This is a genomic window from Cohaesibacter gelatinilyticus, from assembly GCF_900215605.1.
In the GTDB taxonomy this organism is placed as follows: Bacteria; Pseudomonadota; Alphaproteobacteria; order Rhizobiales; family Cohaesibacteraceae; genus Cohaesibacter; species Cohaesibacter gelatinilyticus.
Window position 1 is genome coordinate 1 of record NZ_OBEL01000010.1, and the last position, 56754, is coordinate 56754.

Below are 56754 nucleotides of genomic sequence, written 5' to 3' on the forward strand. Positions count from 1 at the left end.
GGAAATCAAAAGAGCCTCGTGGGACTGATAAGTTTGTCTGGCCTCGCGCTATCGCTTGCAACGCAAGACGGGGCAGAGCTTCAGCCACGATCCCATCCAAAACTCCGCCAACAAGAGAGAGCAAAACTAGGGAAATAATGAGATGGTTTAGGCTTTTTTCTTCCCCATGCGACCGAAGTTGAAGAAAAAATCCTTGGCTATCTGGCGCTGGGCCTGATAGACCCGGCACGGAGGATTGTCACAAGGATTGGTCTGCCTTAATTTGCATGCGCATAAGGGCGAAAAGACACCTTGAGACCCGGATTTTAGGGATTGCTGAAAGGTAAGGAAATGTCCGAAAGCTCGACACCAGATATCATTTATACCATCGTGGATGAAGCACCAGAATTGGCTAGCGCCTCTTTCTTGCCGATCATCCGTTCGTTCGCATCTGCTGCTGATATCAAGGTTGGCACCAAGGATATTTCCCTTGCTGGCCGCATCCTGTCTGCGGTCCCGCAGTATCTGAAGGAAGAGCAGCGCATCCCGAACGATTTGGCCGAGCTGGGCGAGCTGGTAAAGACACCAGATGCCAATGTGATCAAGCTACCGAACATTTCTGCGTCCGTACCTCAGCTCGCCGCTGCGATTGCTGAATTGCAGTCTCAGGGTTTTGCTGTTCCGAACTATCCGGAAAATCCACAGAGTGATGAAGAGAAGGCAATCAAGGCAGCCTATGATGCGATCAAGGGGTCTGCCGTGAACCCGGTACTACGCGAAGGTAACTCCGACCGTCGTGCTGCACGTGCTGTCAAGAATTATGCTCAGAACAACCCGCACTCCATGGGCGCTTGGGCGGCTGATAGCAAGACCAAAGTGTCCTCCATGCCAGGCAATGATTTCTACGCCAATGAGAAATCAGCCACTATTTCTGCTGCTCAGGCAGGCGATGCAAAAATCGAATTTGTTGCCAAAGACGGCTCTGTAACAGCCCTGAAAGACGCTTGGCCGTTGACCGAAGGAACAGTGGCAGACGCGACTTTCATGTCTGCGAAAGCTCTGTCTTCCTTCCTCGCTGATGTGATTGAAGATACCAAAGCTGACGGCACCATGTTCTCGCTGCACATGAAAGCAACCATGATGAAGGTTTCCGACCCGATCATCTTTGGTCATGCAGTGAAAGCCTGGTTGGCACCGGTATTTGAGAAATTCGGCGCTGAGATGGATGCTCTGGGTGTGAACCCGAATTCCGGTATGGGTGATTTGCTGGATCGCGTCAAAGACAATGCCGACATCATGGCGGCAATTGCAGAAGTGAATGCAACTCGCCCTGCCATGTATATGGTGGATAGCGACAAAGGCATCACCAACTTGCATGTGCCATCTGACGTCATCATCGATGCGTCCATGCCTGCGGTTATCCGCGCTGGTGGTAAAGGCTGGGATGGCGAAGGCAAGAAGGGCGACACCAATTGTGTGATCCCAGATAATTGTTACGCGCCTGTCTATGATGAGAGCATCAATTTCTTCAAGGAAAATGGCGCTCTGAACCCTGCTACCGCCGGTGCGGTTGCCAATGTTGGCTTGATGGCTCAGAAGGCTGAGGAATATGGCTCCCATCCGACCACGTTTGAAGCGCCAGCTGATGGCACCATCCGCGTGGTTCTGGCCAATGGTGAGACACTCCACAGCCACGATGTAGAAGTTGGTGACATCTGGCGTTCATGCACCGTGAAGAAAGCACCGATCGAGAACTGGATCCAGCTGGCAATGGATCGCCAGCGTCTAACCGGTTCTGAAGCCATCTTCTGGTTGGATGAGAACCGTGCTCATGACGCCGAGCTGATCAAATATGTGAAACCTGCGCTGGATGCTGCTGGCGTTGCTGATAACTTCCAGATCATGGCACCACGTAAAGCCACTCGTCAGTCGTTGATCACCATTACCGCTGGTAATGATAGCATTGCTATCACTGGTAACGTTCTACGCGACTATCTGACTGATCTGTTCCCAATTCTGGAACTTGGTACTTCAGCCAAGATGCTGTCCATCGTGAAGCTGATGAATGGCGGTGGTCTGTTCGAGACCGGTGCTGGTGGGTCTGCTCCAAAGCATGTTCAGCAGTTGGTTGGTGAAAACCACCTGCGGTGGGATTCCATGGGTGAATTCTGCGCATTGGGTGAAAGCCTGAACTTCCTTGCAGACAGCAAAGGCAATGCCAAAGCTGGCGTGCTTGGTGCTGCTGCTGAAGTTGCGACCCAAGGCATCTTGGATAACAACAAGTCTCCATCCCGGAAAGTGGGAGAACCAGACAACCGTGACAGTCATTATTGGTTTGCTCGCTACTGGGCTGAAGCGCTGGCCGCTCAGTCCGATGATGCGGATCTGGCAGCCCATTTTGCTCCAATCGCCAAGGCATTGGTCGAGGGTGAGGATAAGATTGTGGCCGAACTGGCAGCTGCACAAGGGCCAGAGGCTGATCTGGGGGGCTACTATCACACCGATCCAGCCAAGACTGCTAAAGTCATGCGTCCTAGTACAACCTTGAATGCCATCTTTGGCTAAGCTGCCCTAGGATTAAGCGAATAGAATGAAAAGGCGCCTGATTTGTTCGGGTGCCTTTTTCTATGTCTGGATTAGGTCACTGCTTCTGGTGAATGTTTATGGCTCGCGAAAATCAGCGTGATATTAGTTATTTTTCACGCGCATCCGTGATCCTCTCCGGAGCATCTTCTTCCAGATAGCGCGGGCCCGGACCGTTCTGGGCAATTTGATCGTCCGGATTGATCAACTGGCAGGTATCCAGTGACAGGCAACCACAGCCAATACATGTTCCCATATTGCTACGAAGTCGTTGCAGGCGGGCAATGCGATCATCCAGTTCTGCGGCCCAATGACTGGAGAGCTTCTCCCAGTCTTTCCGTGTAACCTTGCTGTCGTCTGGCAAGGTCGCCAGAGCATTGGCGATATCTCTTAGTGGCACGCCCGCTCGCTGAGCAACCTGAATTACGGCGAGACGTCGCAGAACTGCTGCGCTATAGCGACGATGATTGGCACTGGTGCGCCAGGAATGAACAAGTCCTTTATTCTCATAAAAATGAATGGCAGAGACAGCTAGTCCACTGCGCTCGGCCACCTGCCCGACACTGAGTCCTTTAGGAAAACGCACCATATAATCAATCCTTGGCCTTTGACCTCAATTATACTTGAGGAAGTATCAAACTAGCAGAACCATGTTGAATTGTCTTGCAGCGATAGAAGGCGTTTTTGCATGAGCTTTATCCTGATCTTCTGATGTTCCTTTGCCGCTATTCATTCAAGATGCTCTAACAGCGGTGAGAATAAGTGAAGACCAGTTGGTCGGTGACATAGCGTCCGGTAGGGCGGCAATGTTTGAAGACTTGTCTTGTTCCACTCATGGTAACCTTGGTTTGGCTCCGCGCAACTGGGCCGGAAACATTATAGAGATTGGGCGCGTCCGGGCAGTGACGCGAAAATGTGCGTGCCGTCCCTGTATAGTAATTGCCTCGCTTCTCGCCGTTGAATAGCAATGTGCCTGGGCTAACTGAAAGGCCAGCACGGGGGCGCTCATAAGAAAACCAGCGCTGACTTCCACGCGCTTGCAAACGCATCAAGGACCCATTGTGCCACCAGCAGCTATCGGCTGAGGCTTCAGTAGCCGTACCAAAACTCATCCCGATAAAGGTGAGAGTGCCAAGGAGCAAGGTGAGGGAAAGGGTGGAAGAAACAAGTTTGAACATAGCGGGCCTCGAAATCAGATAGAGATATAACCTAGATTGTGCGTTCAAAGATTATGACGTCGCGGATGTCTGACAGGTTCAAATGAAAAACCCCCGCCATTGGAAATGACGGGGGTATAGGTTTTGGCTCTATTTTCTTATTAGTGCGGCAACATCATTCCGCGAATGGCGAAATAAAAGAGTGCTGCCAGCATACCGGAAACAGGAACTGTGATGATCCAGGCGGATGCGATCTTCAAAAGAGAAGAACGCTTGACCAACTGACGCTTCAGGGCTTTGCGCAACTGCTTGCGCTGAGCAGCGGTGATAACAGCTTCAGGGCCCATTTCGCGCAAAGCATCCAGCATGCGAGATTTGTCTTCTGGTGGAGCATTCTGGAAGTCACGCAGCACGATTTCAACTTGATCAAAATCGGCTGCACCTTCGTGCTTGGCCAAGACATTTTCCACGACAATGCTCATGCGCTGTTCCAGAAATTCACGTAAGAAGCCAACACCGAAAACTGCTCCAAGAGCAACGTGAGTAGAGCTGATAGGCAGACCGAGTTGGCTGGCAATGATCACTGTAATTGCAGCAGCCAAGGCAATGCAGAAGGCACGAGAGCGATCCAGTTCCGTGATTTCCGATCCTACGGTACGGATCAGTTTGGGACCAAATAGTGCAAGGCCAAAGGAAATGCCGATAGCACCAATCATCATGACCCAAAGAGGAATGGAAACTTTGGAACCACCATCACCTTGCGTCAGCACATCGACGATACCAGCCAATGGGCCAACAGCATTGGCAACATCATTGGCACCATGAGCAAAGGACAGAAGCGCTGCTGCGAAAATCAGTGGAATTGTGAAAAGGTCGTTCACGCTGCCACGATCCTGCTTCAGACGAGGGATCGCCTTGGCGATGATCGGCCGGACAAGTAGGTAGCAGAGGACTGCGGCAACAAAACCAGCTCCGAGTGCGGTCAGGAAGTCGATCTTGATGAGCTTCTTGATACCCTTCAACGCCAGATAGGTGGTGAAGGCCCAAGCCATGAGAGAAATCATGACCGGAACAACCTTTTGCGCTTCCTGCAATGAGTCTTTCTTGAAGAAGACCAGCTTTTTCAAGGTAAAAAGCGCAAGGGCCGCGATGATACCGCCTGTGACCGGGGAAATGACCCAGGAAGCGGCGATCTTGGACATGGAGCCCCAATTGACAATATCCCAACCTGCAGCGGCAATACCGGCCCCCATCACACCACCAACAATGGAATGAGTGGTGGATACCGGTGCGCCGAGCCACGTAGCAGCATTCAGCCAGATTGCAGCGCCGAGCAAAGCTCCCATCATCACCCAAACGAAAGTATCCGTATCGGACAATGTGGCAGGATCAATGATGCCTTTTTTGACAGTTTTGACGACATCACCACCAGCAATAATTGCACCACCTGCCTCAAATATGGCGGCAATGAAGATCGCCAGCGTTAGCGACATGGCAAAGGAACCAACGGCAGGCCCCACGTTATTGGCGACATCGTTGGCACCAATATTCAGAGCCATATAGGCACCGATTACGGCAGCGGCAATCAGCAGGAAGCTCTGCTCGACATGGGCAAATTGTGTGCCGGTATATACCATCACTGCAACGATGAACAAAATTGCGGTGCCCAAACGTCCTACTTCGGAACGACTGAGATCGGTTGCACTTTCGATTTTCAGGTAGTCTCTGACCTTCATAATCCCCCCTCACACCTCGCTATGGGTGCAAGCCTCATCCTTCCGGCGTCAAGTGGCCGAATTTCAGCGAAACGGCAGGTGAATCCTGCTCGGTTGGATCTAGTCAGTGTTTCATTTGAAAGTCATGAGCAAGATCAAATGAGCGTAAATGGTAGAAAAAATTGCAAAATTAGTTTCGTTTGGTCAATTTCGGAAAGTAATCGCCCATGAAAAGACGTACTCAGTGCTTTTTGCTGGGGATAGGGGGGAAAGTGTAAAAAAATACTGGACAGCACTGAGTGCGCAAAGCGCATAAACCAGCCGTTCAAAGGTGAATTTCCCTTCGAAAAGTGATTCTGTTTTGCTTTGTTGAGGCTTGTGAATTGACCGGGCAAAAGCAGGGGATAGTCCCCTGCTGATGAGTGCATTTAGCCCATTAATTGATAGCTGGCTGGCACATAGCGAAAACCTTGATCCCGCGTCTCCACATATCCGACTGCCGGGAAGGGCATATGATAGCCAAGGATCGGAATGCGATCAGTTGCCACCATACCAAGCACCTTGCGACGACTTTGTGCTGCCGCTGTCTTGTCCATATCAAATTTGACCTCCCAATCAGGATAGGCCAGTGACCAGACATAATGATTGGCAAGATCTGCCATCAACAAAAGGCGCTGCCCTTCGCTTTCTATATGATAGGTCATATGTCCTGGAGTATGGCCGAATGCCGCCATGGCTGTAATGCCAGAAACGATGTCCGAGCCGTCTTTCACAAAACTTGTTTTCTCAGCCAATGGCCGCATATTCGAGTCGAACCTTTTGCTGGAACCTTTCGCCCAATGATCGAACTCCACCTGACCTGTCAAATAGGCTACATTGCTGAAAGTGGGCGCGCCTTCATTCATCAGCCCCCCGATATGATCGCCATGCATATGTGTAATGACCACATGGGTGATGTCCGTTGGCGCATAACCAGCCTCAGACAGTGCTGCCGTGATACCGGCTGCATTCAGGCCGGTATCAAAGAGGATGATCGCCTCTCCGGTATCGACGACAGTTGGTGTGAAAAAGAATTGCGCGCTATTCGACGGTATGAAATTGGCGTCGCTGGCTGCTTTGAAATCTTCCGCTGATACATTCAGGCCGAATATTTTGTGCGGTTCAGGGCGAGGAATCGACCCGGCCAAAAGAGCTGTGACCTGAAATTTGCCAATCTTGAAGCCTCGTGCCTTCGCCATATGCAACATCGGGCGTTCCATCTTTCTCATGGATTTGTCCTGAGCCAATGCGGCTTTGCCAAATGCCAATGATGTAGAGGCAAGAGCGCCGCCGATCAGAGCAGTGCGACGTGAGATGCTGTAGGTCATGATCCTTCTCCTCCCAAAGAAGATATGTGTCACAGTCAATCTTGGGCGTCAGACTATCGACTGGATTGGCGAGAGGCAAAACAACAGCTTGTGATCGGTGTCATGGAGAAGAGAACGGGGACTAAAGCGAACGCATCATCAGGATATCATCAACAGAGCGGCCATCGGACTCAATGACGCCATTGGAGAGGCGACCATAAATGGTAAATCCCTCGCGTTCATAAAACCGAATACCTGCTGGATTCTCGGCACTCACGGATAATTCCAACTGAGTAAGGCCGAGACCTCGTGCTTTTGCAATGATTGTGTTCAGCAAAGTGCGAGCAAGGCCGGTCCCGCGTTGATCTGCTCGTAAATAGACCATCACAATGGAGCCACGGTGGCGCATCTTTTGGGGTTGCGCAGGTAATAGCCCAATCAGGCCAACAATTTCATCGTCAACAAAAGCCCCGTGAGCATGGCCATCAGTTAGCCTTTCAAGCCACGCATCGTCGTCTAAAGCGATCCAATCATCATAATGGCTGGCAAAGGCTTCAGGCTCCCTTTGAAGGGATTCCAGCCTTATGCATTTGAACGTTGCGAGGTCAGTCTTTATCAGCGCACGAACTTTGCCATTATTTGCCATCGACCCATCCCTGAATCAGCCAAGATGCGATGGAAAAGCCGTGTGGGACATGTGGTAGCTCACTGTCCATATCACGAGTAAGCATTTCGCGAACCTCTTCACGGGTAAACCAGCAAGCATCGGTCAGTTCGGTCTCGTCCAAGAAGATCTCGCTGCTCGTTGCCTCGGCATAGCAACCAAGCATCAATGAGGCCGGGAATGGCCAAGGTTGACTACCTGCATAGCGAACGGCCTTGATCTCGATACCAGCTTCCTCGAAAATCTCACGCCTGACAGCTGCTTCAATGGTTTCCCCTTGCTCCATGAAACCTGCGAGGGTTGAATACATAGGCGCTTCAAAACGGGTGTGATGACCAAGCAAACAACGCTCGATGCCATTTTCATCTTTGTGAATGGCGAGCATGATCACCACTGGGTCCGTACGAGGGAAATGCATGGCCTCGCAGGAAGGGCAATCCCTGCGGGCACCGGCCAAACGGATCTCGGTCTTTTGGCCACATTTGGCACAGAATTGGTGATTTTCATGCCAATGCAGCAAGCTGCGCGCCTGAGCCAGAGCCCCTACCTGATCGGGCGGCAATACACCTTTGATGCCAACTGCGCGCAAGGACCAGAGCTCATACTCATCTCCTGCTTCCAGCTCGGCGGCAGCCTCATCGCTCAAGGGAAGAGCAAGGCGTGGAGCGTTTCGTTCGCCCGGATCGGTGCCAAGCAGGATGATCTTATCCATCTCGCCGCCCAATTCCTTGGCGCGCCGCTCGCATACCAATGCGTTCCAGCGCTCACCACGTTGGCTAAGTAAAACATTGTCGCCATGCATCAGGAAAAAACGGGACCCGGTTTGCACCATCATATCAGACAGGCTGTCTTCGGTGCGATGCTCGGTATCGCGATCCAGACGATTATGGACATAGCCGACATGATCCATGGGCATCATGGCATGTTGAACTGCGAAAAAATCAGACATACAGGTCGTCCTTAAAACTGATGATGGTTGCAAACCCGCAAACCTCAAACGCAAAATCGATACAAAGGTCTAACCAAGAGCGTTCTTGATTTTCTCAATCAACTCATCGGCTTTGTCAGTTTCATAGTCTGCGGCAGGGTTCACTCCCCAGATCGGCCCAGGCCAGGCAGCGTCTGTCTCATATCGAGCGATGACATGAATATGAAGCTGACGCACCATATTGCCAAGAGCAGCAACATTTAGCTTGTCACACTGTGTGACCGATTGTAACGCTGTGGAAATGCGCGCAATTTCGTCGGTCAGGCGGTGCTGATCCTGTCCGCAAAGGTCAATCAGTTCCGCTATTCCTGCGACTTTCGGGATCATGATCAACCAAGGATAATTGGCGTCCTTCGCCAGACGGACGGTGCAAAGCTCCAACTCGCAGAGTGGGAAGGTATCGGCTTCAAGGCGGGTATCGAGTACAAAGTCGGACATATTTTCGCAATCCTTGATATCAATGAGCATAATTATGACGAAAAAGCACACAAGTGAATCACTTCTCCTCTTGCTTTAGCATCGACAAGATGACATATGGAAGGCGGAAGGTTGGCAATGGACGTTCCCCTCGCCAACCGGGTCAGGTCCGGAAGGAAGCAGCCCTAACGAGTTAAAGAGCGGGTCATCTGTTCAGCCTTCCACTTATCTCCTCTTACAATTTGGTAATCTTTACAAGCCCCAGGCACATTGTCTTTGCATGGGTGTACTTGGCCCCTTGTTTGTGCCCGTGATAAAGTTGTACATCTTCTTGGTGGGAAAACTTTCCTGAGAGATTGGTAGAAGGCAAAGGGCGCAGCGAATGGACGATACCAAGGCTGGCATGGAACAGAGCGAAGCTGGCGAAGCTCTCAAGCAGGGCTATCGTGTTCTGGCGCGTAAATATCGTCCGCAAAGCTTTGAAGACATGGTGGGGCAGGACCCACTTGTGCGCACTCTTACCAATGCTTTCGCCACAGGTCGTATTGCCCAAGCCTATATGATGACCGGTGTGCGTGGAGTAGGTAAAACCACCACAGCCCGTATCCTTGCTCGAGCCCTCAATTATGAGATTGAAGGCAAGATCGATACCCCGACGATCGAGATGAAAGAATTGGGCATTCATTGCCAGGCCATTATGGAAGGCCGCCATGTCGATATCATGGAAATGGATGCTGCCTCTCATACTTCGATCAATGATATTCGTGAAATTATCGAAGCTGCACGCTATAAACCGGTTAGCGCCCGTTACAAAGTCTATATCATCGATGAGGTGCATATGCTCTCCACAGCAGCCTTTAACGGCCTGCTGAAAACGCTGGAAGAGCCACCCGAGCACGTGAAATTCATCTTCGCGACCACCGAGATCCGCAAAGTTCCCGTTACCGTCCTGTCCCGCTGCCAACGCTTTGATCTGCGTCGTATTGATGCCCGTGTCATGGCTGATTATATGGGTAAGATCTGCGAAAAAGAGCAGGTCGATATCGAGGAAGATGCCTTGCAGATGATTGCAAGGGCAGGCGAAGGTTCAGCTCGTGACTCACTCTCGTTATTGGATCAGGCCATCGCGCATGGCGCAGGCAAGATTACAGCGGAAACGACACGTCAGATGCTTGGACTGGCAGACAGAGCTCGCATAATCGATCTATTTGAGGCACTGATGAAGGGGGATATTGCTGCTGCCCTGCAAGAGCTCAAGGAGCAATATGATATTGGCGCGGAACCTTCAATCGTTCTGTCCGATCTGGCTGATTTTGTTCATCTGGTCACTCGTTTGAAGTTGACACCAGATGCTCATTCGGATGCGGCGGCAACGGAAAGCGAAAAGACCCGTGGGCGCGAATATGCGCAGAGTTTGTCGGTGCGCGTTCTATCCCGGGCGTGGCAAATGTTGCTTAAAGGTCTGTCCGAGGTACAATCCTCGCCTCGACCTCTGGCATCGGCTGAGATGGTATTGGTGCGTATGGCTTACGTTGCTGATCTGCCAACCCCTGATGAAGCCTTGAAGATGCTGACCAACAAGGATTTCCGCCCTCCGATGCCATCTGGTGCCGGCTCTGGGCCTTCCACACCGCCGGATGCCACAGTTCCAGCAAGCTCAAATGGCCAGCCAACAGAGGCACCGCCAATTGGACGGCCATCCGGTCCAACAGCTATGGCGCGTCACGGCAATTTGGCAGCAGTGTCCGGAAGTCCGCAGCAAAGCGTTGGTACTATCGAGCAAGCTCCTGTAAAGCCTGCGAATTTGCGACTTGTCGCCAGCCAAAGCGATGATGCCTTGGCCGACAAGCAAAAGGATGCCAGTCAGCAACAGACAAGCAAGCCCAAAACGGGCAACATGCAGATCACGCGTTTTGAGCAGATTGTCGGTCTTGCAGGCAAGAACCGTGATATTGCTCTCAAAATTGCGCTGGAACAGAATGTTCGCCCCGTATCCGTGCGTCAGGGCTTCTTGGAAATTGCCTTTCAGGATCGTCCTGATCAGGCATTGATTGCCAAATTGAACCGTCGTTTGCAGGACTGGACTGGTCAACGCTGGTCGATTGAAGTGTCACGCGAGCATGGACAGGATACGCTGTCGCAACGCAAAGAGCAGGCAGTCCAGAAAGCGCGCGATGATGCAGACGCTCATCCTACTGTTGAAGCTGTTCGAAAACATTTCCCGGGCGTAAAGATCGTTGATGTACGCATCAATCGGGATTTCGAAGAGGACTATCTGGCACCGGTTGTCGAAGATGCAGCAGAATTGACAGATCAGAATTTGCTGGAAATGAGTTTGCGTGACGATGACAGTTTTGGACTGGATGATGATCTCTAATCTTGTTTTCCTCAGCTCTTGAATTTGCCCCCTTGTAGCGGCATATAGATTTCAAACTCACCTGACGGGCCAAATTGGACTGGCCAATAGCTGCTTCGTGAAGCGTTGAGAAAAGAAGGATTTGCATCATGGATATGATGAAGATGATGAAGAAGGCCAAGGAAATGCAGGCCAAGATGGCTCAGATGCAGGAAGAAGTGGCCGAAATGGAAGCTGAAGGTACAGCAGGTGCCGGCCTTGTCAAAGTGGTTCTCTCCGGTAAGGGTGAGATGAAGGGAATGTCCGTAGATCCATCTCTCATCAATGCGGAGGAAGCTGAAATCCTGGAAGACCTGATCATGGCTGCGCACAACGATGCGAAGACAAAGGTAGAAGCAGCGATGCAGGAAAAAGTCCAGCAGATGAGCGGTGATCTGGGCCTCCCGGCGGGCATGAAAATGCCATTCTAGTGCCTGCCTCGCTGGTTTGCTTTCACAAGCCAAGGCAAAAGATTAGCGCCAGCAAGGAGTTAGACCATTCAAAGTGAGGTCAACTCATCGCGACATGGTCTAAAACTGGATCACGATTTGAAGAAAAAGACACAGGCAAGCCCATGGCAAACAGAGTAGCAGGACCGGAAATCGAAAAGCTGATCCAGCTTCTGGCCAAATTGCCCGGGCTTGGCCCGCGTTCTGCCCGACGAGTGGCGTTGCATCTGATCAAGAAGAAAGACCAATTGCTGGTGCCGCTGGCGGACGCCATCAATCAGGCCGTCACCAAGGTTCAGATTTGCGAGACCTGCGGAAATATCGACAGTGCCAGCCCCTGCACAATCTGTACCGATCGGCGGCGCGATCCTGCGCTTTTGGTTGTGGTTGAAGATGTCTCCGACCTCTGGGCGCTGGAGAGAGCAGGTGTTGTCAATGCTGCCTATCATGTTTTGGGCGGCACATTATCACCGCTCGATGGTATTGGACCGGACGATCTGAATATTCCCGGACTTCTGGTACGTACGGCCAAGGGTGACATTAGAGAGATCATTCTGGCAGTCAATGCCACCGTAGAGGGTCAGACAACAGCCCACTACATCACTGATCAACTGCAAAATCAGGCTAAGGATTTACAAGCTGATAATCCAACCTTTGAGAGAATCCGCATCTCGCAATTGGCACACGGAGTGCCAATCGGTGGCGAACTGGATTATCTGGATGAAGGCACACTCCTGCAGGCCATTCGATCAAGGACATCCTTTGAGTAGAACCTAACGGTTGGATACTGACCGATTCTTCATGCTTGCGCGCTTTAGCCATTGTCGGATCAAGAGCAACATCTGCAAGCTGGCAGCACAGCCAAACCAGCCATAGGCCCATGCAGCGCCTTCCGCACCTTGAACAGGCACCAAAATCATGGATGCGCCAAACGATGCGATCAGTGAGAAAAGGGCTGCATAGAGGCAGAGCTGGTAAGACCCGGCTGACGGCAGACAGAAGCCAAGAAATGTGCCCAGGAACACAGGCATGGAGATAAGGCCGATCGTGCAAAAAAGTGTGGAATGGACAGCAAATTCTGATCCGTAAACCACTCTCAATACCCATTCTCCAATTATCAGGGTGCCTAACCAGAAGATGATGCCCATTCCGATTGCAATGCAGGAACCAGTGCCGATAATTGCCCAAAACCGTTTGCCATTGGCTTGCTCATAGGCCGTGGCCAGAGGTGAGCGAACCGCTTGCCCCAGAACATTCACCACCATGCTGCCAAGCAAGATGAAATAGGTAAGAGCTGCAAAAATACCGAGTTCAGCCGTGCCAGCACTTTGTTCCAGCATCAACCGAGGTATATTGATGGCGATGGCTGTAGCGAAACTGGCCAACCCAATCGGCATCGCATGTTTGGCAAGAGAGAAGAGCGCAGATCCGCTTAGTCCGTGCCGCTCGGCATTCTTGTCGCGATAGGGTGCGGCCATGACAAGACGATCGAAAAAGAGTAGAACCCCAACCCAACCAGCTGCATAACAGGCGAGAGACAGAACAATGTCCTGACTGGTCCAATAAAGAAGAGCGAACAGGGCAGTGCTTATAATCGCACGCACCATCATGCTCTTGCCGACCTTGTCCATCTGGTTCACCCGTTGCGGCAGGGCATACAGCATGTCAGAGGAGGCTTCTGCCATTTTTGCAATGGCGACCAGCAAGATTACCAATCGCACTTGCGGGCCATCTCCAAAGATGAATGCGAGGGCAATGATAAGAAAGGTTGCCGGGATCAGACTCAGGAGCCGAAGGCGCCAAAATGTTCCAAAAGAATGGTCCTCACCACGATAGGTGACATAGACAGTGCGCAATGAAAGATTGAAGAAGATCTGAACTGGAGTGGTCAATGCCAATGCCAATCCATATTGGCCCACATGTTCGGCACCACCACCACGAGCGAGCAAAATAACCAGAAGCCATTGTAGCCCGGAAAACACACCCTGGCTTAAGAGCATCCAGATGAAATTCTTCTTCAGGGTCATGATCTGGCCTGATTGGCTTGAGGTTCAAGAAGTTCAGATGAACTGAGCTTGAGCGGTCAATTGATATTTCAAGGCACGATAACAGGCATCTCGACGTTTCTGAACAATCGGCTGCATATAGCGACGAGCATGCTGCAGATTGCGTTTGGATTGTTCTTCAAGCAGAGCGGGATCGTTCAGATTGTCGTCTACACGTTTTGTGAAAGTATCAATGCTCAATTCATTGACCATTTGCATGTCATCCAACAACTCGGGAGCGCCTCCAACCCGATTGGAGACAACGGGCAGAGCGCGGGCCATGGCTTCGATGACCACCCGCGGCAAACCTTCCTGTCGAGAAGGTAGAATAAGCATATCAGCACGATCCATCGCGTCCCATACAGCCTCGCCTGCCTTGAGTTGACCTACAAAGGTGATGTGATCATCAATGCCAAGCTCAACGGCTTTTGCTTCAAAATCGGTGCGCATGGGACCATCACCAATCAGGTGAAGATGAATATCGCGATTCTGCCTTTTGAATTCTGCCATCATGCCAAGAGAAATATCGTGTCCCTTGTACCAATTTTGCATCATCGCAACCTGCACCAGATGCAATGTTGGTTTGGCAAAACTATCTGCCGTGCGATGGTGTTCACTAAGCCCTTCGATCGGCAGATCGAGAGATGTATAATGAAAGGCACGTGTCTTGGGCCCGGGTGCATAATCTCTCTGTAGGGTATCACGTGTTACATAGGATGCAGTCTCAGCTCGACGGCACAGGAACTTGCAGCTATTGGTGAACATCCACTGAAAAACGGAAGCGAGCGGATGTTGCAAACTCTCCTTGGAATAGGCATGCGCAGGATCTCCAACCAGTTCAATGCCATAAGGGCGACCAACAGCCATCATCACATGTCCCATCAGATTCCCTGCCGTACTGGGAGAACGCACAAGCACGGTGCCGCTCTTGTCCCTTGCTATACGGATCATCTGGGCGATCACCTTGGGCAGAGCTTTCAAAAAGCGTTTGGGACCTTGATAGGAGGGAAGAGGCTCAAACCGTACTTTGGGTCCTTCGACTGGACGAGCGGCTTCATCTTCCTTTTCAAATAGCCGGGCCACCACGACAACCTCGTCGAACGCATCGCAATAGCGTTTGAAGAAATCGTAATCCATATTATAGGAAGCAGGTTTTCCATCATGAAGGGTGAATGTGCCATCTAGCACGACATAAAGACGACGGAAACTGTCTGGATGGTCAACACTATCGCTGACTTGATCCAGGGACAAAGATCCCTCACGCGTGCTTGGCTTAAACATTGGATACCCCAGTTACACAATACAAAATCGGAGTTTGTTAAGTTCAGTTATAACCACAAGACTCCTAACAACCATCTAATTGGAGGAAAATTTGTCGCAGTTTATTGGAGAGTAGCGAGAAGATTTATGCTGCGTTGCAAAATAAGTGAGTATTTACGGAAAAAGCACTCGAACCAAGTAGATTTTACAATGCTTCTAGTCTAGAACTCACGCGATTGGTTCTAAGCCAATTTACAACCGTTATGTGTGGGGACCATGACATCGTGAAAAGCGGCTTCTATCTTTCGTTCTTGTTTGGAATGGCGTCTTGCCTTGTCCCTGTTGCTTCTTCCCATGCGCACGAACATGGAACAGCAGCGGATTTTCAGGCAACTTCTGCAATTCCCAAGCTTGATAGACGTGTGTTTTCACCCAGTCCGGGCGAGCTGAATGCAATTGGCATAATAGCTTCCATTCCAGATCCTGCATTGATTGAAAATGGTCAAAGCGGTTTGACCATAACACCCATCACCATGGTTGGCCGATGGACGATTAAAAGTGTTAGAACGCAAGACAACAATCTACGCAAGGTTCAAAAAATATTGCTCAATCCAGCGGTACTGACATTGCGGAAAAATGGTCAATTCACCATGACGACAGGGTGCGCGCACAACACGGGAACCATTCTTTGGAATGAAGAGCAGTTTTCTCTCGGAATGGTGTTGAGCAACGAAACCAAATGTAACAAGGCGCAAAGACAAGTCGAGCAAAGAATCTTGCAGATCCTCCATCAGGTCAGCCAGCTGGAGCGTAAGGATGCAGATCAGGTATCATTCCAGGATGAAAGTGGTCAGGATCTGATTACGCTCTCACGTGCAGAATAGGTACCCTTTTATTTAGCGCACATATTCATCGCCCGGCATCAGAGGCAAATGCGATTGTGTGGATCCCGCAGCAACTTTTCTGCCCTCGGCATTTTGGATCCCATCAGTAGCAAGGTTGAGCTCACTTTCCTGTACATCCACGTCCTCAATTTTGCGACCTCGCTTGACGATCTTGGATGTTGAGGTCTGTATTTGCTCGATATCCCTGACCGCGTGCTGAAAATGGCTCTGTAATTTTTGTACTCGATCATCAAGGCGGTAGATATCTTCCATCAACAGCGCCACTTCTCGTTGAATGATATGAGCCTGCTCACGCATTTGGGCATCTTTCAAAATCGACTGAACCACCTGGATGGACAGCATCAGAAGAGACGGCGAAACAATTACGATCCTGACGCGATGCGCCAGTTGGATTATGTCCTCGAACTGTTCATGTAGATCAGCAAATAGGCTTTCAGACGGTACAAACATGAAAGCAGTTTCTTGTGTCTCTCCGACGATAAAATAGCGATCAGCAATATTCTTGATATGCTTTTTCATATCCTGACGGAAGCTGGCCCGTGCTGCCTTGTCTTCTTCCGCATTCTGGGCGTCATCAATCAAGGCCCATCCTTCCATCGGGAATTTGGCGTCCACGATCAATACGGCACCGTCATCGGGTAGATGGATGACGCAATCAGGTCGTTTGCCATTGGAAAGCGTATATTGAAAATCGTAGGCATTGGATGGCAAACCATCGGCGATGATTGCTTCCATGCGCCCCTGACCAAAAGCGCCTCGCGTCTGCTTGTTCGCCAAAATATGCTGAAGTTCCACCACCCGACCTGACAGGTCGGTAATATTGGTTTGTGCCTTGTCGATGACCGCCAGACGTTCATGCAAGGCACGCAAATTATCATGAGTTGCCTTTTGTTGTTCTCCCAGGCTTTTGTTCAATGATTGCCCCAGTCGGTGGCCCATACCATCCATGCGGGTGGTCAAAGCCTGTGCCAGTTCGCTTTGGCGGGTGGAAAAAATCTCCGCCATGCTTTGCATGCGGCCAGTCATTTCAACTTGCAAACGTTGCATCTCGTCGACCTGAGCTTGCCGGGCACGGTTTTGACTCTGGTTCATGGATAGCTCCAACGCCCGCTGACGATTGGTGCGTGCCAGGGTCCATAACAGCCAAATCAACAAAAAGGTCAGAAAAGCAACGCCGCAAAACAATAATTGAAATCCGGTCAAATGTTGCTGGCCTATGCTCAAAACAGTCTCATTCATGATGCGAGTATAGATCGATTCGGATTAAGGAAAAACAAAAAGAGAACATATCGAATTCCGGAGCAATGCCGAATGCCGTTCAAAGCTGCGTAAATCGCCGCTTTTGCCTGACTTGATCATTGACCGGGAAGCGGATTCGGCCTATCTCACCTCCATGGCACTTATGGATATCGTTACATTGCCGGACCCGATCCTGCGAGAGCAGTCAGCGCCGGTAGAGCGCGTGGATGATGATCTGCGCCGCCTTGTCGAGAATATGTTTGAAACCATGTATCACGCTCCGGGTATTGGTCTGGCTGGTGTACAGGTGGGCGTGGCACGGCAGATCTTCACCGTTGATTGTGCGAAGGAAGGGGAAGAAAAAGCCCCGATATGCATGATCAACCCAAAAATCATCTGGCAATCAGATGAGCTGTCCGTCTATGACGAAGGCTGCCTATCGATTCCTGATTTCTACGCGGAAGTTGAACGCCCGGCCGAAATCAAGATTCAATATCTGGATCAGTTTGGTAAAGATCAGGAGCTACAGTGTGATGGTCTTCTGGCCACCTGCGTTCAGCATGAGTTTGATCATCTCAATGGCGCGTTGTTCATCGACTACCTGTCCAAGTTGCGTCGCGACCGGGTGATCAAGAAATTCACCAAGCTTGCTCGCCAAAAAGAAAAACACGCCATTCTCTGATTTTATTACCCCCACCTGCAATAACGGGGGCAAATGCCAAGGACCCTTGCCATGCTGCGCGTCGTGTTTATGGGAACGCCTGATTTCGCCGTTCCAACCCTGATGGAAATTGTAGGCCAGGGCCATGAGGTCGTGGCAGTGTATAGCCAGCCACCTCGTCCCGCTGGACGTGGTATGGAAGAACGCAAGAGCCCGGTGCATGAAAAGGCAGAGCTGCTTGGGCTTCCAGTCTTCACGCCAACTTCTCTGCGTTCCGAAGAAGAGCAGGCAAAGTTCGCGGCATTGCAAGCTGATGTCGCTGTGGTTGTGGCATATGGATTGCTGCTGCCGAAAGAAATCCTGGAAGCGCCCGAAAATGGCTGCCTCAATCTGCATGGCTCACTCTTGCCGCGTTGGCGAGGTGCAGCGCCAATCCAGCGGGCAATCATGGAAGGCGATGCTGAGACCGGTGTGGAAGTCATGCGTATGGGTGAAGGACTGGATACCGGTCCGGTTTGCATGATCGAGCGCATTACGATCTCTGAGAATATGACTGCTGGTGATCTGCATGACCGAATGATGGTGCTGGGAGCTGATCTGATGGTGCGCTCGTTGGCAGCACTGTCTCGCGGAGCGCTCGCTGAGCAAGAGCAAGATGAAGAAGGCGTACTCTATGCCAAGAAGGTCGAGAAAGCAGAGAGCCGTATCGATTTTTCCAAGCCTGCTCAGGATGTTCACAACCATATTCGTGGGCTGTCACCCTTCCCCGGTGCCTGGTGCGAGATGGAAATCAAAGGCAAGAAACAGCGCGTGAAGATCATCCGCTCTGAATTGGCTGATGGTTCAGGTGAGCCAGGCTCTGTTTTGGATGAGGACATGACCATCGCCTGTGGTGAGGGAGCTGTCCGCCTGATCGAGCTGCAGCGCTCCGGCAAGGGTGCGATGAATGCAGAAGACTTCCAGCGCGGTGCAGCTCTCAAGATTGGAGAGACGATCGCCTGATGCCTCGCTACAAGCTTTTGATCGAATATGATGGGCGCCCTTTTTCCGGTTGGCAGCGCCAGGACAATGCGCCGAGTGTGATGGGTCTGATTGAAGATTGCATTTTCAAGTTTGCAAGGGAACGTGCCGCTGTTTTCGGAGCTGGCCGAACAGATTCCGGGGTGCATGCCACGGGGCAGGTCGCACATTTGGATCTGGAGCGCGATTGGCACTCCCAAAAGCTTGTTGAAGCACTCAATCACTTTTTGAAAGAGACTGGTGTTGCCATTCTTGGTGCATGGAAAATCACCGATGAGTTCGATAGTCGTTTCACTGCTATTCGTCGCTATTATCGCTATCGTATCTGCAATCGCCGAGCACCGCTGACCTTCGAGCGTGGTCGAGCATGGCAATATAGCTATCCCATCGATATCGATCTGATGCAGCAAGGTTGTGAGCTGTTAATCGGGCACCATGACTTTACGACCTTCAGGGCAACAGCTTGTCAGGCAAAGAACCCGTGGCGCACCATGCAATATCTCAAGGTTATCCGTGAAGGAGAATGGGTCTATCTGGATGCAATGTCCCGATCCTTCCTCCATAACCAGATTCGTTCTTTTGTTGGGTCACTTGTCGAAGTTGGGTCTGCCCGCAAGCCGGTGGAATGGATCACGGAAATTCTCGAAGCAAGAGATCGTCGTGCCTGCGGTCCCGTTGCTCCGCCTGATGGGCTCTATCTGACACAGGTGGACTATCCAGAGGATCTGGATTACATCATTCCAGAAGAGCCCTGGGTTGGGTACCAAAAAAAATAGCCAAACCGGCTCGAAGATTTTAAGTTACGGGTCTTGCGTCAGCCCCTTCGCTTATCAGGGGAAGGCTTTGCGCGATCTCGCTCAAGATAGCGGCACTGGTAATGCCCAAAATCATGGTCAGTACGGTCAAGCCCAGCGCAATGCTCATTCCTTGATCGAGAATGAAGTCCAGCAGACGATAAGTCAGCCATAGGGCCGTGCCATAAACGCCTACCATTACGATCAGCACCATCTCGCCAGCAACAACACCGCCGGTAACCATGGCACTTGGCAACAGGATCAGCATCAGAACAATGACACTCATCCAGTTATAGCTGACAATGAGGGGGATCAGACGATCTCGAAATCCCATGGGGCCGGACAGAATGAAGAAAGCCAAAGGCACGGTACCCCAATCCAGAAAGAGCTGCAGAGGCAGATAAAAGAGCCCGCCTTCTCGCATGAGCAAGCTATTCTCGATGGTGCCAAAACCGATGGCATAGAGAAGGCTGATTGTCTCCACAATCACCATGGCTATGAAGGAGCGCACCAATCCAGTTGATGTGGCATCGACTTTATAAAGGGCTTCACGATCACCGCGCACAAATGCCCATACGACTTCCAGATGAAAGAAAATATATCCGATCAAGACAGCGATGCTCCGCTCTGCAAATAACTCCAGCTTAGGACCAGCACCTTATAGCGGATGATGAGGTCAAGACAGGTAAAAAGCGAAACTGTCAAAAGAGAAATGCGAAAGGGAAGATCGCAGTCACACCATAGATAAAAACAAGATGAGGAACATTCGGGAAAACTGTTTCGCCTTATAGCAAGTTGTTAGCAATCATCACAAAATTGCCAGACAAAGTGCCCCTGCTGCAAACAGATAGGAATAGCTTTTGGTGACGAACAATTCACGGCCAACCAATCCTGCGGTGAGCCAAAGGCAAAAGACAGAATAGATTGCCCCCAAGCCACCCCAAATCAGAAATGGAAGACTGGGCAAAAGATCAAACATCCAACCGATCACCAGAAAAAATACAGGAAGAACAAGCTTGAATCGCAGGTGATTGAATGAAATGGCAATTGGGAACATAGCGTCAGGCATCCCTTTTCCATAGGCCACAAGCATCAAAAAAAGTGGTCCAATGGAAAGAGGGATGAGCGACAAAAATGTCAGAAGGACTGCACCAAAGATCGGCATCTCATCGCTGATAAGATGCAGAACACCAAGGCCAATGCCCACCATTGCCATCAACGGCAAGAGTGAGAGGATGAAATCCCCAAATCCGATGGGCTGATCCTTGGCCATGGCCAAATCCTTGTGTGGTATTATTTGTTTGGTGGGAAATAACTCAGCAGGAACTGATAGTAGATTTCTGCCAGTTTCTCCAAATCCTCCACGGCAATTCGTTCATCAATCTGATGCATGGTCTGTCCGACCAAACCAAATTCGATGACTGGACAATAATCTTTGATGAAACGAGCATCAGACGTCCCGCCACCGGTGGAGAGCTCTGGCTGCTTGCCGGTTACCTTGGTCACCGCAGCCGAGAAGGAAGAGATCAGATTTTCAGCTTTGGTCAAAAAGACCTGGCTGACATCCCGTTCCATGGATAGCTCAGCTTCAAAGCCTTCTGGCAAACCGCATTCTTCAATCCCCTGACGAACAAAAGCTTCAACTTTGTCCTTGTTCCAGAGATCATTGTAGCGACAATTGAAGCGAGCTGAAGCGCTGGCCGGAATGACATTGGCGGCTGGGTTGCCGACATCAAAGGTCACGAATTCGAGATTGGTTGGTTGGAAGAACTTGGTGCCTTCATCCATGATCTTGTAATTGATATGAGCGACAATCTTGGCCAGCAATGGAACAGGGTTATATGCCAGATGCGGATAAGCCACATGACCTTGTTTGCCTTTGATGGTGAGACGTCCGCTTTGGCTGCCACGTCGTCCTACTTTGATGGCATCCCCCAGCTCATTTGGGTTGGTTGGCTCGCCAACGATTGATGCACTGAATTTTTCACCACGATCAGCCGCCCATTTTAAAAGTTTGATGGTGCCGTTAATGGCTGGTCCTTCCTCATCACCTGTGATCAGGAAAGAAATGGTGCCTTTGGGTGCACCATATTCTGCCACATAGCGCAAAGCTGCGGCGGCGAAGGCAGCAACGCCGCCTTTCATATCTGCGGTGCCGCGGCCATAAATCATGCCTTCTTTGATCTCACCAGAAAAAGGCGGCAGGCTCCAAAGACTTTCATCACCCGTTGGCACCACATCGGTATGACCGGCAAAGCTCAAATGTGGGCCTTCGCCTCCAGAAATCTTGGCAAAGAAATTTTCAATGTCTGGTGTATCAGTATCGGAAAAGACAGGGCGTGCTACTTCAAATCCGGAAGGGGACAGCAAGCTTTCCAGATAGCTCAACGCTCCTCCCTCAAGAGGGGTCACACTTGGACATTGAATGAGCTTTTGAGTAATCTCGAGTGCGGTCGGCGGTTGGGGCATATTGGCAAGACTTCTTTTGAAACAATGGCGGGGTGGGCCGTGGCAATCTAGAAGCTTGCGTAACAGCTTTCAAGACGTAGCCGAGCATAAATCTCAAATGGTACCAGCTGCTTGTCCTGATCGTTCAGACTTGCTTTTCAAGACTCCCAGATCAACAAAATAAATGGCCCAGAATGGCAACATGGCGCTCAAATAGATGACTCTTTCCTGCAAACCGACGCTGCACTCCAGTGGAATATGTGGAGCCAGAACGCTCAAGGTTGCCAAAACAGGCAGCGCATAGGCAAAAAAGCTGAAATGCCCTCGGCCTTTGGCACGCAGTCGTTTGATAACAACACAATACCACATGAAGAAGAAGACCGAAGCCATCAACACCAGACTGGCATAATAGAGCATGCCCATAGGTCGAGTAGGATCCAGTGCGCAAAGATAATTTTCATGCACTCGGAACAGAAAGGCACCGGCGGCTTCCATGGGAACCAATATCAGATGAGCCACCCAAAATTCTTTGCGGGAAATTCTGCCAGCGCTATCGAACAACAAGCCTTCAAATGTCATGAAGCTATCCTTGTGTTAGAGGCTCGGGAAATAAATTCAAGCATGCTTTGGAATGCTGGTCCATGATCATCCTCAAATTATTTGACAGTCTCCCCACTATCGTTAAGCTATCACCTCCCATCCAATGGATCGTGCATCACTCACGGCCTCAATCCCAACTTTTACCGAATTGACCTCAATGGATAATCTCAAAGGCTCCTTGTTCATGGTGCTGGCCATGTTTGCCTTCACTCTCGAAGATTCCTTGATCAAGGCCATTGCAGCGCGCTTGCCAGTGGGTGAAATCCTGATCTTGTTTGGAGCAGGGGGCATGCTCATCTTTGCGCTTACGGCTTTCGTCAAATCTGAACCCGTGCTCTCAAAAGCCATGATGTCGAAAACCATGATTATCCGCTCCGTGTTTGAGATTTCCGGCCGTCTATTTTATACCATCGCCATTGCTCTATCACCACTATCCAGCGCATCTGCTATCCTTCAGGCGACACCATTGGTCGTTGCTGCAGGAGCTGTTCTTGTTTTTCACGAGAAAGTTGGGTGGCGTCGGTGGCTGGCAATTTTCATCGGCTTTGGTGGTGTGGTGATGATCTTGCGGCCCGGAGCGGGAGATTTTGAGCTGATGTCCATTTTTGCGCTTCTTGGTGTCATTGGATTTGCAGGGCGGGATTTGGCTACGCGTGCCGCTCCGCCTCATCTAACCAACGCGCAATTGGGCATTCTTGGTTTTCTCATGCTGGTCATCGCGGGCATCATTGCCACTCTTTACACAAAGACCTGGATTGCTCCCGACTGGGGAGAGACAGGATATCTGATTGCAGCAATTGTGATCGGTGTGCTGGCTTATAACGCACTGACCATGGCAATGAGGATGGGGGAAATTGGCGTTGTCGCTCCATTCCGCTATACCCGTCTGGTGTTCGCCATGATCATTGGTGTTTGGTTTTTCAACGAGGCTCCGGATCAGTGGACGTTGCTGGGCAGCGCCATCATCGTTATCTCCGGTCTCTACACTCTGGTTCGCGGTAACAAGTAGACAGATCAAGAGGATCTGTTTGTTGCCACGCCGGGTTTGTTGTTAGATTGGGGCATTATCAAGAGCATCAAAGATCTCTTGCGCGGCATTCAATCCATTGATTGCCGCGGGCAGGCCGCCGTAAACCGCCATTTGCCAAATCACCTCGGTGATCTCGCGTCTTGTGGCTCCAACAGCAAGGCTGTGTTCGATATTGACTTTGAGCTGTGGCGCTGTTTGCCCCCCAAGTGCCGTCAGTGCTGCCAATGTTGCCAGCTGACGGGTTCGCGCATCCAGCCCCTCCCGACTATAATGGCGGCCATAAGCCCACTCTATTAGGCTATCGCTCATATCCGGCACCAGTTCATCATAGCGCTCTGATATAGCTTGCTTCAAATGGGGATGATGTTGTGCGCAATAAGCAAGGCCCTGTTCAAGAGCGTCGTCTTTCAAGATATTTTTGTTCGGTTGCTGAGAGGTCTGTGTGTTCAGAATTGTCATGATCGTTCTGTTCCATCAAATGCTGGCGCTCCATATCGTCATAGAGCATGATTTTGTGATCCAGAACGGGAAGAGTGGCTTCAAGATCTGAGATTTTATCCAGAACTTTCTGTCTTTGTACCTGAAGCATGGTCTTGCGCTGCTGCCCGGTTTCTGGCCCTTTGCTTCGTAATTGAGCGTAGCGAACCATATCGGCGATACCCATTCCCGTTCTTTTCAAAGCTGCAAGAAAATCAAGCCATCGGACAATGTCATGACCATATTGTCGTCGACCGCCCGCATCACGATGAGCGGACGGCAGCAAACCAACCTTTTCGTAATATCGAATGGTGTGAACGGATAGGCCGGACAACTTTGCCAGATCACCAATTTTCATTGCGAATTTCCATATCTAGAGATTGGGGAACGGGGTGAGTGAAGCTTCAAGGGCAGCGGTATCTTCATAAAAGCGATACTGGCTGATCTTGCCATTACCCAGATGACACAGACAAGCCCAATGGCTGCGAAAATCCCTACTGGTCAAACGGGTTTTATGATGAAAATACCCTGTTGCGATTGCTATGGTATCATCTTGAAAAGAATGATTGATTTCAAAAACATGCGTATCGAAACAAGAGTTGAGTGTGTCGAAAAATCGAGTAATCTGGGAATGACCCGCATAGGAGCCATATATCGGTATGTGATCGGATTTTTCTTCTCTCACACCAATAAAAACAGCATCGGGATTGACATGTTTTTCGAGGCTGGCCTCAATGCCATCTTGTTTTAATGTGTAAAAAAGCTGTTCGATAATTGTCAGCTGTGAAGAGTCGGATTTTGTGTTGTCGGTCATGTGTAAACTCCATGAAAATGATGCCCGACACCATCATCTAATTGCTAGAGTGCACTCTAGGTCAAGAGGTGATTTCATCAAATTCTCAAGGGGGAGCTTTCCAAAGGCGTAAAGCGTCGGCGATATTCACTGGGAGACAGGCCGACAATCTTTTGAAACAGTTTGCGAAAGGCGGATATATCCAGATAACCAACATTGGATGCGATTGTTTCGACACTTTCCTTCGTCAGTTCCAACAGCTCTCGTGCCTTGTTGATACGCAAGCGCTGCAAATAGTCCGACGGTGTATGACCGGTCGCAGCTCGAAAGCGTCGCAAGAATGTTCGTTCTTCCTGTCCAGCAATGTTTGCCATTTGAGGAACACTGACAGCTGATTGATACTGAGCATGCAGCCAGTGCTGTACTTTCAATATCTGGTCGTCTCCATGTGTGAAACTGGGTGAAAACAAATCGTAATAGCTTTGTTCTCTCAAGCCCGGATCGATCAAAAAAAGTCTTGCAGTCTCAAGCATGGTTGAAAGCCCCAGAAAACGGGCAATGATCTTCAAGCCTAAATCTGTCCATGCCATGAGACCGCCAGCTGTGATGACATCTCCTTCATCAATGACCAGCCGCTCGGTCTCCAGCTTCACTTGCGGAAACTCGTCACTGAATATTTCGGCCAAACCCCAATGGGTGGTTGCTCGTCGTCCGTCCAAAAGACCTGAAGCAGCCAACAGAAATGTTCCAGCACATACCGAGCAGATCAGTGCTCCCCTCTTATGATGACGTAAAATCCAGTTGGACAACGCTTTCAGTTCATCGCCCTGCGGACGGGCGGAAAAACTTGGCGGCAGGATCACAGCGTCAAACTTGCCGTCATGGTTGTTTGAAAAGTCTTGGATGATTTCAACGCTCATAGTACCAGTTGGTGAGGCTATGGGAGAGCGATACCGACCCGTTGCTTCAAAAAGATCCTTCAGACCCCAAATTGCAGCTTTTTGGGCGTCTGGATATTCGGCAATTCCAATATGTATCATGCGCTTGTTCGTTAAATTTGTCGGATTTTGCGCGCATTATGTCATATGCGCCAGTTCTGCACAATGAATGAAGAGGGTAGCCTGATTGGAGTGAATGGACATGCATCCTGGCATCGGGGGCATAACAATCGAATTTGTCGTTTAGATCAACTCTCGGAATGTGATAATGAAGCCGTACACAATGACCCGCCGCTCAGTTTTATCTGGACAAGAAAGTACTTCTGATGTCGAAATCGCAAGCATTCAAATTGGAAATTTTGATGTTCTGGTACTTTCTGATGGCCATTTCAATCTCCCCGGCAACTGGTTTGTAAATGGGGAAGTAAAGCATCGCCAACAAGCAGGTGATCCTATCAAGGTTGGAGCAAATGTATGGCTGATACGGTCCAAAGAACGTGTGATATTGGTCGATACCGGAGCCGGACCGATTTTCTCCAGAACAAGACCAACAGCAGGCAAACTCGACGATTTGCTGGCCGCAGAGAAACTCGATAAAGCCGAAGTGACTGACATTGTCATCACACATATGCATGCCGACCATATCGGTGGATTGATGGGCCCCGATACCGGCGGTTACAGCAATGCAAAAATACATCTGGCAAAAGCGGAGTGGGACTTTTGGGCAGACCCAGATCTGACATCCAAAGTGTCTGAAAGCATGAAACCTCTGGTTCAGTTGGCGCAATCGGTCACTTCATCTATCGCCAATCGCATAATCAAATATGAAAATGAAGCTGAAATTGTTGCTGGGGTGCATTTGATATTTTTGCCGGGGCATACGCCCGGGCATAGCGGTGTTTTGATTGCTGATGAAGGCCAGGAACTATCGATTGTCGGTGACGCAATCATTGCGGAAATTTTGCAATTCCAGAGCCCGGATATTTCTTACATATTGGACATTGATCCGGAAATGGCAATCAAAACGCGGACGAAATTGCTTGCCAATCTGGCGCGGTCAGGCAGACTGATGGCTGCTACTCATTTGACCTATCCAGGTATTGGCCGTGTCACACAGGATGGAGATGCTTTTGAGTTTCATTCCCTGGCCTAGAGTGCAAAAAGCCCTTGCAAGATAACTCCTGCAAGGGCTTTTATCATCGAGATGAAGCACCGAATTAGTCGCGCAGCAGCTCGTTGATCGAGGTCTTGGAACGGGTCTGTGCATCTACACGCTTCACGATCACAGCGCAATAAAGGCTCGGACCAGGAGTGCCGTCTGGCAGTGGCTTGCCTGGTAGAGCACCTGGAACAACAACACTGTAAGCAGGCACTTCGCCAACGAAGACTTCACCGGTGGAACGATCGATAATTTTGGTGGAAGCACCAATATAAACGCCCATGGACAAAACGGCCCCTTCGCGAACGATCACGCCTTCGGCTACCTCTGAGCGAGCGCCGATGAAGCAATTGTCTTCGATGATGACCGGACCTGCCTGAAGCGGCTCCAGAACACCACCAATGCCAGCACCACCGGAAATATGAACATTCTTGCCAATTTGGGCACAAGAACCAACGGTCGCCCAGGTATCAACCATGGTACCTTCGTCCACATAAGCGCCAAGATTGACGAATGAAGGCATCAAAACGGTGCCGGGAGCGATATAGGCAGAGCGACGCACAACGCAATTCGGTACGGCGCGGAACCCGGCATTGTCAAAATCTACTGCACGCCAGCCATCGAATTTACTGGCCACTTTATCCCACCAGGTTGCATCACCCGGTCCGCCTTTGATAACTTCCATCGGGTTCAGACGAAAAGACAGCAAAACTGCTTTCTTGAGCCATTGATTGACAACCCAGTTGCCATCTTCGCCTTTTTCAGCGACGCGAGCCTTGCCTGCATCCATCAGGTTCAGAGCCGCCTCAACAGCATCTCTGACATCACCTTGAGTGCTGGTAGAGATGGTATCGCGATTGTCAAAGGCTTCATTGATGGTGGTTTCAAGAGCCGCAATATCAATTTGTGTCATGCCAGATCGTTCCATAGGTCTGTTCAATCAATGCTCCGAAATTGGCAAAAACCAAATCACCGGGGCAGGGTCTATTGGCGCCAAACCATAAGCATCAAGGGCGTGGAGTCAATCAAACAATCGGCTGCAATCAGAATAATCATTACCCATTGAACGTTGAGGTTGGTTTAAAAATTTGTCCAATCTTCGGAATTGATCGAGAGGAACTTCATACCGTCAGACATCATTCGATAGGAAGTTCAACGCAAATCCTGTAATCTGGCCGGATTGTGGGAGGTTGCCAATGGATTATGCGGCTTCAATCAGTGCTATCATCATTGTCAACATATTGGCATGGATCACTCCGGGCCCCAACATGCTTGCGGTGATTTCTGCTTCACTTGGCTCAGGACGAAGACATGGCCTGGCAACAGGGCTTGGTTTGTCATGCGGGGCGACAATATGGGCAATTCTGGCTGTATTTGGTATCGTGGTTCTATTCGAGCTGTTTCCCGCGATGGTTCAGATCCTCAAATTTTCAGGTGCAGTTTACCTGATCTGGTTGGGTGTGAAAGCATTGCGTGCCAGAGCGAAAGAATTGGAGACTTTGGCGTCAGATGCAAAGAATGAAAATTCGCTATGGGGTGCCTTCAAGACAGGATTGCTTGTCAGTTTGACCAATCCAAAGGCTGCATTTTTCTTTGGTTCGATCTTGACCGCTTTCATACCGACAAATGCACCAAGCTGGTTTCTGGGAGTGATCGTGTTGCTGTGTCTCCTACTGGCTATCTGTCTCCATTCCATAACAGCAACATTTTTCTCGACAGCAATTGTGCTCCGAACCTTTTCCGGATTCAGGAGAAAGATGAATGCAGCTTTCGGGATGTTATTCGTTGGAATGGGATTGATCAGCGCCTATTCAGTGATCCGAAACGGGGTTGCATCTTGATTTGCTGAGTCGGACTTTTAAAAAACGCCCCACCCGACAGGATGGAGCGTGTAATTTGTGGTCTTGTTTTGCCGTCTGCGGCGCTGGCAATTAAGCGCTCTTGCGGCGATCTTCACCATCATATTCCATGTCGGTTGTTTCGCGACGGTCAAGTGGACCACGGCGCAAGGACATGATGAAGTCGGATACTTCGCTCTGTAGTGTTGCTGCATCAGCATTCATGCGTTCTGCTGCGTTGAGTACAAAGTCGGCAGCCTGACCGGTTTCCTTGGCATTGTCGGACACGTCATTGATGTTGGAAGCCACTTGCTCGGTACCGGCATAGGCTTCTTCAACATTCTGTGCGATTTCAGCAGTCGCAGCACTTTGCTGCTCAGCAGCTGCAGCCACTGCAGAGGTGATCTCTTCGATCTGGGCAATGGTATTCGAAACGTTGGAGAAAGCGCTAACCGCTTGCTTGGTGGCACCCTGAATTTCCTGGATTTGCTCGGAGATTTCTCCGATGGCCTTCCCGGTTTGACCGGCCAGATCTTTCACCTCTCCGGCAACAACGGCAAAACCTTTGCCCGCTTCACCTGCGCGTGCTGCTTCAATGGTGGCATTCAATGCCAGCAAGTTGGTTTGCTCGGCAATGGCGGAGATCAACTCAACCACATGGCCAATGGTATCTGCAGCTCGAGAGAGCGAATTGATTTTCTCTTCACCTTCCTGAGTTTGTGACACGGCCTGTGCGGCGATTTCAGCTGAGCGTCCAACTTGATTGCCAATTTCTGCGGAGGAAGCAGACAATTCCTCAACTGCTGCAGAGACTGTCTGAACATTGATGGATGTCTCATGGGACGCTGAAGCTACGATGGATGCGCGTTCATTGGTGCTGTTCGCGCTCGATCCCATACTGTTCGCGGTCTCACTCATCTGTTGACCAGCTTCGCCAAGATTGGCTGCAATGACCTTGGTGGCTTCTTCGAAATGAGATGTTTTTTCAGCAAAGTCCTGAATGCGGCTCTGCACAGTTTCAACAGCTGCATTGAGCTGATTGGAGTAAGCCAGAAAACCACCATGCATACCGCCAAGCAGGATGCGACGATAATAGCGGTTCCGTGCCAGAGCAGATGTGGATGCCACAGCTTCTCGCATGAAGGTGTCCGCATGATCGGCAGCATAATTTGCCGCGGTCATCAGATCGCGAATGGAGCCTTTGTCCATATCTTCATCAGTGCGGGCCTCCAGATCACCTTGACCTAATTTACGTAAGGTCTCAGTTGCATGCACAACCGAGCGTTCAGTTTGAAGCGTAAAGAATGTGGAACCAAGAATGGCGATCGCAGCAATGCCTGCCAGTGCATAGGCCAATATATCGGTGATCAGGAAATGTGAGAATATAGCACCCAAAATCAGAGCACAGGCCGTAAGCGCAAGATATCGGCTTTTAGAGAGTGAGGATAAATTGGTCATACGACAAGCCCTTGTTCTTTAGCAGATCGGTCAAATAGTCGAAGCCCTTCTCAAGGCCGTTCTTACGATTGTTTTCACTCGTTTCAAGGCGTATCAGATCCCGATAAAGTGGTTCGATTACCTCATTCAGTACCTTGCGATCCGGACATCGGCGAGCAGAGTGAAAGCCCACAACATCGCCATTCCCATCATAGGATGGTGTGACGTGAGCAAAAACCCAGTAGTGATCGCCATTGCTGGAGAGGTTTTTCACATATGCAAAGATCTCGCGTTTGGCTTGCAATGCCTCCCATAGGATTTTGAAAACGGTACGTGGCATTTCCGGATGACGCACACAGCTATGGGGTTCTCCCAGCAGATCCGCATTGTCGTATCCTGCAATGTCTCGAAAGATTTCGTTGCAATAGGTAATGCGGCCCCGAGTGTCTGTCTTGCTGACCAGGATTTCTCCTTCATCAAAAAAACGTTCCACTCCAGTTGGTGTCAGAGATGTGGACACAGATATTCTCCAATATTGGCCAAAACTGGTTTTGGGAACTGTCCCAAGCAAAGATTAACCAAGAGTTGAAAATATAAAAAAGACAAGAGCTTGAGTGAAATTGCCGCGGGAAATGATAAAATCTATTTCTATATAAAAATACGTAATGGAATGGCGGTAATATATAGCTGAAATAGGAAGAGGCTCGTTGGAAATCTCGATAATTGGGTAGGGCTTCGATATTTAGGTGTATTTAGAAACGACAGATATTAGTGTGAAGAAAATTGAACCTATTTGCCAAGCATCGCGTCAAATAAGAAATGCGAGAATCTCTGTAGATATTCTATGGCTCTCAATCAGATGAAAGAGGTTTCATCATGCAGTAGTACATTTGTCCGATTTATGTTTGAGTAATCGAGGGATATTCAGAAGTGACAAGGGTCAGGATAACTTGTTGGTCGAGCATTCAGAAGTAGATGACAAGCAAGCAATTGCAAGAGACATATCTATTAACCGCTTGGCGATAGTTTCATGCTAACGTCACCCGCAAAGATTGTTTGATATTAAACCAAAATTGGTATCCCGGTGGGCGTATAGTTGGGATAATGGGGAAAAGTGGGATGAACAAATCAATTGCCATGCTGGCTCCGCTAATGTTGGGAGCTTTTTCGATTGGTGCAGTTGCAAGTGAAACAGGCCTTGCCGCAGATACCTCTGCCAAGCCGGACTTGCGTCCAATCCAGATTATTGTTTCGCGTGCAGACCAAAGATTGCAGGTTTTCAAAGGAACGGAAGTGATCGCAGAATCACACGTTTCGACAGGCAAACGTGGACATACGACTCCGACAGGAGTTTTTTCTATCCTGGAAAAACGCCGTAGGCATTTCTCCAATCTTTACAATAATGCGCCGATGCCCTTCATGCAGCGCCTCACTTGGTCGGGCATTGCATTGCATGCTTCAAACAGCGTTCCGCGCTATCCAGCCTCCCATGGTTGTGTGCGGCTTCCTAATTCGTTCGCCAAGACCTTGTTCTCGCTCACGAACCGTGGTGCGCATGTCGTGATAGCCGAACGCGAGGTGGCCCCGAGCCCAATTCAACATAATGTATTGTTTCAACCCGGTATTGACCAAAGCGACATCAAGCCTTCTCTTGAGGAAGATAGCCAAGGATTGGAAATGCGTCTGTTGAGCCGCCATGCATTGCACGGTTGGAAGGCAAGACAGAAAAAAGCTCAAAAGCGCCACAAGACGCTCAAGCCGGTCCGCATCCTGATTACACGCCGCTCTACCACGACACTGGTTCGTGATATCCAGAATGAGCTAAATGAACAAGGCTATGACGCTGGTGCAGTTGATGGCATTGCCGGGCGCAATACCATTGCAGCTGTTCGTCGTTTTATCGGAGAAGATAGTCCGGCAGAAAAAGCACACTGGAACGGCAAATTTGACCGCCCATTGTTGCAAGCTCTGTATAGCAGGGCGGGCAAGGGATTGGTGCCCGAAGGCCACATCTATGTGCGCCAGAAATTTAAACCACTCTTCAATGCTCCCTTGCGCTTCAAGGATCCACAAAAGCCGCTGGGTGCGCATCTGTTTACGGTCAGTGAAACCAATGATGCACGTACCAACGCCAATTGGCTGGCATTGAGCCTCGGTGACAGCATTCATCCGAACATGCAAAAACGTGTGGGGATCGAGGCTATTGAACAAGATGATGGATTGGTTGCTGCAGAAGCCGTGCTGGACCGTCTGATCATCCCTCAAGAAGTGCGAGATCGCATTGCTCCGCTGCTGATTGCAGGATCCTCGCTGGCGATTTCAGACAAAGGGAAAAGTCAGGAAACCACCTATCAGGGTACCGACTTTATAGTACTGACAAAGCCCAAAGGACCCGACAAGAAGAAAAAGGGTTTGAGGGAAGTGGCCAAACGCAATTGAACCACTGCCATTCGAAAAAAAGGCCGCCAGATTGAACTCTGGCGGCCTTTTTGTTCTTAAGATGTGGAGTGAAACTCATTCGGCGGCAAACTGATCGTCAAAACTATAGCCAGATCCTCGCACGGTGCGAATGGGATCTTTGGCCTTGCCACGATTGATGGTCTTGCGCAGACGCCCCACATGGACATCAACCGTGCGTTCGTCCACATAGACATCATGTCCCCAAACGCCATCCAGCAGTTGTTCGCGAGAATAGACCCGGCCAGGATTTTGCATCAAAAATTCAAGCAACCGATATTCGGTTGGCCCGAGATTGATTTCGCGGTTGGCACGCTTGACACGGTGCGTTTCGCGGTTCAGTTCCAGGTCGCCTGCTTTAAGTGTGGTGGCGACAAGATCCGGGCTGGCGCGGCGCAACATGGCGCGAACCCGCGCCATCAATTCCGGCACTGAGAACGGTTTGACGACGTAATCATCTGCACCGGTTGAAAGGCCTCGAATACGTTCGGATTCCTCGCCGCGTGCCGTGAGCATGATAACGGGTAGCTTTTGTGTTCTTGGCTTGGTTCGTAACCGGCGACATAGTTCAATGCCGGAAAGGCCGGGCAACATCCAGTCCAGAAGCAGCAAATCAGGAAGTGTTTCATGGAGACGGCTTTCAGCCTCGTCTCCGCGAGAAACCACCTCCACATGATAGCCCTCAGATTCAAGATTATAACGCAGAAGAAGGCTAAGGGCTTCTTCATCTTCCACAATCATGACACTCGGAGTCATCAGTCCAAATCCAGGTGTTCGTCTTCTTTAAACTGGCGATCCTCAAGAGGAAGGCCGGTATTCAGATAGTAAATGGTTTCAGCAATATTGGTGACATGATCGCCAATACGTTCCAGATTCTTTGCACAGAACAGCAAATGCGTGCAGAAGGATATGTTGCGCGGATCTTCCATCATATAAGTCAGGAATTCACGGAAGAGAGAATTGTAAAGCGCATCCACTTCGCGGTCCTTATGCCAGACGGCAATGGCGGACATGTCGTCACGAGCTGTATAGGCATCCAGAATGGTACGGAGCTGAGCAAGGGTCAGTTCGGCCATATGTTCAATACCATGCACCAGCTGCTTGGGCTGGTTCTTGCCTTCCAGAGCCAATGTACGGCGGGCAATATTCTTACCCAAATCGGCAATCCGCTCCAGATCGACAGAGATGCGCAAGGCAGAGACAATCTCTCGCAAATCCTGTGCCATTGGCTGACGACGGGCGATGGTCAGGACGGCTTTTTCTTCAATCTCCTGATCCATGCTGTTGATGATGACATCTTTCTCGACAGCTTCCGCTGCCCCTGCCATGTCCATCAGAACAAGGGCCTTGATGCTGTCTTCGACCAACCGTTCGGCACGCCCACCCATTTCTGAGATCTTGCTGGCCAACTCCTTCAGGTCTTCATCGTAAGATGTGACAATATGATCAGACATGTTTTGCCTCTCCTTCACACAGGAGGTCGGTCAGTGCATCAGGGGATGATGGAATGACGACCAATCCTGAGGATGTTTGCTAGCCAAAGCGGCCGGTAATATAATCTTGGGTCCGCTGGTCCTTTGGGGTCGTGAAGATCTGTTCGGTCTGACCCTCTTCGACAATGTTACCCAAATGGAAAAATGCAGTACGTTGCGAGACACGAGCCGCCTGTTGCATCGAGTGAGTCACGATGACGATGGTGTAGTTCTCACGCAGTTCATCAATCAATTCTTCCACTTTTGCGGTTGCAATGGGATCAAGTGCCGAACAAGGTTCATCCATCAGGATGACTTCCGGGCTCACTGCAATGGCGCGTGCGATGCAAAGACGCTGCTGCTGGCCACCGGAAAGACCGGTGCCAGGTTCATCCAGACGATCTTTGATTTCGTCAAACAGGCCAGCTTTTTGCAGGGATGAGACGACCACCTCTTCCATATCGGTCTTGTCGCGGCATAGACCGTGAATGCGTGGGCCATAGGCGATATTTTCAAAAATGGACTTTGGAAAAGGGTTGGGTTTTTGGAACACCATTCCAACCCGCGCCCGCAATTCCACGACATCCACTTTGGAGTTATAGATATTGGTGTCGCCCAACTTGATTTCGCCACCTACTTTACAGATGTCGATGGTATCATTCATCCGATTCAGGCAGCGAAGAAAAGTGGATTTGCCACAACCTGAGGGACCAATAAGCGAGGTCACCTGGTTTTCTTCAATTGCCAGATCCACGCCAAACAGAGCCTGCTTGGCGCCGTAATGGACGGTTACCCCTTTGCCAGACATCTTGATGGCGCGGCGCGGGGTAGCTTCGGCTGTTTTGATCGGTGTCATATCTTGCATGATCAAGGCCTTTTTCTAAAACGTCAAATCTTTCCTGCCAACTGGATCTACCAGCGGCGCTCGAACCGGCGCCGCAACAGCACCGCAGAAATGTTCATGATGGCAAGAAATGCCAACAAGATAAGAATGGCGGCTGAGGTGCGCTCAACAAAAGCCCGCTCTGCTTCACCTGCCCACATATAAATCTGTACGGGCAGGGCCGTAGCAGGCTCAAGTGGGCTGACTGGAATGTCCTTCACGAAGGCAACCATGCCAATCATGAGAAGTGGAGCTGTCTCCCCAAGGGCCTGGGCCAGACCAATGATGGTGCCAGTCAGGATCCCGGGGGAGGCCAACGGCAAGACATGGTGGAAAATGGTCTGCGTCTTGGATGCGCCAACCCCCAGAGCTGCTTCGCGGATGGATGGAGGGACTGCTTTCAAAGCAGAGCGAGTTGCGATGATGATAGTTGGCAGCGTCATCAAAGTCAGAACCAGACCACCGACAATGGATGCGGATCGTGGCAGGCCGGCAAAATTGATGAAAACCGCAAGTCCCAAAAGGCCGAACACGATGGAAGGAACAGCAGCCAGATTGTTGATGTTCACTTCAATCAGATCCGTCCATTTATTCTTGGGGGCAAATTCTTCGAGATAAATGGAAGCAGCAACTCCGATTGGAAGCGCCAATACCAGCACGATTCCCATCATGAAGAGTGAACCAATCACCGCAACCGCAATACCAGCCGACTCCGGACGGGACGAGGCACCAAAAGTGAACAAACCGGTATTGAACTTCTTGTCCATGATACCTTGATCAAGCATGGTATCGATCCAGACAATTTGCTTATCCTTGATCAGACGGCTTTTATTATCGGTCTCACGGGAAATTTGCCCTTTGACAAAGGAATCCACATTGCCGGAAGCAAGGATCCAGATCGTTTGGGAAGTACCGATCAGGTTCGGATCGGCCAACACCATGTCCCGCAGCTCAATGGCAGCGCCACGAGACAGGATCTTTTTGGCAAGTTTGCGATCTTTCTTTTGCGCCTTGTCTTTGGGATCAAGCCCAATCATCTCATAGAATGCGGGCTCGATGATTTTGTTATAGCGGATGGCTTTTGCCAATTGCTTTGGATCTCGATTGCCTGATGGATCGAGAATTTTCTCATCCAGTTTCACTGTGAGCTGAATTTTTGTCTGCTCAAAGGCGGTGTAGCCTTTGGTGATGATCGACAAAAACAACAAGGTCAGGAACAATAGGCCCATGGCAATCGCAATGACACCATAGAGTTTGAACCGTGCCTCTCGAGCATATCGCTTCTTGAGGCCATAGTCGCGCGGTTGATTTGCAGCAACTGGTGTTGCTGGGGAAACACTCAGATCAGTCATCAGTCATACTGCTCCCGATATTTACGCACGATATGCAAGGCGAAGACATTCAAGCCCAATGTGATGAAGAAGAGGGTGATACCGAGGGCAAAGGCCACCAGTGTTTGTGGTGAGTTGAACTCCAGATCACCGGTAAGCTGAGAGACAATCTTCACCGTAACGGTGGTGACGGCTTCAAATGGATTTGCAGTAAGATTGGCTGCGATGCCAGCGGCCATGACCACAATCATGGTCTCACCAATGGCACGAGATGCAGCCAACAGGACCGAGGCGACAATTCCGGGAAGTGCTGCCGGCATAACAACCTGTTTGATGGTTTCGGACTTGGTGGCACCAAGTCCGAGAGAGCCATCACGCAAGCTCTGCGGTACAGCACTGATGATATCGTCCGATAGGGACGAGATAAACGGGATCAACATGATCCCCATCACGAAACCTGCGGTAAGAACGGAACTGGCAGAAATGGTCAATCCAACAGCAGCACCAGCGTCACGCAGGAACGGCCCAACGGTCACCAATGCAAAGAAACCATAAACGATCGTCGGAATACCGGCCAGAATTTCCAGCATTGGTTTGGCAACAGCACGAACGGGACGAGTTGCATATTCCGCCATATAGATTGCTGCGAATAGTCCGATCGGAACCGCGACAAGCAGGGCAACCAACGAGATGAACATTGTGCCCCATAGCAACGGAATCAGACCGAACTGACCAGCTTCTACACCTCCCTCTGATGCTGCGGAGGAGAAACGCGGATCCCAGACTGTTCCGAAGAAGAAGTCGATCAATGGCACATGCTCAAAGAAATTCAGCGCCTCGAACAACATGGACAAGACAATGCCGACAGTCGTCAGAACGGCGATTGAGGATGCGATGATAAGACCAATCTTTATATTGGCCTCGACAAGATTGCGCGCCCGCAAAGCAGGACGAATCCGGAAATAGGAGCCAAAGAAACCGGCAAGCAGCAAAATTCCAAGGCCACCATAAAGCACGTTCTGCGTTGTTGACCGAGCTTCAATCAGACGGTGCCCGGCGCTGACAATAGGGGCGCTCACATCTTCCGCCAGAGCGACACCCTTTTGGGCCATCAATGGCCGGATGGCAACCAGACCAGCTTTCAGCTTGATCATCTCATCCTTGCTGAGCAAGGACATGCCATCGGCTACATTGCCAACAACCCCCTGAACGAGATCCTGGCGGGTCTCCAACTCACTGAATTCTTTGAAGTCGCGACAGATCTGGGGAGCGTCTTCATCACCTGACTTCAGGTTTGTGCCATCGTTGTTGGCCAATCTCAAGCTGAGCTTGCATTCATAATCATACTGATTGCTCAGATGATCGTGAATAATGGAGCGGTTGATGAAGGGTTGGGCCACAAGCAAGCAGGCCATGAACATGGCAGCCGGAATCGCTGTCCAGATGAACACATAGGAACCGTAATAGCCGGGTCGGGAATGGAGGACTGATACTTCGCCATGAACTGCGCTGATTGCACGCGTTCGACCAAGTATGGCACCAGCAAGTGCCAGAATAATGATTGCTGCCAAAAGCCAAAGAGGGCTCATAGCGACCTGCCTCTATACTTTGCGGTGATCGCGCGAAAAAAATGAACTCTGCCTCGCGTTGCCAAACTTGAAAAGTTCGAGACGTGCAGGAGAGAGTTCGACGATGCTGCCTGGGTGATCGAAAGACGATGTGCCTTTTGCATAAATTGCCAGCAGCAGGGTCCGAAGCAACAATGTCTTCTTCAAAACATGAGCTTCGTAATAAGAACCCTTGCGCAGTCAGAAAATAACCGCGCAAGGGGTAAAAAGCATGACCTTAAAGGGTCTTGCCTTTGGCGATTGTGTCGTTGATTTCCTTACGTTCGGCAGCAGGAGCAGGAACCAGACCATATTCGGCGGTTGGAGAACCTTCACCTGTCATGTCGTCAGACATGAAGAACTCAACATAGTCTTTCAGGCCAGGGATAACACCCAGATGAGCCTTCTTGACATAGAAATACAGCGGACGAGACACGGGATAAGTGCCATCAGCAATCACAGCGGCATTCGGGGCAATACCGGATACCGGAGCAACTTTCAGCTTGTCGGTGTTGTTTTCATAGAAAGCCAGACCGAAAACGCCGATGCCGGTTTTGTTGCTGTCGATACGAGCAAGGGTCTCGGTGTAATCGCCATCAATATCAACCGCCTTGCCGTCTTTACGTACTTTGTAGCAAGCTTTCTTTGCGGCTTTCTTGTCCAGGCCTTCGGCTTTGTAGAGGTCCATGGCACCGGCTTTCTTACAGCCAGCAGCAAGAACTTTCTTCTCGAAGACTTCACGGGTGCCGTGTTTTTCACCCGGGATGTAAGCTGCAATTTCCCAATCAGGGAAGGAAGCATCGACATCAGACCATTTGGTGTTGGTGTTGTCGACCAGCTTGCCGTCTTTTACGATTTTTGGAGCCAGAGCATTGAACCAGTGGATTGGCTCGAATTTGAAATCAGCGCCATTGATGTCGGACGCGAAAACGATGCCATCATAGCCAATTTTGACTTCGATGATCTCTTTCACGCCATTTTCAGCGCATTTCTTGATTTCTTTGTCTTTGATTTTGCGAGAAGCATTGGCCACGTCGATGGTGGATGGGCCAGTGCCTTTGCAGAATTCCTTCAGGCCAGCAGAAGAGCCGCCTGATTCAACGATTGGAGTTTTGAAGTCCGGGTAGTTTTCACCAAAAGATTCAGCAACGATGGTTGCGTAAGGAAGCACGGTGGAAGAACCAGCAACCTGAACCTGATCACGAGCCTGAGCAGCGGTGCCTGCAAGTACGGTGGAAGCAGCAAGAACAGCTGCGCTAGCAAAAGGTGCGAATTTCACTTGACCTCTCCATAAGTCAGTTTTCCGGCGATCACATGTCATTGGTCACTATCTGGACCGCCTGGCAATTGTGCCGATCATCTCAAATGAGCTGTATCGAACGAGACAACGGCACACTAATGTTGCCATGTGATGGGTATATGACAGTTATATTTCACTATTATGACAATTTAAATAATTGAAATATATGGAGATTTTTTGAAATTGTCTGTTTATGTGACATTATTCATGACTGGGAAGGGGGAGGCGCACCTGAAAGGTGGTTCCTTCACCGGCAACGGACTCGACCATAAGCCGCCCTTTGTGGCGAGTGAGGATATGCTTGACGATGGCGAGGCCAAGGCCAGTTCCTTTTTGCTCCCGGCTGGTTGCCACATCCACCCGATAAAAGCGCTCAGTCAGACGAGGCAAATGCTCTGCTGGAATTCCGGGGCCATAATCGCGAATTTTGATGGCATAGAACGGAGCGCCGCTGATTGCATCCTTGATGGGAGCTGAGGAAAGTAGGATTTTTTCGCCATCTCTGCCATATTTGATGGCATTTTCGACGAGATTTTCCAGAACCTGAACCAGCTCATCTCTGTCTCCCGCAACCATCTGGCGCTCAGATTCGTTTTCGATGTCCGTTTCAATTCTGACACCCATCTCCATTGCAAGTGGTCCCAAAGCATCGGCAACATGTTTGACGATCTTGACCAGATCCACTTTCGTTTCGGGATGGACATGGGCTTTCATCTCGATACGTGAAAGAGACAGGAGATCACTGATCAGTCGCGACATGCGTTCAGCCTGATCGAGCATGATGCCCAAAAAGCGTTCATGGGCAACCACATCGTTCTTGGCCGGTCCCTGCAATGTCTCAATGAAACCGATCAATGAGGCCAGGGGCGTACGCAATTCATGGCTGGCATTGGCCACGAAATCGGCACGCATGCGTTCGATATTCTTCTGCTCAGTCTGATCGTGAAAGAGCAGCAGGATAAAATCCGGGTTTCTGGCTTCGTCTTTTGTAGAGCGGGATTTGTCACGTTGCAGATTGATCGGCGTGAACCAGGCTTCATACATGCGTTCGGTGCGCAGCTTGTGTGTGAATTCGACTTTCTCGATGCTGCCACCGGCCATTACTGCTTCGAGGGCTGCGAGCATATCAGGTTGACGAATGCGAAAAGTAATTGGATCTCCCTCTTGCACATTGCCAAAAATATTGGTGCCGGCCTTGTTGGTGAAGCGAACGATACCACGGGAGTCCAGAATGAAGCAGGGATCGGGTAGGGCGGCTGCCAGCTTGCGCATATGCAAGTCTGGTACGTGAGTGCGACGGCGAGCCTGAACCTTGGCTCGGAGCCGTGTCACTTTCTTGCGACGCGGCAGGATCATGGTGACAATCAGAACAAGGAACATCACTGCAATGCCGCGCCAATATTGCTGATCGCCCTGTTGGATGATCCAGAACAGGCCCAAACCCATGGTCAATAGTGCCCATCGTGCATGATGAAGGCGATAAAGCGGGCCGGTTTCCAGCGAGCGGTCGGGCAAATCATTCAGATTGGCCTGCTGGCTATCGTGATGGGGGGCCTGCATTTCTTTCATAATCGTCTTATTCCGTCCAGAAGCGTGGCATGAACAGCACCAAAACTGTCAGCAATTCGAGTCGTCCCAATAACATGCCAAATGAAAGCAACCATTTTGCGACATCATTCAAGGGTTGGAAATTTCCAGCAGGTCCGATGACATCACCTACACCCGGCCCCACATTGGCAATTACGGTGCCTGCTCCGGCAAGGGCTGTGACAAAATCGAGGCCGGTGAGTTGCAATAGAATGCCAAGGCCCATGAAGCTGACAAAATAAAGGAAGAAAAAGCTCATCACAGCAGCAGAAACGTCATCACCCAAGGGAATGCCGTTAAATCGCTTCACAAAGATACCATGAGGAAACACAATACGATTGATATGCTGCTTCATCGTCTTGTACATCACCTGAATACGAAAGATCTTCAGGCCACATGCTGTCGATCCCTGACAGCCGCCAATGAACATGATGGCAAAGAAGAAGCCGACCGCGAATGGTCCCCATGCGGTATAATCGGTAGAGGAATAGCCGGTTCCAGTCATGATCGAGACCACATTGAAGGCCGCATGGCGCATGCCTTCAAGTCCTTCCTCTCCACCGAACCGAACTGCATAATAGGTTACAATCGGAACAAAGAGTGCCAGAAACAGCAGGAAGGTGCGGATTTCGCTATCGAGAAACAGTTTGTGCCATTGCCCACGTACTGCCTGAATATAAAGAATGAAAGGCAGAGATCCCAATATCATGAAGACAATGGCAATCATCTCGATCTGAGCGCTCTGGAAATAGCCGATGGAGGCATCGTGAGAGGAAAGCCCACCCGTTGCGACCGTTGTCATGCCATGAATGACGGCGTCCAGCACATTCATGCCCGCCATATAATAGAAAATACCGCAAAGTGTCGTAAAGAGAATATAGATAGAAGTGAGGCCAGATGAAATCTGCGTTGCCCGAGGCAGGATCTTCTCGGCTGTATCAAAGGCCTCTGCCTGAAAAAGCTGCATGCCACCCACTTGCAGCATGGGCAGGACAGCAATGGCCATCACGATCACCCCGAGACCACCAAGCCATTGCAAAATGCCGCGCCAAAGCAAGACGCCTGCTGGCATCTGATCCAGGCCAGACATGATGGTGGAGCCGGTGGTGGTGATGCCGGACATGCTTTCAAAAAAAGCATCGGTATAGGTCGGCGCAGTGCCAGACCAATAAAGCGGCAAAGCGCCAAACGCCGCAAGCGATACCCAGGACAACACCGTCATCATGAAGGCTTGGCGTAGCGAAAATTCGACTTTGTTGCCACGGGTTGACATCCAAAGACCACCGCCGACAAAGAGTGTGACACAGCCGGAAGTGGCGAAAACACGCCAAGCCGGATCATCCAGCCCAAGATCAAGCAATGCCGGAATGAACATGGCAATGCCCAGCACGCTGAGAAGGGCGCCAATAACCAGGAAGACAGGTCGAAAATCCAGCATAATAAGTTCAGGCTTTCATTCTCAATGCACAACACAAGAGCTTTGATCAGAAATAGCAGATATGGGCGCTAATTCTAGTTTATGACCTTATTCTGGTCTGGAAGATCCAACGAGAAGGCAGGAATATCAACCTTGAAACGCTCGCCATCTTCATTTTCCATTTCGAAATATCCTGACATGATGCCAGAATCGCTTTCCAACGGACAGCCCGAGCTATAGGAATAGCAGTCTCCAGCCGGGATCAAAGGCTCTTCACCAACCACGCCACGGCCCGAAACTTCCTGAACCCGACCTTGGCCATCAATGATATGCCAATAGCGATTGCGCAATCGAATGTTGACCTGGGAAAGATTGCAAATCTCGACCTCATAAATCCAGACATGCTTGCCCTTGTAGGGCCCGTCTTTGGCCAGGGAGTGCTGAGGTTGATAGTCCGGGGTCACCGTTACCTGTACAGAATTGGAAATGGTTTTATACATGTTGATTGTTTGGGTGATCTATTTCGCCGTAAACGGTTTCATTGATAATTTCGAACCTGTTTCTACTCCATTTTGTTCAGGAGTAACAAGCTCCTGTCAAAAATGTGAGAAGCCAAACAGATGAAAATACGTTAGCAAGGAAGATTGAGAGACCCGATTGACGAGGGGCCCTACACTGTCCCGGCTTTTGAGATATTCGCTTACCATGTTTGATGCCAGATTGCGACGCCTGATTGATCCTCCCATGAACCGTCTGGGTCAGACGATGGTATCAATCGGTATATCTGCCAATCAGGTTACATCCGTTGGGCTCGTTCTGGGTGTGATCGCTGGTCTGCTTATCACGCAGCAATTCTATCTCTGGGGGCTTGTCGTTCTGCTTCTCAGTCGGGTCATGGATGGCCTGGATGGCGCAGTGGCGCGGGCCAGCTGCAAAACCGATCTGGGTGGCTATCTCGATATTGTCTTCGACTTCATCTTCTATGGTTTGATCCCGCTCGGCTTTGCTCTGGCAGATCCTGACAAGAATGCGGTGGCTGCGTGCGTTTTGCTCATGGCTTTTTATGCCAATGGTGCCAGTTTTCTTGCCTATGCCATCATGGCGGAGAAAAGAGAAATTTCGACTGAAAGCCATGGCTCCAAATCGCTCTATTTTACAGGTGGTCTGGCAGAGGCCGGGGAGACATTTGCTGTTTTTGCCGCATTCTGCCTTTTCCCCACAGCCTTTGCATGGATTGCCTATGGCTTTGCACTGATCACTGCGATAACAACAATTTCACGTATTATCCTTGCGACACAGGTCTTCAGAGATCTGCCGGAGGAAGTTGCGGAAGAAATATTCGAGCAAGAAAACAGCTAGTCGGGCCAGTTTGTTCCATGAGTGACGGAATTACTTTTGCGTTTTACAAGGCCAAAGGTGGCTGGCAAAATGCCGTTGTGCGCCTTGGTACGCAATCACGCTATTCTCATTGTGAAGCAATTTTCGTTCATGCCGAGATTGGTGACACCGTCATGTGCCACTCCTCCTCCTCAATGGACGGAGGAGCGAGAAGCAAGGTCATCACATTACGTGACGATTTCTGGGATCTGGTTCATCTGCCAAGGTGCTTCTTTGATGAAGCCCATGCCCATGCATTTCTGGAGCGTACGAAAGGGACATATTATGATTATCCCGGTATTTTGCTCAGCCATATTTTCTCGTTGAACCGCCATTCGGAGACCCGCTGGTTCTGTTCAGAATTTTGCGCCGAATTGATCAAGGTGCCCAACCCTCACACCTACAGCCCGCAGGCTTTCTATGATCTCGTCTGCTATCTGCGGGATCGGTTCGAGCGACATGATGCACACATCAAGTGTCAGGGTGGTTAGTCCTGTGGCAAGATCAGATGGCCGTCCTCGCCAATTGGAAAGGCCCCATGGGCAATCTCCCATAGATATCCGTCAGGATCAGAGAAATAACCGCTATAGCCACCCCAGAAGGTTTCCGATGGTTGTTTTTTCACCGTTGCTCCAGAACTCTCGGCCTGCTTGATGATGGCATCCACTTCGTCGCGGGTATGCACGTTGTGGGCAGTTACCACACCACAGGATCCAGGGGACGGTTTGAAGTCCGGGTCCGGCAATTCCTCTGCCATTTTATCAATCGGATATAGCGCAAAGACGGTGCCCGCCGTCTTGAAAAAGGCGATGCCCTGCTCGGGTTCAAAATTGGTGGGCCAGCCAAGCCCGTCACGATAGAAGGCAACAGAGGCGTTTAAGTTGCTTACGCCCAAAGTGATGATGGAAATACGAGCATCCATGATGGTTTCTCCCGACAATGAAGCAGAATCAAAGATGGCGTGAGCTTAACAGAGCCGCATGGTCACTTGGCAAGAGCCAAATTGGAACATGAAAAAGCCCGGAAAACCGGGCTTGATCAGATTGAAAATGGATTGGGAAGAGTTAGAGAGACGCCAGTGCCTGCTCGAAATCTTCCCACAGATCTTCGACGTCTTCCAGACCGACAGACAAGCGCAGGGAGCCTTGTTTGATGCCTGCTGCAGCCAGTTGATCATCATCCAGACGCTGGTGCGTGGTGGTGGCCGGGTGGGTGATGAGGCTTTTTGCATCACCCAGATTGTTGGAAATTCTGACAACCTGTAGGGCATTTTCCAATCGGAAAGCAGCCTGCTTGCCACCGGCAACCTCCAGCGCCAGCATTGTGGAACCCCCACGCATCTGGCGCGCAACAACCTCGGCTTGGGGGTGATCGGCGTGGCCCGGATAGAGCACACGATCAATTGCTTTATGCTCAGCCAGACGATCTGCCAGAATGGACGCAGTCTGAGTTTGTTGTCTGACACGCAACGTGAAGGTTTCCAGACCTTTGAGCATTATCCAGGCATTGAAAGGAGAGAGAGATGGTCCGGTATGACGATGCAGGTCCTTCATTTCTTCTTCGATGAATTCCTCTGAAGACAGCACCACACCACCAAGGCATCGGCCCTGACCATCAATATGTTTGGTTGCGGAATAGATGACAACATCGGCCCCCAAGGTCAGCGGAGATTGCCAAAGAGCGGTGGCAAACACATTGTCGACTACAAGCTTGGCACCAGCTTCGTGAGCAATATCGGCAACAGCAGCGATGTCAATCACGGAAAGGGTCGGGTTGGTTGGGCTTTCAAGAAAGCAGGCGCGCGTGTTCAAGCGCATAGCAGCTTTCCATTGCTCCAGATTGGTGCCATCCACAAGGGTGCATTCAACACCGAAACGTGGCAACAACTCGCTGACGATGTAAAGACAGGAACCAAAGAGTGCGCTGGCGGCAACAACATGATCACCCGCCTTGACACATGCAAGCATTGCAGCAGTCACCGCAGCCATGCCTGAAGCGGTACCACGCGCAGCCTCCGCTCCTTCCAGAAGTGCCATACGTTCTTCGAACATGGAGACGGTCGGGTTGGCATAGCGGGAATAGACATAGCCAGGTTCGTCACCTTTGAAACGGGCCTCGGCTGCCTCTGCACTGTCATAGACATAGCCCTGGGTCATGAAGAGCGCTTCTGATGTTTCACCCCATTGTGAGCGCATCACGCCACCATGGACCATCTGCGTTGCCGGGCGCAGACTGGTGTTGGCGGAAGGCTTATTCTTGTTCTGCTCTGACATGACCTTTTCCTGTCGATCCTACTTCAAAAAACAAACGATGCTTGGTTTATCATAGTCATAATACGACAAAACCCAGCGGTGCGATGCACGGCCGGGTTTGGTTTCATTCCCCCGACCTTTTAGCGACCTTGTTTTACGTGGCGGCAAGCCGGCCGGCTCAAATGACCACGAAATTCTGAGATCCATTCTTAGGAGTTTATTCCAAGTGCGTCAATCAGCTTACTGAGAAAAAGATCCTTATGAGGCCTGGCTGCGGGCAATTTTTTACCCCCAAAGGCTGTAGCAGGTCATAGATTATGCATATTTCCTGGCCCCCGCCACGCACCCGATAACCAGAAGCGTGACGGCGATCATCGACCAGCTTATATGTTCGCCCAACAGAAGAAAGGCAAGAAAAAATCCAAAGAAAGGCTGCAGCAACTGGAGCTGCCCGACTGCGGCTATGCCTCCTTGGGCAAGGCCTCGATACCAAAAGACAAAGCCGATCAACATGGAAAAGACGGAAACGTAGCCAAGGCCAAGCCAAGCGGAAGGAGCAATCGCGCTGGAGAAGTCCGGTAACGTGATCATGGCGACAAGTGCCATGATCGGCAAAGATAGGAGCAACGCCCAGGAAATGACCTGCCATCCGCCCAGACGTCGTGACAGGGCTGCCCCTTCGGCATAGCCCAGACCACAAATGATGATAGCGCCCAGCATCAACAGATCTCCCGGGAACGACGTAGCTTCACTTGTCGATAAGGCAAACAAAGCAACAGCCATGCTACCCATCAGGGAAAAGAGCCAGAAGAGTTTGCCGGGTCTCTCACCGCCACGCAAAACTGCGAAAATTGCCGTAGCAAAAGGGAGAAGCCCGATAAAAACAATGGAATGGGCCGCAGTGATGGTTTGCAAGGCAAGAGCGGTTAGAAGAGGAAAGCCGATCACTACTCCTATGGAGACGAGACAAAGAGAGATGAAATCTGCTTTATCGGGGCGTTTTTGTTTGAGCGCATAAAGCAGCAGCAAGCCGAGAAGCGCTGCGATAACAGCCCGGGCAGAAGTCAAAAAAAATGGTGAAAACCCTTCTACCGCAATGCGGGTGGCTGGAAGCGAACCACTAAAAATCAAGACGCCCAATAATCCGTTGATCCAGCCTTTTGTTTTTGCCTGCATGCTCATTGTCTCCTTCTTGTCTTTGCAGATTAAAAACAAGTCCTTTGCAAAGATAGGAACAAAGCAGTACAATTTTCAAAAACTGTATTGATATTTTGGGTGATACACTTGGATCAGAAAAATACGTCAAGAAGCTCTCGTTCAATGATGGTGGTGGAGGAAGTTCAGCGCCAAATTGCCAATCGGGCTTTGCTGGCTGGCGATAAATTGCCTTCAATCCGAAGTTATGCGGCAAGATTGGGCATGGCGCCCTCCACCGTGGTTGAGGCCTATGATCGCTTGGTAGCTGAAGGTCTGATTTCCGCTCGACGCGGTTCGGGTTTCTATGTTTCCAATGTCAAACAACCTTTTGAAATTGCGCAAGCCGGGCCGCATCTGGACCGGGTAATCGATCCACTTTGGGTATCAAGGCAATCCCTTGATGCTTCCCTGAAACATCTCAAACCGGGATGTGGTTGGATGCCGGCAGACTGGATGCCACAACAAGCCATAAGAAAAGCCATTCGTAGTCAGGCCCGGGCCAATGAAGAAGGCTTGTCGGATTATGGCAATGCGCGTGGGTTACCAGAGCTTCGAAATTTGCTGGTCCGGGATTGGGCCGATGAGGGATTGAGCCTCAGCCCTGATCAAATCTTGCTGACATCGTCGGGCACGCAAAGCATCGATCTCATCTGTCGTCTGCTGCTGCGTCCTGGTGATTGTGTGTTGTTGGATGATCCGGCTTACTTCAATTTCCAGGCCCTTCTTCGTGCCCATCGTGTCACTGTCATCGGAGTGCCCTTGCAAAAGGATGGCCCAGATCTGGAATATTTTGAGAAAACCTTGATCAGGCATAAGCCAAGCCTCTATGTGACCAATTCCGGTCTGCATAATCCGACCGGAGTGACACTCTCGCTGCAAAAGGCGCACAAGCTGTTGAAGTTGGCGGCAGATCATGATCTTACCATCATCGAAGATGAAATTTTTTCCGCCTTTGAACCAGAGCCTTCTGCTCGTTTGGCAGCACTGGATGGTTTGTCCAACGTCGTGCGCATTGGTAGCTATTCAAAAACGCTTTCAGCATCGATCCGCTGTGGCTATATCGCTGCCAAACCCGATTGGATTGAGGCGCTGACCGATTTGCAGGTAGCGACCAATTTTGGTGGCCCGGGACCGTTCGCAGCCAATATGGTCTTTACGGTCTTACGGGATGGTGGATATCGCCGACAGTTGGAAACGACCCGAACGTTGCTGGCCAAACGTCGAGCCGAGGTCGCGGGAAAGCTGGATGCCTTGGGTATCAGGCCATGGATTCTGCCAAGAGGTGGCTTCTACCTCTGGTGTGAGCTTCCCGGAAATGTCTCTGCATCTACTCTTGCACGCAACGCCTTGAAGGAGGATATAATCCTTGCACCTGGCAATGCCTTCAGCCTGACTCAGACAAAAGACTGTTTCATGCGTTTCAATGTCAGCCAGATGCAGTCCGATGACATTTTTGGAAGATTGAGCAGGTTGTTGGATGAGATATAAGGCAAAAGCAGATCCTGCATTGCCCCGTTCCTTTATCCCTGCTAAACAGCGAAAAATCATCTGTTCAGGGGCAGTGCCATGAGTAACTCCGTTATCTTTTCCGGTTCGGGAATTTTGAACGATACCGATATCCACCAGTTGGTTGAGGCCGGAGCGATTGGATATGAGAGTGCGCTGGACGAGGATCAGATCCAACCCGCCAGCATGGATCTGCGTCTTGGTACAACCGCTTATAGAGTGCGTGCTTCCTTCATGCCAGGCCCGCGCCGGAGCGTGCAGGAAAAACTTGATCATTTGCAACTCCATCAGATTGATTTGACAGATGGCGCAGTTCTGGAAACCGGGTGCGTCTATATTGTGCCTTTGATGGAGAATTTGAAGCTTCCAAAAGGAATTGCAGCAGCGGCCAATCCTAAAAGCTCCACCGGACGACTGGATATTTTTACCCGCCTGATCACTGACAAGGCTCAACAGTTTGACAAAATCCCGGAAGGGTATGAAGGACCGCTCTATCTGGAAGTTAGTCCGCGTACCTTCCCGATTTTTGCCCGTGCGGGCTCTCGCCTTACGCAAATCCGTTTTCGTCAGGGGCGAGTGGTGCTAAGCGATCAGGAGCATCTCGCTCTGCATCAAGCAGAAACGTTGGTGGCCTCGAGCGACCCTTTTATTTCAGATGGGATTGCCGTTTCCATCGATCTGGCAGGAGATGGCGTCATTGGCTATCGGGCGCAGCGTCATGCGGCAGTGATTGATGTTGATAAGCGTGATGCACAAGAGGTTGTTGACTTCTGGGAGCCAATCTATGGTCATGGTCGAGGTGAACTGATCCTGGATCCGGATGAGTTTTATATCCTTGTTTCAAATGAAGCTGTACATGTTCCACCCGATTATGCTGCCGAGATGGTACCGTTCGATCCACTGGTTGGTGAATTTCGTGTCCATTATGCTGGCTTCTTTGACCCTGGTTTTGGTCATAGCGCTGCAGGTGGCACCGGTTCTCGCGCTGTATTGGAAGTCCGAAGCCATGAAGTGCCATTCATCGTTGAGCATGGCCAGATTATTGGACGTCTTGCATATGAAAAGATGCGTGCGCGGCCAAGCGAGCTTTATGGAATGGGCATTGGTTCCAACTATCAGGCCCAGGGCCTGAAGCTGTCCAAACATTTCAAAGTGGCGCAATAGGGTTCATGGCACTGTATACCGTCACCAATGAGACCTATGCTGAACTGGAAGAGAAGAAATCTCGTTTTCTGGCCTTTCTTGTGCCCATGGATCAGTTTGAGAAGCGATTGAATGAGTTGAAAGCTGAACATAGAAAAGCCAATCATCATGTTACAGCTTTTCGCCTAATTCATGACGATGATCAGATTGAGGAGGGAGCCAAGGACGACGGTGAACCGGCAGGCACATCCGGCATGCCAATGCTCAAGGTTCTCATTGGGCGTGGTCTGATTAATCTTGGTGTGATCGTTGTACGCTATTTTGGCGGCACGAAACTCGGAGCAGGAGGCTTGGCTCGTGCCTATTCCGGTGCAGCCAGCAAAGCAATTGATGCAGCGGATCTGGTTCCTTGGCAACGTATTTTGAGTGAGACAGTGAAGTGCCGGTTTGATCAAATGTCGGATTTGGAGCGCCAGGTCTCATTGCTCAAACTGGAGGTCCAGGACCGACAATTCACAGAAAATGGGGCTGAACTAACGGTGCAAGGGCCATTGAAACGTCTGGAAGAATTGAATGAGTTTATCCTGAAATTGGACCATCTCTGAAGCCCGTTGCTAACAAGGTTCGGGGCACGTTGAATTCGCAATTTTTCCTTTATCACCGCGTAAAACTACCCTCGCAGAATTCGCTTGATTGATGGATCCTGTGACGAACTGTTAAGCATGAATTCCAATATCTGTTTGTATATATCAATGGGTCAACAGACATGCGACCGAATTACCCATTTATGTCTGTCGAAATTGGCTGCCATTTAGAGTAATTTATAATTTTCGAATATATCATGCACCAAAGTCGGAGTAATATACGGCATAGCGCAGGAAATATTCATGGAACGTCTAAAGGTAGCATCGCTGAGATTTGAACTGACGCCCGAATTTGATTTCGGTTCAAGCGATTATGCGGCTTTGTTTCATGCTTGTCGGGCCACCGCTTTTCAACATCCGGTTTGGCACAATGCAATGCATGCCCATATTGGTCGTCTGGAAGGTTTGACGTCTCAGTATGTTTCCGTTCGTCATGAAGAAAACAGCAAATTACTTGCCCTGTTTCCGCTGATCAAACGTCCGATGATGGGGGCGTATATTCTCGAATTTGCCAATCTGGGATTGGTCGATTATGCCGCGCCAACCATACACCCGGATTTGTGGACGCAGCTGGATGATCCAACAGAGCTTTACTTGCATCTGGAGAAGCTTCTTTCTCCGTATGATCTATTGCGCATCAAACATCTGCGGGATCAGGATCTGGATCTAACACGTCTTTTTCCCAATGCACAGGTTCGAAAAGCCGCATTTGGTGCACATTCGACTGATCTATTTGGAAATATCGAGGAATGGCGTGCCGCAAAAATGTCCCGAACTACCCGCCGAAACAACAACCGCAAACGAAAAGCATTGAAGCGTGAGGGCAATTTTTCCATGCGGCGTCTGATGGATGCTGCTGAGATTGAGCAGGCATTTGAGCGCTTGCGGGTATTGCGCAAGGATCGTTTTCATGATCGTTTGGAAAAGGACTATTGTCAGGATCCCATCGCTTTTGACTTCTATCTAAAATTGGCCAAGGACGGCGCTCAGGCAGGCTATGCTGTTGTTTATCAGTTCACGCTGGATGATCAGATTGTCGGGGTACATTTTGGATTGGCTCATGCCGGTCGTTTCTATTATCTGCTTCCGGCGATAGATTATGACCGTTTGGGTCGCTTTTCGCCTGGATTGCTCATGATTGAGGATATGATTGCCGATTGCCTGGATCGAGGATTCGATCATTTCGATTTCACTGTTGGTGACGAAGGCCATAAACGTAAATTCGGGACCCGTCCGAGCACTATCTATACGCTCTGGCACAGTCATTCCCTTCTGGGGTCCATGGGCGTGACATTCGCCAATGTTATCAAAAAAGGTGGTATGGGGTCTCAGTTCAATCGCTGGCTTTGTCCTGAAACAAGGCAAGAGGGTGTCCGCATAGCGGGATGATTGTTGCAACTCTCTATTTGTAAATTATGTTTCTATATGTTTCGGACTGATTGGAAATTACCTGTATCTATTTGTGCTTTGTTAAGCTTGGTATAAAATCATTAAGATTTTAGCTAGTTTGGCGTTCGAATATCTGTCACAACCATAGCAGATGAATTTGATCAGAATGCTATGAACCAGTCCCCGCTCTTTCTATGCTCGATAGTGTCAGAGTTCGATTTTTCGTCCGATGAGTATCAAGCACTATATGCAGTTTCCGATGCTACGGTTTTCCAGCAGCCGAGTTGGCTCGAGAAATTGCAAACTCATGCCTGCAGCACTGCTTTGGGCAAGGTCCAAACACTTTTGATCCGTGAGCAAGACACCCAGCAGCTTATATTGGCTTTACCGCTATTGTTGCGAAGAAAAGGCCCGCTGCGCCTTCTTGAATTTCTTAATATGGGTTTTGTAGATTATGCGGCTACAATTTATAATGCAGCTTTTCTAGATGAGTTGATCAGACAATCAGGTGCCTTGTCTGCAGAAATTGATTCAATTCTTCCATCTCACGATTTGCTTTGGATCAAACATATTCATGCGACGGATCAGATTTTGTTGCATTTGTTCCCCAAGGCGCATCAATTAAATGCAAATTTTGACAGTCATCGTACGGAGCTGACGGGCAGCTTTGAGGATTGGCGCAAAAAGACCATGAGCAAGAAACGGCGAGGCAATTTACGGCGCGCTCGCCAGAAATTGCTCGAGGAAGGGTCATTGAGATCTCAATTGGTGTCAAACCCGGATGAGATCATGCGAGCATTCTCATCGCTTCGCGCATTTCGTCATTTGCGTTTTTCGGAGAACCGGCGCACGGAGCATATGCAGAACCAAAGTGTCTTTGAGTTTTATTTGCACTTGGCGCAACAAGGAGCACGGGATGGCTCCACAAGAACCTATCAATTGTTGCTGGACGACGTATGCATTGCCGTTGCATTCGGGTTATGTCACGAAGAGGAGTATATTTATTTGCTCCCCGGAGCAGATTTCAAGCGCTATGGACGTCATTCTCCTGGGGTAATCCTGTTGGAGGACATGATCTGTGATCTGATGAAGGATGGCTTTGGCGGATTTGATTTTTCAATCGGTGATGAAGCATACAAAATGCAGTTTGGTACCTATCCCGTTGCGATACAGACGCTTGCCCGACCCCAAACACTTACTGGTCATGGTGTATTGAGAAGCATAAAATTCCTCAAAAATTATCAGCAAAAGCGGAGCCTGCAACAACCTGACGGCAAGCCAGCGATGGGAGGAGGAACTATCCGCACTATATTGGCTTCTATTCTGGGGCCGGAAAAAGGGTAACAGGATCGCCTTCTTTCCAAACCATCCATCGTCGAAAAATATCAGAAAAGAGTTGTGAGGCTTCGTGGCCCCTCAGCCAATTAACCACCGGAGAGGGAGCAGCCTGATCGAACCATGTCCGGTTCGTATTGGCAAATTGACGTACAAAGGGAAAGAGGGCAATGTCTGCCAAACTTATCTTGCTGCCGAAAAGCTGTGGTCTTTGCTTCAATCGCTCAGCCAGAGGATCTAGGGCCACCAGAGCCATTCCACGTTCAATCAACTCATCTGCATCTTCATAACGTGTCGCGTATTTGTAGCGATCCAGATGACGTTTGAAATCTCCGTCCATGTGGGCAATGAGCTCAAGCATCTGGTCCAGTGATCCTTCATTTGGATTTAACCAGCCAAGAGGGTCCCGCGAGCTCAACGCCCAGAGCATGATATCCAGGCTCTCGTCAATTACCCGACCATCCGGCATGATCAGGACAGGAACCGTACCTTTAGGAGACATTTCGATCATATGGGCTGGCTTGTCCCGAAGAACAATCTCACGCAGCTCCACGACCTGACTAGACGCAAATAACCCCATTCGACCGCGCATGGCATAAGGACAGCGGCGGAAAGAATAGAGAATAGGACGCGAGGCATCAGCTTGTGGTGCGGGATTGTTCATTCAGGTTGCTCCTTAAACTCGGTCTGTTTCACCTCTAGCTTGCCCTTGAGACACAATTATGGCCTTCAACTCAGCCAGTTCTGCCCGAAGGGCCTTTACCTCGGTACTCACGCTTTCCGTTTCTTCATGCAAGGCGGCGCGATCTGCTTCTGCCGTCGCTTCATGTTCGGACTGCATGGCGGAGACAATGATACCGATGAAGAGGTTCAGAACGGTGAAGGAAGTAACAAGAATGAACGGCACGAAGAAGAGCCAGGCGAGGGGAGCATAATCCATCACCGGACGAACGACGCCCATGGACCAGCTTTCCAGCGTCATGATCTGGAACAAGGTATAGGAGGATTCTCCAAGCGTCCCAAACCATTGTGGAAAGGCCTCGCCATACAGCTTTGTGGCCATGACCGCAAAGACATAATAGATGAGTCCCAACAGCAGTGAGATGGAGCCCAGACCGGGTAATGCTTCCAGCAAAGCACCGACCACACGGCGAAGACTTGGAACAAAGCTTATCAGGCGCAAGACACGCAAGACACGCAAGGCACGCAGAACCGATAAACTACCAGAGCTCGGAATGAGCGCAATGACAACCACCACAAAGTCAAAGATTGACCAAGGGTCGGTGAAGAAGCGCAGACGATGAATGCCAAGACGTAGACTGATCTCGATCACGAAAATTGCCAGAATGGCTTTATCAAGCAGATGAAAGAAGCCTCCGAAGAGTTCTACAGCTGCTGGCCATGTTTCCAGACCCAATGTGATGGCATTGAGAATGATCAGAGCGGTGATAGCCAGTTCAAACTGGCGGGAGGACAGGATTGTTTCTAGTCTGGCAAGCATGACGAGGCATTTCCGTATCAGGACAAATGTGTATCAGTTGGCACTTTTTGTCCGCAAAGCATGGCGAATGCAAGACCTCAGTTACAAGACCCAAGGGAAAAGAGTATGATTGACCCTACCCAATTGGGGAGGCAAGGTGCAATCACCTTGCCCCTTTTTTGAAAGATCGATAAAAGGATCACATTCAGCGGGTGTAGCTCAATGGTAGAGCAGGAGCTTCCCAAGCTTAAGACGAGGGTTCGATTCCCTTCACCCGCTCCAGCTGTTTTCATATATCTGATCGAAGTTGGTCCATTGCCCAAGCATTTTTGAGAGCTGATTGCGCTGTCCAGAAAATGAATCCTGAATCTAGAACTTCACTTCGACCAACAGCCCGCCATCGTCTTTCTCCACAAGAAGGACTTCGGAACCATGATAGTCGGCGATTGCCTTGACCAGAGCTAGGCCAAGGCCTGATCCTTGCCCTTTACGAGCGCTATCACGCTTGTAGAATGGCTCGAAAACCCGGGAATGTTCGTCAGTCGGAATGCCCGGCCCGTCATCTTCTATGATGAGAATATTGTCTTTGGTACTAACTATAATGCTTGCTCCGGCGCCTGCATGTTGAATGGCATTTTCAACCAGATTGGAGGCCAATTGAGCAAGTAATTGCCAATCACCTTGAATAGTTCGATTGGAAGCTGCCGTAACCACGAGACGTTGTTCTTGCTCTTCTGCAACCTCGGTATAGAGATCTGCCATCAGATTGGCGAGATCATCCAGAGCCACGGGTTCCAGAGACGCTTTATTCTCACGGCTGCCCAGTCTGGAAATACGCTGAATGGAATCAAAGATACGGATGATATCTTCGGTCTTGTTGATTGCTCGCGCCATATCATCCTTATTTTTTGCGGTTTCCAGGATAGCGCGCAACTGTGTTAGCGGAGTGCGGAGTTCATGAGCAACATCTCTTGAAAAGTCGGTCAATTGCCGAACTGACATTTCCAGCTTCTGCGTTGCCTCGTCGATACCTAGCATCAATTCGTCAACGTCATCGCAAATTCGTTTGGGTGCTATGCGAAAAGATAAATCCCCATCAGCTATTTTCTGTAAGCCATCATGAATTGCGCTGATACGTTTTTGTTGTCTGAGGCCAAGTACCAGCCCACCTGCCAAGGTAACAACGAGGATGATTGTGGTAATGGATAGAAGAATGGAGGGAAGCAATTGAAGTGCATCTTCCACTTCATGAATGGGAGTGTAGGCTGCAATAGCTCCGGAAGGGGTGGTTTTGACATAGACGCGCCAAAGATCGTCTTCCGTCAGTTCTTCCGTGGAACCGAGTTCTAACTCCAGCTCCTCCAGTTCTGTGGGCAGAAACTCGTTTTGGATGATCTGAAAATAACGCTCACTAAATAGCTTGCTGCTGGGAATGGTTCGAAAGCCATCTTGTTCAAAGATATTTTGTTTGATGGGGCCAATAAGCCGGCCGTTTTTGGGCAGATAGCTCTCAGAGCTTCCAACAAACATTGTCTCGCTTTGTGTCAGGAACCAAATCGGGGTTCCATCACTATCTGTTGTGCTGTCCAGAATGGATTGGGCACGATAACTCAACGCATCGTCGATATCATCATGGATTTGATCTGAGATTTGCCAGCCTAGCAGGAAGCCAGCAGCAATCATGATGCCAGTGAACAACACGCAAAGCTGCAGCGCATTTCGAAGTGCACTCATGCGCATCAGGCTTTTAACTGCCGAAAACATATCCAGCCCCTCTGATGGTGCGAATTAATGAGGTTGGAAATGGTTTGTCGATCTTGGAACGAAGCCTGCTGACATGGGTTTCTACGATACTGGTTTCGGGATTGAAGTTGATGTTCCATACCCGCTCCAGCAGCATGGTTCGGGTGAGAACCCGCCCTCTATTTTGCATGAAGGCTTCCAGCAAACGAAACTCCTTGGCATTGAGATCGATTTTCTGATTGCCTCGTTGGCAGGTATGAGATAGCAGATCCAGCTCCAGATCCTCATAAGAGAGCT

Annotated in this window: 56 protein-coding genes, 1 tRNA gene, 1 other RNA gene and 1 riboswitch (1 of these 59 only partly in view); of the genes, 22 read left to right on the forward strand and 36 right to left on the reverse strand. The window is 50.1% G+C overall.

The window, feature by feature from the left end; translation table 11 throughout:
* Positions 1–330 precede the first annotated feature (330 nt).
* Positions 331–2544 carry an NADP-dependent isocitrate dehydrogenase gene (locus CRO57_RS23400; RefSeq protein WP_097155961.1) on the forward strand — a complete coding sequence of 738 codons (2214 nt, stop codon included), beginning with the start codon at positions 331–333 and terminating at the stop codon, positions 2542–2544.
* Between the two features lie 127 nt (positions 2545–2671).
* On the opposite strand, the gene soxR is transcribed toward CRO57_RS23400, so the two are convergent.
* The 7 genes from soxR to CRO57_RS23435 form a co-directional block, all read right to left on the reverse strand.
* The gene (gene soxR, locus CRO57_RS23405; RefSeq protein ID WP_097155962.1) at positions 2672–3151 is read right to left on the reverse strand and encodes a redox-sensitive transcriptional activator SoxR; all 480 of its coding nucleotides are present in this window, start codon (positions 3149–3151) and stop codon (positions 2672–2674) included.
* Positions 3152–3305: 154 nt separating this feature from the next.
* Positions 3306–3740 carry a hypothetical protein gene (locus CRO57_RS23410; protein WP_097155963.1) on the reverse strand — a complete coding sequence of 145 codons (435 nt, stop codon included), beginning with the start codon at positions 3738–3740 and terminating at the stop codon, positions 3306–3308.
* A gap of 140 nt (positions 3741–3880) precedes the next feature.
* Positions 3881–5455 carry an inorganic phosphate transporter gene (locus CRO57_RS23415; protein ID WP_097155964.1) on the reverse strand — a complete coding sequence of 525 codons (1575 nt, stop codon included), beginning with the start codon at positions 5453–5455 and terminating at the stop codon, positions 3881–3883.
* A 407-nt stretch (positions 5456–5862) separates the two neighbouring features.
* A complete protein-coding gene (locus tag CRO57_RS23420; protein ID WP_097155965.1) occupies positions 5863–6801 on the reverse strand; it encodes an MBL fold metallo-hydrolase in 939 nt (312 codons plus the stop codon).
* A 121-nt stretch (positions 6802–6922) separates the two neighbouring features.
* Complete coding sequence (locus tag CRO57_RS23425) at positions 6923–7426, reverse strand: GNAT family N-acetyltransferase (RefSeq protein WP_097155966.1); 504 nt, start codon at positions 7424–7426, stop codon at positions 6923–6925.
* Entirely contained in the window at positions 7416–8393 is a 978-nt protein-coding gene (nudC, locus tag CRO57_RS23430) for an NAD(+) diphosphatase (RefSeq protein WP_097155967.1), read from the reverse strand. The genes CRO57_RS23425 and nudC overlap by 11 nt, the downstream gene beginning before the upstream one ends.
* 69 nt (positions 8394–8462) lie before the next feature.
* The gene (locus CRO57_RS23435) at positions 8463–8870 is read right to left on the reverse strand and encodes an HIT family protein (RefSeq protein ID WP_097156040.1); all 408 of its coding nucleotides are present in this window, start codon (positions 8868–8870) and stop codon (positions 8463–8465) included.
* 106 nt (positions 8871–8976) lie between these two features.
* Between CRO57_RS23435 and ffs the strand changes: the two genes are divergently transcribed.
* From ffs to recR, 4 genes are all read left to right on the forward strand, one after another.
* An RNA gene (gene ffs, locus CRO57_RS23440) (signal recognition particle sRNA small type) lies at positions 8977–9074 on the forward strand.
* A gap of 157 nt (positions 9075–9231) precedes the next feature.
* Positions 9232–11226: a DNA polymerase III subunit gamma/tau gene (locus CRO57_RS23445; RefSeq protein ID WP_097155968.1), complete on the forward strand. Its 1995-nt coding sequence runs from the start codon at positions 9232–9234 to the stop codon at positions 11224–11226.
* Positions 11227–11354: 128 nt separating this feature from the next.
* Complete coding sequence (locus tag CRO57_RS23450; RefSeq protein ID WP_097155969.1) at positions 11355–11675, forward strand: YbaB/EbfC family nucleoid-associated protein; 321 nt, start codon at positions 11355–11357, stop codon at positions 11673–11675.
* A gap of 143 nt (positions 11676–11818) precedes the next feature.
* Complete coding sequence (recR, locus tag CRO57_RS23455; protein ID WP_097155970.1) at positions 11819–12463, forward strand: recombination mediator RecR; 645 nt, start codon at positions 11819–11821, stop codon at positions 12461–12463.
* Between the two features lie 3 nt (positions 12464–12466).
* Here the strand turns inward: recR and CRO57_RS23460 are convergent, their stop codons facing one another.
* Together CRO57_RS23460 and CRO57_RS23465 are read right to left on the reverse strand one after the other, a co-directional pair.
* Entirely contained in the window at positions 12467–13720 is a 1254-nt protein-coding gene (locus CRO57_RS23460; RefSeq protein WP_097155971.1) for a lipopolysaccharide biosynthesis protein, read from the reverse strand.
* 33 nt (positions 13721–13753) lie between these two features.
* Complete coding sequence (locus CRO57_RS23465) at positions 13754–15019, reverse strand: glycosyltransferase family 4 protein (protein ID WP_097155972.1); 1266 nt, start codon at positions 15017–15019, stop codon at positions 13754–13756.
* 263 nt (positions 15020–15282) lie between these two features.
* Here CRO57_RS23465 and CRO57_RS23470 point away from each other — a divergent pair, with 263 nt between their 5' ends.
* Complete coding sequence (locus tag CRO57_RS23470; RefSeq protein ID WP_170956232.1) at positions 15283–15882, forward strand: META domain-containing protein; 600 nt, start codon at positions 15283–15285, stop codon at positions 15880–15882.
* Between the two features lie 12 nt (positions 15883–15894).
* Here CRO57_RS23470 and CRO57_RS23475 read toward each other — a convergent pair whose 3' ends face one another.
* Positions 15895–17142 (reverse strand): DNA recombination protein RmuC, encoded by a 1248-nt coding sequence (locus CRO57_RS23475; RefSeq protein WP_097155974.1) that lies wholly within the window; start codon positions 17140–17142, stop codon positions 15895–15897.
* 154 nt (positions 17143–17296) lie between these two features.
* Between CRO57_RS23475 and def the strand changes: the two genes are divergently transcribed.
* Genes def through truA form a run of 3 tightly spaced genes read left to right on the forward strand, consistent with a single transcriptional unit; the run spans position 17297 to position 19599 of the window.
* Positions 17297–17824, forward strand: coding sequence for a peptide deformylase (def, locus tag CRO57_RS23480; protein WP_097156041.1), 528 nt, complete (start codon positions 17297–17299; stop codon positions 17822–17824).
* Positions 17825–17878: 54 nt separating this feature from the next.
* Positions 17879–18805, forward strand: coding sequence for a methionyl-tRNA formyltransferase (gene fmt, locus CRO57_RS23485; protein ID WP_097156042.1), 927 nt, complete (start codon positions 17879–17881; stop codon positions 18803–18805).
* Complete coding sequence (gene truA / locus CRO57_RS23490; protein ID WP_097155975.1) at positions 18805–19599, forward strand: tRNA pseudouridine(38-40) synthase TruA; 795 nt, start codon at positions 18805–18807, stop codon at positions 19597–19599. Before fmt ends, truA begins: the two co-directional genes overlap by 1 nt.
* 19 nt (positions 19600–19618) lie before the next feature.
* On the opposite strand, the gene CRO57_RS23495 is transcribed toward truA, so the two are convergent.
* Entirely contained in the window at positions 19619–20227 is a 609-nt protein-coding gene (locus tag CRO57_RS23495) for a hypothetical protein (RefSeq protein WP_097155976.1), read from the reverse strand.
* A 243-nt stretch (positions 20228–20470) separates the two neighbouring features.
* Between CRO57_RS23495 and CRO57_RS25415 the strand changes: the two genes are divergently transcribed.
* A complete protein-coding gene (locus tag CRO57_RS25415; RefSeq protein ID WP_425291301.1) occupies positions 20471–20656 on the forward strand; it encodes a hypothetical protein in 186 nt (61 codons plus the stop codon).
* A gap of 254 nt (positions 20657–20910) precedes the next feature.
* Here the strand turns inward: CRO57_RS25415 and dapE are convergent, their stop codons facing one another.
* A complete protein-coding gene (dapE, locus tag CRO57_RS23505; RefSeq protein ID WP_097155978.1) occupies positions 20911–22086 on the reverse strand; it encodes a succinyl-diaminopimelate desuccinylase in 1176 nt (391 codons plus the stop codon).
* A gap of 93 nt (positions 22087–22179) precedes the next feature.
* A complete protein-coding gene (locus CRO57_RS23510) occupies positions 22180–22644 on the reverse strand; it encodes a DUF805 domain-containing protein (protein WP_097155979.1) in 465 nt (154 codons plus the stop codon).
* Positions 22645–22822: 178 nt separating this feature from the next.
* Between CRO57_RS23510 and CRO57_RS23515 the strand changes: the two genes are divergently transcribed.
* Positions 22823–23674, forward strand: coding sequence for a DMT family transporter (locus tag CRO57_RS23515; protein WP_097155980.1), 852 nt, complete (start codon positions 22823–22825; stop codon positions 23672–23674).
* A gap of 42 nt (positions 23675–23716) precedes the next feature.
* Here CRO57_RS23515 and CRO57_RS23520 read toward each other — a convergent pair whose 3' ends face one another.
* From CRO57_RS23520 to CRO57_RS23535, 4 genes are all read right to left on the reverse strand, one after another.
* Positions 23717–24154, reverse strand: coding sequence for a carboxymuconolactone decarboxylase family protein (locus tag CRO57_RS23520; protein ID WP_097155981.1), 438 nt, complete (start codon positions 24152–24154; stop codon positions 23717–23719).
* Positions 24087–24530: a MerR family transcriptional regulator gene (locus CRO57_RS23525; RefSeq protein ID WP_097155982.1), complete on the reverse strand. Its 444-nt coding sequence runs from the start codon at positions 24528–24530 to the stop codon at positions 24087–24089. Before CRO57_RS23525 ends, CRO57_RS23520 begins: the two co-directional genes overlap by 68 nt.
* Positions 24531–24545: 15 nt before the next feature.
* The gene (locus CRO57_RS23530) at positions 24546–24986 is read right to left on the reverse strand and encodes a nuclear transport factor 2 family protein (RefSeq protein ID WP_097155983.1); all 441 of its coding nucleotides are present in this window, start codon (positions 24984–24986) and stop codon (positions 24546–24548) included.
* 77 nt (positions 24987–25063) lie between these two features.
* A complete protein-coding gene (locus CRO57_RS23535) occupies positions 25064–26005 on the reverse strand; it encodes a GlxA family transcriptional regulator (RefSeq protein WP_097155984.1) in 942 nt (313 codons plus the stop codon).
* A 181-nt stretch (positions 26006–26186) separates the two neighbouring features.
* On the opposite strand from CRO57_RS23535, the gene CRO57_RS23540 reads away from it, so the two are divergent.
* Positions 26187–27056 (forward strand): MBL fold metallo-hydrolase, encoded by an 870-nt coding sequence (locus CRO57_RS23540; protein WP_210200995.1) that lies wholly within the window; start codon positions 26187–26189, stop codon positions 27054–27056.
* A gap of 64 nt (positions 27057–27120) precedes the next feature.
* On the opposite strand, the gene dapD is transcribed toward CRO57_RS23540, so the two are convergent.
* Positions 27121–27975, reverse strand: a complete 855-nt coding sequence (dapD, locus tag CRO57_RS23545) for a 2,3,4,5-tetrahydropyridine-2,6-dicarboxylate N-succinyltransferase (protein ID WP_097156043.1) — start codon at positions 27973–27975, stop codon at positions 27121–27123.
* 283 nt (positions 27976–28258) lie between these two features.
* Here dapD and CRO57_RS23550 point away from each other — a divergent pair, with 283 nt between their 5' ends.
* Positions 28259–28903 carry a LysE family translocator gene (locus CRO57_RS23550; protein ID WP_097155986.1) on the forward strand — a complete coding sequence of 215 codons (645 nt, stop codon included), beginning with the start codon at positions 28259–28261 and terminating at the stop codon, positions 28901–28903.
* A 90-nt stretch (positions 28904–28993) separates the two neighbouring features.
* Here CRO57_RS23550 and CRO57_RS23555 read toward each other — a convergent pair whose 3' ends face one another.
* Together CRO57_RS23555 and CRO57_RS23560 are read right to left on the reverse strand one after the other, a co-directional pair.
* Positions 28994–30358, reverse strand: a complete 1365-nt coding sequence (locus CRO57_RS23555) for a methyl-accepting chemotaxis protein (protein WP_097155987.1) — start codon at positions 30356–30358, stop codon at positions 28994–28996.
* Positions 30333–30857, reverse strand: coding sequence for a PAS domain-containing protein (locus CRO57_RS23560; RefSeq protein ID WP_097155988.1), 525 nt, complete (start codon positions 30855–30857; stop codon positions 30333–30335). Before CRO57_RS23560 ends, CRO57_RS23555 begins: the two co-directional genes overlap by 26 nt.
* A gap of 599 nt (positions 30858–31456) precedes the next feature.
* On the opposite strand from CRO57_RS23560, the gene CRO57_RS23565 reads away from it, so the two are divergent.
* Positions 31457–32776 (forward strand): L,D-transpeptidase family protein, encoded by a 1320-nt coding sequence (locus CRO57_RS23565; protein ID WP_170956233.1) that lies wholly within the window; start codon positions 31457–31459, stop codon positions 32774–32776.
* Positions 32777–32851: 75 nt separating this feature from the next.
* Here the strand turns inward: CRO57_RS23565 and phoB are convergent, their stop codons facing one another.
* The 9 genes from phoB to apaG all read right to left on the reverse strand — a co-directional run bounded on the left by phoB (position 32852) and on the right by apaG (position 42891).
* The gene (gene phoB / locus CRO57_RS23570; protein WP_097155990.1) at positions 32852–33550 is read right to left on the reverse strand and encodes a phosphate regulon transcriptional regulator PhoB; all 699 of its coding nucleotides are present in this window, start codon (positions 33548–33550) and stop codon (positions 32852–32854) included.
* Entirely contained in the window at positions 33550–34248 is a 699-nt protein-coding gene (gene phoU / locus CRO57_RS23575) for a phosphate signaling complex protein PhoU (RefSeq protein ID WP_097155991.1), read from the reverse strand. The genes phoB and phoU overlap by 1 nt, the downstream gene beginning before the upstream one ends.
* 79 nt (positions 34249–34327) lie before the next feature.
* The gene (pstB, locus tag CRO57_RS23580; RefSeq protein WP_097155992.1) at positions 34328–35131 is read right to left on the reverse strand and encodes a phosphate ABC transporter ATP-binding protein PstB; all 804 of its coding nucleotides are present in this window, start codon (positions 35129–35131) and stop codon (positions 34328–34330) included.
* Between the two features lie 47 nt (positions 35132–35178).
* Positions 35179–36501, reverse strand: coding sequence for a phosphate ABC transporter permease PstA (gene pstA / locus CRO57_RS23585; RefSeq protein ID WP_097155993.1), 1323 nt, complete (start codon positions 36499–36501; stop codon positions 35179–35181).
* Positions 36501–38069: a phosphate ABC transporter permease subunit PstC gene (pstC, locus tag CRO57_RS23590; RefSeq protein ID WP_097155994.1), complete on the reverse strand. Its 1569-nt coding sequence runs from the start codon at positions 38067–38069 to the stop codon at positions 36501–36503. Before pstC ends, pstA begins: the two co-directional genes overlap by 1 nt.
* A 256-nt stretch (positions 38070–38325) precedes the next feature.
* Positions 38326–39366, reverse strand: coding sequence for a substrate-binding domain-containing protein (locus CRO57_RS23595; protein WP_244580197.1), 1041 nt, complete (start codon positions 39364–39366; stop codon positions 38326–38328).
* A gap of 222 nt (positions 39367–39588) precedes the next feature.
* Positions 39589–40956 carry an ATP-binding protein gene (locus tag CRO57_RS23600; protein WP_244580198.1) on the reverse strand — a complete coding sequence of 456 codons (1368 nt, stop codon included), beginning with the start codon at positions 40954–40956 and terminating at the stop codon, positions 39589–39591.
* Between the two features lie 7 nt (positions 40957–40963).
* A complete protein-coding gene (locus CRO57_RS23605) occupies positions 40964–42412 on the reverse strand; it encodes a TrkH family potassium uptake protein (RefSeq protein ID WP_097155996.1) in 1449 nt (482 codons plus the stop codon).
* Between the two features lie 74 nt (positions 42413–42486).
* On the reverse strand, positions 42487–42891 hold the full coding sequence (apaG, locus tag CRO57_RS23610; RefSeq protein ID WP_097155997.1) for a Co2+/Mg2+ efflux protein ApaG: 405 nt from the start codon (positions 42889–42891) through the stop codon (positions 42487–42489).
* Positions 42892–43096: 205 nt separating this feature from the next.
* On the opposite strand from apaG, the gene CRO57_RS23615 reads away from it, so the two are divergent.
* A complete protein-coding gene (locus CRO57_RS23615; protein ID WP_097155998.1) occupies positions 43097–43750 on the forward strand; it encodes a CDP-alcohol phosphatidyltransferase family protein in 654 nt (217 codons plus the stop codon).
* Between the two features lie 17 nt (positions 43751–43767).
* Complete coding sequence (locus tag CRO57_RS23620; protein WP_097155999.1) at positions 43768–44259, forward strand: hypothetical protein; 492 nt, start codon at positions 43768–43770, stop codon at positions 44257–44259.
* Here the strand turns inward: CRO57_RS23620 and CRO57_RS23625 are convergent.
* The 3 genes from CRO57_RS23625 to CRO57_RS23635 all read right to left on the reverse strand — a co-directional run bounded on the left by CRO57_RS23625 (position 44256) and on the right by CRO57_RS23635 (position 47196).
* On the reverse strand, positions 44256–44690 hold the full coding sequence (locus CRO57_RS23625) for a VOC family protein (protein ID WP_097156000.1): 435 nt from the start codon (positions 44688–44690) through the stop codon (positions 44256–44258). The two genes, CRO57_RS23620 and CRO57_RS23625, sit on opposite strands and share 4 nt — an antisense overlap.
* A gap of 142 nt (positions 44691–44832) precedes the next feature.
* Entirely contained in the window at positions 44833–46041 is a 1209-nt protein-coding gene (locus CRO57_RS23630; RefSeq protein ID WP_097156001.1) for an O-succinylhomoserine sulfhydrylase, read from the reverse strand.
* A 99-nt stretch (positions 46042–46140) separates the two neighbouring features.
* A riboswitch (SAM riboswitch) is annotated at positions 46141–46220 on the reverse strand.
* 115 nt (positions 46221–46335) lie between these two features.
* Positions 46336–47196 carry a DMT family transporter gene (locus CRO57_RS23635; RefSeq protein ID WP_097156002.1) on the reverse strand — a complete coding sequence of 287 codons (861 nt, stop codon included), beginning with the start codon at positions 47194–47196 and terminating at the stop codon, positions 46336–46338.
* A gap of 144 nt (positions 47197–47340) precedes the next feature.
* Here CRO57_RS23635 and CRO57_RS23640 point away from each other — a divergent pair, with 144 nt between their 5' ends.
* The 5 genes from CRO57_RS23640 to CRO57_RS23660 all read left to right on the forward strand — a co-directional run bounded on the left by CRO57_RS23640 (position 47341) and on the right by CRO57_RS23660 (position 53243).
* On the forward strand, positions 47341–48705 hold the full coding sequence (locus tag CRO57_RS23640; RefSeq protein ID WP_097156003.1) for an aminotransferase-like domain-containing protein: 1365 nt from the start codon (positions 47341–47343) through the stop codon (positions 48703–48705).
* Between the two features lie 78 nt (positions 48706–48783).
* The gene (locus CRO57_RS23645) at positions 48784–49887 is read left to right on the forward strand and encodes a 2'-deoxycytidine 5'-triphosphate deaminase (RefSeq protein WP_097156004.1); all 1104 of its coding nucleotides are present in this window, start codon (positions 48784–48786) and stop codon (positions 49885–49887) included.
* A 5-nt stretch (positions 49888–49892) separates the two neighbouring features.
* On the forward strand, positions 49893–50471 hold the full coding sequence (locus CRO57_RS23650; protein WP_097156005.1) for an IMPACT family protein: 579 nt from the start codon (positions 49893–49895) through the stop codon (positions 50469–50471).
* A 282-nt stretch (positions 50472–50753) separates the two neighbouring features.
* Entirely contained in the window at positions 50754–51899 is a 1146-nt protein-coding gene (locus tag CRO57_RS23655) for a GNAT family N-acetyltransferase (protein WP_097156006.1), read from the forward strand.
* 438 nt (positions 51900–52337) lie between these two features.
* Positions 52338–53243, forward strand: a complete 906-nt coding sequence (locus tag CRO57_RS23660) for a GNAT family N-acetyltransferase (protein WP_170956234.1) — start codon at positions 52338–52340, stop codon at positions 53241–53243.
* Here the strand turns inward: CRO57_RS23660 and CRO57_RS23665 are convergent.
* A complete protein-coding gene (locus tag CRO57_RS23665; protein ID WP_097156008.1) occupies positions 53218–53898 on the reverse strand; it encodes a glutathione S-transferase in 681 nt (226 codons plus the stop codon). The genes CRO57_RS23660 and CRO57_RS23665 overlap by 26 nt on opposite strands.
* A gap of 12 nt (positions 53899–53910) precedes the next feature.
* Positions 53911–54735 carry an ion transporter gene (locus CRO57_RS23670; protein WP_097156009.1) on the reverse strand — a complete coding sequence of 275 codons (825 nt, stop codon included), beginning with the start codon at positions 54733–54735 and terminating at the stop codon, positions 53911–53913.
* Positions 54736–54922: 187 nt separating this feature from the next.
* Here CRO57_RS23670 and CRO57_RS23675 point away from each other — a divergent pair.
* Positions 54923–54996 (forward strand) — tRNA-Gly (locus CRO57_RS23675).
* A gap of 87 nt (positions 54997–55083) precedes the next feature.
* On the opposite strand, the gene CRO57_RS23680 is transcribed toward CRO57_RS23675, so the two are convergent.
* Both CRO57_RS23680 and CRO57_RS23685 read right to left on the reverse strand, forming a co-directional pair.
* Positions 55084–56478, reverse strand: a complete 1395-nt coding sequence (locus CRO57_RS23680) for a sensor histidine kinase (RefSeq protein WP_097156010.1) — start codon at positions 56476–56478, stop codon at positions 55084–55086.
* A protein-coding gene (locus tag CRO57_RS23685) for a winged helix-turn-helix domain-containing protein (protein ID WP_097156011.1) crosses the window boundary here: on the reverse strand, positions 56462–56754 show its end. Its footprint extends 385 nt past the window's final position; the window shows 293 of its 678 coding nt (coding positions 386–678); the start codon falls outside the window, past its right edge; its stop codon occupies positions 56462–56464. The genes CRO57_RS23680 and CRO57_RS23685 overlap by 17 nt, the downstream gene beginning before the upstream one ends.

Bases quoted from the DNA above. Each gene is read 5' to 3' on its own strand.
- CRO57_RS23400 (WP_097155961.1), top strand. From the start codon at position 331: ATGTCCGAAAGCTCGACACCAGATATCATTTATACCATCGTGGATGAA.
- soxR (WP_097155962.1), bottom strand. From the start codon at position 3,151: ATGGTGCGTTTTCCTAAAGGACTCAGTGTCGGGCAGGTGGCCGAGCGC.
- CRO57_RS23410 (WP_097155963.1), bottom strand. From the start codon at position 3,740: ATGTTCAAACTTGTTTCTTCCACCCTTTCCCTCACCTTGCTCCTTGGC.
- CRO57_RS23415 (WP_097155964.1), bottom strand. From the start codon at position 5,455: ATGAAGGTCAGAGACTACCTGAAAATCGAAAGTGCAACCGATCTCAGT.
- CRO57_RS23420 (WP_097155965.1), bottom strand. From the start codon at position 6,801: ATGACCTACAGCATCTCACGTCGCACTGCTCTGATCGGCGGCGCTCTT.
- CRO57_RS23425 (WP_097155966.1), bottom strand. From the start codon at position 7,426: ATGGCAAATAATGGCAAAGTTCGTGCGCTGATAAAGACTGACCTCGCA.
- nudC (WP_097155967.1), bottom strand. From the start codon at position 8,393: ATGTCTGATTTTTTCGCAGTTCAACATGCCATGATGCCCATGGATCAT.
- CRO57_RS23435 (WP_097156040.1), bottom strand. From the start codon at position 8,870: ATGTCCGACTTTGTACTCGATACCCGCCTTGAAGCCGATACCTTCCCA.
- CRO57_RS23445 (WP_097155968.1), top strand. From the start codon at position 9,232: ATGGACGATACCAAGGCTGGCATGGAACAGAGCGAAGCTGGCGAAGCT.
- CRO57_RS23450 (WP_097155969.1), top strand. From the start codon at position 11,355: ATGGATATGATGAAGATGATGAAGAAGGCCAAGGAAATGCAGGCCAAG.
- recR (WP_097155970.1), top strand. From the start codon at position 11,819: ATGGCAAACAGAGTAGCAGGACCGGAAATCGAAAAGCTGATCCAGCTT.
- CRO57_RS23460 (WP_097155971.1), bottom strand. From the start codon at position 13,720: ATGACCCTGAAGAAGAATTTCATCTGGATGCTCTTAAGCCAGGGTGTG.
- CRO57_RS23465 (WP_097155972.1), bottom strand. From the start codon at position 15,019: ATGTTTAAGCCAAGCACGCGTGAGGGATCTTTGTCCCTGGATCAAGTC.
- CRO57_RS23475 (WP_097155974.1), bottom strand. From the start codon at position 17,142: ATGAATGAGACTGTTTTGAGCATAGGCCAGCAACATTTGACCGGATTT.
- def (WP_097156041.1), top strand. From the start codon at position 17,297: ATGGCACTTATGGATATCGTTACATTGCCGGACCCGATCCTGCGAGAG.
- truA (WP_097155975.1), top strand. From the start codon at position 18,805: ATGCCTCGCTACAAGCTTTTGATCGAATATGATGGGCGCCCTTTTTCC.
- dapE (WP_097155978.1), bottom strand. From the start codon at position 22,086: ATGCCCCAACCGCCGACCGCACTCGAGATTACTCAAAAGCTCATTCAA.
- CRO57_RS23510 (WP_097155979.1), bottom strand. From the start codon at position 22,644: ATGACATTTGAAGGCTTGTTGTTCGATAGCGCTGGCAGAATTTCCCGC.
- CRO57_RS23515 (WP_097155980.1), top strand. From the start codon at position 22,823: ATGGATAATCTCAAAGGCTCCTTGTTCATGGTGCTGGCCATGTTTGCC.
- CRO57_RS23520 (WP_097155981.1), bottom strand. From the start codon at position 24,154: ATGACAATTCTGAACACACAGACCTCTCAGCAACCGAACAAAAATATC.
- CRO57_RS23525 (WP_097155982.1), bottom strand. From the start codon at position 24,530: ATGAAAATTGGTGATCTGGCAAAGTTGTCCGGCCTATCCGTTCACACC.
- CRO57_RS23530 (WP_097155983.1), bottom strand. From the start codon at position 24,986: ATGACCGACAACACAAAATCCGACTCTTCACAGCTGACAATTATCGAA.
- CRO57_RS23535 (WP_097155984.1), bottom strand. From the start codon at position 26,005: ATGATACATATTGGAATTGCCGAATATCCAGACGCCCAAAAAGCTGCA.
- CRO57_RS23540 (WP_210200995.1), top strand. From the start codon at position 26,187: ATGACCCGCCGCTCAGTTTTATCTGGACAAGAAAGTACTTCTGATGTC.
- dapD (WP_097156043.1), bottom strand. From the start codon at position 27,975: ATGACACAAATTGATATTGCGGCTCTTGAAACCACCATCAATGAAGCC.
- CRO57_RS23550 (WP_097155986.1), top strand. From the start codon at position 28,259: ATGGATTATGCGGCTTCAATCAGTGCTATCATCATTGTCAACATATTG.
- CRO57_RS23555 (WP_097155987.1), bottom strand. From the start codon at position 30,358: ATGACCAATTTATCCTCACTCTCTAAAAGCCGATATCTTGCGCTTACG.
- CRO57_RS23565 (WP_170956233.1), top strand. From the start codon at position 31,457: ATGAACAAATCAATTGCCATGCTGGCTCCGCTAATGTTGGGAGCTTTT.
- phoB (WP_097155990.1), bottom strand. From the start codon at position 33,550: ATGACTCCGAGTGTCATGATTGTGGAAGATGAAGAAGCCCTTAGCCTT.
- phoU (WP_097155991.1), bottom strand. From the start codon at position 34,248: ATGTCTGATCATATTGTCACATCTTACGATGAAGACCTGAAGGAGTTG.
- pstB (WP_097155992.1), bottom strand. From the start codon at position 35,131: ATGCAAGATATGACACCGATCAAAACAGCCGAAGCTACCCCGCGCCGC.
- pstA (WP_097155993.1), bottom strand. From the start codon at position 36,501: ATGACTGATCTGAGTGTTTCCCCAGCAACACCAGTTGCTGCAAATCAA.
- pstC (WP_097155994.1), bottom strand. From the start codon at position 38,069: ATGAGCCCTCTTTGGCTTTTGGCAGCAATCATTATTCTGGCACTTGCT.
- CRO57_RS23600 (WP_244580198.1), bottom strand. From the start codon at position 40,956: ATGAAAGAAATGCAGGCCCCCCATCACGATAGCCAGCAGGCCAATCTG.
- CRO57_RS23605 (WP_097155996.1), bottom strand. From the start codon at position 42,412: ATGCTGGATTTTCGACCTGTCTTCCTGGTTATTGGCGCCCTTCTCAGC.
- apaG (WP_097155997.1), bottom strand. From the start codon at position 42,891: ATGTATAAAACCATTTCCAATTCTGTACAGGTAACGGTGACCCCGGAC.
- CRO57_RS23615 (WP_097155998.1), top strand. From the start codon at position 43,097: ATGTTTGATGCCAGATTGCGACGCCTGATTGATCCTCCCATGAACCGT.
- CRO57_RS23620 (WP_097155999.1), top strand. From the start codon at position 43,768: ATGAGTGACGGAATTACTTTTGCGTTTTACAAGGCCAAAGGTGGCTGG.
- CRO57_RS23625 (WP_097156000.1), bottom strand. From the start codon at position 44,690: ATGGATGCTCGTATTTCCATCATCACTTTGGGCGTAAGCAACTTAAAC.
- CRO57_RS23630 (WP_097156001.1), bottom strand. From the start codon at position 46,041: ATGTCAGAGCAGAACAAGAATAAGCCTTCCGCCAACACCAGTCTGCGC.
- CRO57_RS23635 (WP_097156002.1), bottom strand. From the start codon at position 47,196: ATGCAGGCAAAAACAAAAGGCTGGATCAACGGATTATTGGGCGTCTTG.
- CRO57_RS23640 (WP_097156003.1), top strand. From the start codon at position 47,341: ATGATGGTGGTGGAGGAAGTTCAGCGCCAAATTGCCAATCGGGCTTTG.
- CRO57_RS23645 (WP_097156004.1), top strand. From the start codon at position 48,784: ATGAGTAACTCCGTTATCTTTTCCGGTTCGGGAATTTTGAACGATACC.
- CRO57_RS23650 (WP_097156005.1), top strand. From the start codon at position 49,893: ATGGCACTGTATACCGTCACCAATGAGACCTATGCTGAACTGGAAGAG.
- CRO57_RS23655 (WP_097156006.1), top strand. From the start codon at position 50,754: ATGGAACGTCTAAAGGTAGCATCGCTGAGATTTGAACTGACGCCCGAA.
- CRO57_RS23660 (WP_170956234.1), top strand. From the start codon at position 52,338: ATGGGTTTTGTAGATTATGCGGCTACAATTTATAATGCAGCTTTTCTA.
- CRO57_RS23665 (WP_097156008.1), bottom strand. From the start codon at position 53,898: ATGAACAATCCCGCACCACAAGCTGATGCCTCGCGTCCTATTCTCTAT.
- CRO57_RS23670 (WP_097156009.1), bottom strand. From the start codon at position 54,735: ATGCTTGCCAGACTAGAAACAATCCTGTCCTCCCGCCAGTTTGAACTG.
- CRO57_RS23680 (WP_097156010.1), bottom strand. From the start codon at position 56,478: ATGTTTTCGGCAGTTAAAAGCCTGATGCGCATGAGTGCACTTCGAAAT.